We start from the raw sequence: 57,671 nt of genomic DNA on the forward strand, positions 1-57,671 counted from the left end.
CTCGCACACCTGTTCGCGATGTCTCCGGTCCAAACACCCTTGTGGGAGAAGGTGGATCGGCGCGCAGCGCCGAGACGGTTGAGGGGTGCGCGAAGGATCGGCGTCTTTGCCAAGCTGGAACACCCCTCATCCGTCGCCTTCGGCGACACCTTCTCCCACAAGGGGAGAAGGGGGAGACTGCATGACAGCGCTCGGCGCCACCATCACTCCCGAAGGCATTCGTTTTGCCGCATGGTCTTCGTCGGCCCGCCGCCTCTGGGTCTCGATCTTCGACGAGCAGGGCAACCGCGAACGCGATCGCCTTGAGCTGAAGCCGGAAGGCGACGGCGTGCACGCGCTCTTCGTCTCCGGCCTGGTCGAGGGCACGCGCTACGGCCTGCGTGCCGACGGCGACTATGCACCCGAGCGTGGGCTGTGGTTCGACCCCGACAAGCTGCTCGTCGATCCCTATGCAGTCGAAATCGACCGGCCTTACGCCTATCACTGGCGGCTCGCCGCGCGGCGCAATGAGGGCGCCGACACCGCGTTGCTGATGCCCAAGACCGTGGCCAAGGCCTTGCCCACGGTTCCGACGACCCTGCCGCCACTGTTTCGTCCGGGCGGCCTGATCTACGAACTGAACGTGCGCGCCTTCACCAGGCTGCATCCGGATGTGCCGCAAGAAATGCGCGGTACGATCGCCGCGCTTGCCCATCCGGCCATCATCGAGCACCTGCAAAAGCTCGGTGTTTCCGCCGTCGAACTGATGCCGGTGACGGCTTCGATCGACGAGCGGCATCTGCCGCCGCTCGGCCTGAGCAACGCCTGGGGCTACAATCCCGTTACCTTTATGGCGCTCGACCCGCGCCTCGCACCCGGCGGCCTGGCTGAATTGCGCGACACCGTTGCGGCGTTACGTCAGGCTGGTATCGGCACCATTCTCGACCTCGTCTTCAACCATACGGGCGAAAGCGACCGGCTGGGACCAACGCTTTCGCTGCGTGGCCTCGACAACCAGGCCTACTATAGGCACCGGCAAGATGGCGGGCTGGTCAATGACACCGGCACCGGCAACACGATCGCCTGCGACCATCCGGTGGTGCGCGAAATGGCGCTCGACACGCTCCGCCATTTCGTGCGCCAGGCCGGCGTCGACGGTTTCCGCTTCGACCTGGCGCCGGTGCTGGGCCGCGTCGATGGCGCCTTCGATCCGCAAGCACCTCTGCTCCAGGCCATCACCCATGATCCGGTGCTTGCCGACCGCGTGCTGATCGCCGAGCCTTGGGACATCGGGGCAAACGGCTATCAACTGGGCAATTTCCGGGCGCCATACCTGGAATGGAACGACCGCTACCGCGACGATGTCAGACGTTTCTGGCGCGGCGATGCCGGCATGGTGGGTGCTCTCGCCACGCGCCTTGCCGGTTCGTCCGACGTGTTCGACAGGGCAGGGGAGCCGGCAAGCCGTAGTGTGAACTTCATCGCCGCCCATGACGGCATGACGCTGGCCGACATCGTCGCCTATGAGCGCAAGCACAACGCGGCCAATGGCGAGCAGAACCGTGACGGCCATAACGAAAACCTGTCCTGGAACAATGGCGTCGAGGGTAAGGCGGACGAGGCGGCGATCAGCAAGGCGCGCTTCGACGACCAGTGCGCGCTGCTCGCCACTCTGTTCGCCTCGCGCGGCACCATCATGCTGACGGCAGGCGACGAGTTCGGCAGAACGCAGCAAGGCAACAACAATGCCTATGCGCAGGACAACGCCATCACCTGGCTCGACTGGGCGAGGCGGAGCCTCGAACTGGAGCAATATGTGTCGGCGCTTGCCGCGCTTCGGCGCGCGGTGCCCATGCTGTCGGATACGCGTTTCCTGACCGGGCAACCGTCAAATGCGTCCGACATCCCCGATGTCTCGTGGCTGAGCGAGACGGGCGCTCCGCTCGGCGAGACCGATTGGAACGACCCTGGCCGGCATCGTCTCGTCATGCTGCTTGGCGGCGAGGATGGCAGGCTTGCCGTCATGATTAATGGTGACCGCCGCCAATGCGTCTTCACCTTGCCGGCGCGAGATGGTTTCCAGTGGCGCCCGGCAATCGAGACGCAGGCGATCGACCTTCTGCGTCCGCTGCCGGGCCGTAGCGTCAATTTCATGATCGAGGGCCGGACCGGAAACGGTGGCGCCGGGAAGGGTTCGTAATGGCTGACGACAACGCCAGGCAGGGGGCCGAGTGGTGGCGAGGCTGCGTCATCTATCAGGTCTATCCACGCTCTTTCCAGGACACGACCGGCGACGGCAGCGGCGATCTCGGCGGCATCACGTCAAGGCTCGCCCATATCGCCTCGCTCGGCGTCGACGCTGTCTGGCTGTCGCCCTTCTTCAAGTCGCCGATGGCCGACATGGGCTACGACGTGTCGAATTATCGCGACGTCGACCCGATGTTCGGCACATTGGCGGATTTCGATGTGCTGATCGCCGAGGCGCACCGGCTCGGCCTGAAAATCATCATCGACCAGGTGCTGTCGCATTCATCCGACAAGCATGAATGGTTCATCGAAAGCCGCGCCAGCCGCGACAACGCCAAGGCCGACTGGTACGTCTGGGCCGACGCCAGGCCTGACGGTGGCGCGCCCAACAATTGGCTATCGGTCTTCGGGGGGCCATCCTGGGAGTGGGACGCGACCCGCCGGCAATATTACATGCACAATTTCCTCGCCGCTCAACCGGACCTGAACTTCCACAATCTGGAGGTCCAGGACGCGTTGCTGGACACGGTGCGGTTCTGGCTCGATCGCGGTGTCGACGGTTTTCGGCTGGATACGGTCAACTACTATGTCCACGACCGCTGGCTGCGCGGCAATCCGCCCTTGGCCTCGAGCGTCGCCGGCACCAACACGGAAACCAACACCTACCTCTATCAAGAGCATCTGTTCGACAAGACGCAGCCCGAGAACCTGGCCTTCCTGCGGCGCTTTCGTGCGTTGCTCGACGAATATGACGACCGCGCCGCCGTCGGCGAGATCGGCGATGAAGGCCGCTCGCTGCAGACGCTCGCCGCCTACACCTCCGGCGGCGACAAGCTTCAGATGAGCTACACGTTCGACCTGCTCGGCTCGCAATTTTCGGCCGCGCATGTGCGCGGCTGCGTCGAGGCCTTCGAAAGCGCGGTTGTCGATGGCTGGGTCTGCTGGGCGTTTTCCAACCATGACGTGGTGCGCCATGTCAGCCGCTGGACGCGGCCGGATGGCGATCCCGACGCCGTGGCCAGATTCTCGATCCTGTTGCTGTCTTGCCTGCGGGGTTCGATCTGCCTCTACCAGGGCGAGGAGCTCGGCCTTGAGGAGGCGGAGCTTGCCTATGAGGATCTGCGCGATCCTGTCGGCATCCGTTTCTGGCCGGGCGTGAAGGGCAGGGATGGTTGCCGCACGCCGATGGTCTGGGAGGCCGGCGCCGACAATGCGGGCTTTTCCACCGCAAAACCATGGCTGCCTGTGCCGGCAAGCCATCGCGCCCGGGCAGTCGATGTGCAGAACGGCGAGGAGCAATCCGTGCTGTCCGCCTATCGCTCGGCGCTCGCCTTGCGCAGGCGGCATCCGGCGCTGATCAGCGGTTCGATCCGCTTTCTCGACGCTGAAGGCGACGTGCTCGCCTTCATCCGCGAAAATGGCGGGGAGAGGCTGCTGTGTGTCTTCAATTTCGCGGGGGAACCGGTGACTTGGCGAGTACCCGCGGATGTCGGAAGTGTCGCCGCAACCATAGCCGGCGCCGCTGTCGGGGACAGCGAGGTCTCACTGCCAACGCTGGGCTGTTTCCTCGGTCAGGTCGGCTGACCGGTCTCTCAGGTTCTACTGGACGAGCACCGCCCGCCCGCAGGTCGCCCCGGTGACGCGCACGTCGGCCTGGCCGACACCGACGCCAAGTGCCGACAACACATTGTAGAGCAAGTCGTCAACGGGCGCTGTTACAGTGTTGAGCAGAGCCACCACCGCCGGTTTGACAGCTCCGAGCAGGGCGGTCAGATCGATGCCCAAACCAAGCGCATTGACCGAAAGCGACAGGTTGTTGATCAGCGACGTGGTGAGCGACTGCGAGATGTTTCGCGTCGAAACGGTCTTGATCGTCTTGTTGGCGATGTCGGTCGCGTTGAATGTCAGGGTCTGCGGGCTGTTGTTGGTGATCGCGGTGGCGGCCGAACCCGTCACCTGGATCAGCGGGATGTTGATCAACAACAGCTTCAGGCTCACATCGGCGATGTTCGCATCAGTGAAAGTCTGGGGGTGGCTAAAATCGGCGAAGCCGGAGGGGTTGTTGCTGTTGGCCAGGTTCAACTGGGCAATGCCGGGGTGCGCGGCGATGGAGACGTTGATGCTGGATGGCCCTGTCGGGCAACTTATGTCGGTCAGCTTGGCCTCGGCATAGGCGACTTCCACATTGAGCGGCAGATTGACGGCCAGCAGACTGATGCCGCCGCCGAGGCCGGGCGTGCCGATACCGACGGAGGCCGTAAGTTTGATGCGCGTCTGGGCGGTCCGAACCACGGAGCCGATACCGTCGATCGCCAGCCAGGGCGAGGATTGCATCGGTTCGCCGATGGCGATGTCGAGTTTGGTGGAGAGCAATCCCGGGACGGTGGCGCCGAGATCGACCGCGGCCTGGTTGGTGCCGTTGGCCAGCACGGCCGCCGCGGTCAGCATTCCCATGGCGCTTGCATCGACGCCGAGGCCGGTCGGCTGTTGTCCGAGGCCCAGGCTGCCGACGGATCCGAGGTCGACAAGGCTGCTGAGCGGGATCTTGACGGTGCTGGTAGACTTGGAGGCGATCGTCTGCAGGGCGACCTTTGCCGTGTTGCCGAGGCCGGGAACATTGGCCATGGCGGTGGCGATCTGGCCGACAGTCGCCTTCGAGGCCAGAACGTCCGAATAGGTGCCGGCCGTGATGTTCAGTTGCGTGCCCAGCGCACTGATGAAGGAAAGCACGCTGACATCCGCCGAGACCAGCCCGTTGTAGTCCATGACGCTGAGCGAGATGTTGCCGCCGAGAAGTCCGCTCAAAAGTGCGTTGAGAATGCCGCCATTGACACTGAGCAGTCTCGATCCGACCGAGAATGTCGCCTGCGGCGTATTGCTGGCGATGGCTTGGGTGCCGATGACCGGCGTGGGGATCAGCGAGCTGGCGAAATAGCGGTTGGGGATCTTCGCCAAAGTAACCCGGACGGCATTGTAGGGCGTCACGCCCGCCTGGAAGCGCTGGCTGACATTGGCGGTGGATGCGGCATATCGGCCTTGCGTGACCGTCACCACGGTTTTGCCGACGGCCGGGGCGATGGTCTGACCCGAAGCTTGAACGACGACGCCCGGCATGCCGTTGTCGGTGAGGGTGGTGACTACGGCCGTGTTGACGTTGTTGATGTTCGAAGCGGCGGTGATCGCGGCCAGGTCCACCATCGCCTGGGCCTCCCGGCGCTCGGTGTAGATGGAACCTTCGTCAATGGCCACCGCGGCCAGCGCCAACGCAACCGGCGCGCTCAATGCGGTCATAACGGCGAAGTTCGCCTTCCGGTCTCCGATCATCGCCCATGCAAGCCGGCCGATGCCCTTGCCCGCGCGCTGCTGCATCAGATACCCCCGACCCTGATCGTTGACTGACGCCTGATGGTCGTCCCCGGCATGGCTACGCCCGGGAACAGATTCCAGATGGGCAGGTTGCGGGCGTCGTATGAGACCGACACCACGAACTGGCTTCCGTCGGCCACGCTGTCGTTGGCCTGATAGGTCAGTTTGCTGGCGTCCACGAAGGGATAGCCGCCAGCGTTGTTGGTGAGATAGCTGGCCACGAGCGTCTGCCGCTCGGTCTGGTTCACCCCGGCAATAGCCGTCCGGGCGGCGTCGGCTGCAATTTGCTGGATCGAGTTGGCGGCGCCAAAATAGATGCCATATGCAACCATACCGAGCAAAAGAAGCATGAAGATCGGCGATAGCAAGGCGAATTCGATCGCTGAAGTTCCCGAATTGTCTGTTCGGAACTGCCGCCTTTGAGCCTTGGAAGTGAGGTTGTGAACCATGGCCCCAACATGCCCAAGTTCGCATGCAGAAAGCGAAAACCCTAGGCACAACCAAAAGGTGTGGTCGATTGAAAATGAGTCCCTAATTTAGCGGTTGCTATCTCGGCAAGAGGGATTGACTTAGGGTCAATCAGTACTCGGTTGAAAAGAGCTTACCTCCTGTCTAGTCTCCTGCCACCAGCCGCCGGAGGGAACCGACGGCACGCCCAAAGGAGCCAGACATCGGTTCCGGGGCGTCAACACGCAAAGGCGCGCCGATGGCAGCGCCGACAGGGAGAACTTCATGCTGAAAAACATGTTGAGGGCGACGGTATTCGCCACGACCATGACCTTGGCTGCCGGCACATTCTTGACGCCGGCCTTTGCCGAGACGGTCTATAACAGGGGCACCGCCGCTGAATCGGAATCGGTCGACCCGCACAAAACCTCGACGGTCTATGAAGCCAACGTGCTGCGTGACCTGTTCCAGGGACTGGTCATGCAGGACGAGAAGGCCAACCTCATCCCGGGCGCAGCTGAAAGCTGGACGGTATCGGATGACGGTACGGTCTATACCTTCAAGCTGCGCAAGGACGGCATGTGGTCGGATGGCAGCCCGGTGACGGCGGACGACTTCGTCTACGCCTTCCACCGGCTGGAGGATCCGGCGACCGGCGCCGAATATGCCTCGATGCTGTATCCGGTGAAGGGTGCGGAGGACGTCAACACCAAGAAGGGCAAGCCCGAGGACATGGGAGTCAAGGCGATCGACGCCAACACCCTGGAAGTGACCCTGAAGGCGCCGACGCCTTACTTCCTGGAGATGCTGACCCACCAGGCGACCTATCCGGTCAGCAAAGCCTCGATCGAGAAGCTCGGCGCCGACTGGATCAAGCCCGGCAATCTTGTCTCGAACGGCGCCTATACGCTGGCCGAATGGGTTCCCAACGACCACATGAAACTGGTCAAGAATCCGAAGTTCTGGGACGCCGCGACCGTAAAGTTCGACGTCGTCAACTACATTCCGACCGAGGACCGCTCGTCGGCGATGAAGCGCTTCGAGGCCGGCGAACTCGACAGCTATGACGATCTGCCGACCGAACAGCTGGCCGACCTCAAGACCAAGTTCGGCGATCAGATCCATGTCGGTCCCTATCTCGGCACCTACTATTATGCGATCAAGACGGACAAGGCGCCGTGGAACAATCCCGAGCTGCGCAACGCCATCTCGATGGCGATCGACCGCGACTTCATCGCCGAGAAGGTCTGGCAGAATTCGATGCTGCCCGGCTATTCGATGGTGCCTCCCGGCATCGAGGGCTACACGCCCGCAATGGCCAAATACGCCGACATGCCGCAAATCGACCGTGAGGACGCGGCCAAGAAGATCCTCGAGAAGCTCGGCTACACGCCCGAGCACCCGCTGAAGATGGAAATCCGCTACAACACCTCGGAAAACCACAAGAACACCGCCGTGGCCATCCAGGAACAGTTGAAGCCGCTCGGCGTCGACGTCACGCTGCTCAACACCGACACCAAGACGCACTACTCCTTCCTCGAGCAGAAGGGCGACTATGACGTGGCGCGTGCCGCCTGGATCGCCGACTACAAGGATCCGGAAACCTTCCTCGGCATCACGCGCAAGGCCAGCGGCAACAATTATTCGAACTACAACAGCCCAGCCTACGAAGCGGCAATGGACAAGGCTGCTGCCGCCGGCGGCAAGCCTGAAGAGCGCATGAAGGACCTCTCCGAGGCCGAGCGTATCCTCATCGACGACGTCGGCCAGATTCCGCTTCTCTACTACAGCTATCACGACATCGTTTCCTCGAAGCTGCATGGCTTCGTCGACAATGTGATGGACGTGCATCCGTCGCGCTTCGTCAGCAAGGACTGATCCCGGCCAAGCCGCCGCGCCCCTCAGGGCGCGGCGGCGCTGGTTTGCCATCGCATCGGCCCGGGAAGCGGAATCGAATTTTCGGAACATCCGGTGCGAAGATTTGAAGGCTGGAGCGCAATCGTCCGACTGGACCGGCGTGCTCTGGATCAAGCGGGGCACCGATGCTGCGATATGTATTCCGGCGGCTTTTGACCGCCATCCCGACGCTGTTCGTCATCGTGACGATGGCGTTCTTCCTGATGCGCGTGGCGCCCGGCGGCCCGTTCAACCAGGAGCGGGGCCTTAGCCCCGAGATCAAGGCCAACCTCGAAGCCCAGTTCGGCCTCAACGATCCGCTCTGGCTGCAATATGTCCATTATCTCGGCAATCTGCTGCGCGGCAATTTCGGCCCCAGCTACAACATGCCGGATTTCACCGTCACCGAACTGTTTGCCAAGGGCCTGCCGATTTCCGTCCAGCTCGGTGCCTCGGCGCTGATCCTGGCCCTGCTGCTCGGCAGCGTGCTCGGCACCATCGCCGCGCTCAACCAGAACAAGCTTGGCGACTATACGGTGATTGCCCTGGCGACCGCCGGCAGCACCATCCCCACTTTCGTCATCGCGCCGGTGATCCAGCTCCTGTTCGGGCTGACCTGGAGGCTGTTGCCGATCGGCGGCTGGGGCGACGGCGCCTTTATCAACAAGGTCGGCCCGGTGCTGACGCTTGCCTTGCCGCAGATCGCCATCGTCGCCCGCCTCATGCGCGGCTCCATGATCGAATCGCTGCGGTCCCATCATATCCGCACCGCGCGCGCGCTTGGCCTCTCCGACTGGTCGGTTGTGGTCAAGCATGCGCTGCGCGGCGCCATCCTGCCCATCGTCTCCTTCACCGGTCCGGCGGCGGCGGCGCTGCTGACGGGTTCCGTCATCGTCGAGACGATTTTCTCCATTCCGGGCGTCGGCCGTTATTTCGTCGATGCCGCGCTCAACCGCGACTACACGCTGGTCATGGGAACGGTGGTGGTGATCGCCATCTTCACCATCGTCTTCAACCTGATGGTCGACGTCATGTACGCGGTCGTCGACCCGAGGGTGCGCTATGACTGACATCGCTGCCACGGCTCCCGTCGTCATCGGCCGATCGCTCTGGGGCGATGCGTGGGCGCGCCTCAAGGCCAACCGCGCCGCCATGTTCAGCCTCTACTACCTCGTTCTGATCGGTGTCGTCAGCGTCTTTGGCCCCTGGTTCGTTCCGCATCAATACACGACCATCTATGCCGACTATGTGCGCATGCCGCCAAGCCTGTCGGCCTATCCGAAGCCCGACATGATCGAGACGGCGCTCACCGAGGCGATCAAACGCATGCGGGTCGACATCAAGGAGTGGCACCAGGAGGGGAGCCAGGTGTTCGTCACGGTCAAGTCGACCAAGCCGATCGACGACCGCAACATCCGCTACCTCGACCGTTCCGATGCCTTCGACGACACCAAGATCGAGAACAAGTCGCCCGACGGCCTCGAGGTGACGATGAGCGCGTCGGTCAAACAGCAGTATTTCCTGTTCGGCACCGACAACACCGGCCGTGATCTCTTGTCGCGCACGCTGATGGCCGGGCGCATCTCGCTGGCCATCGGCTTGCTTGCCGGAGTTGTTGCGGTGGTGATTGGCGTGATCTATGGCGCCGCCGCAGGCTTTTCCGGCGGCAAGGTCGACGAGGTGATGATGCGCATCGTCGACGTACTCTATTCCTTGCCGTTCATCTTCTTCGTCATAATGCTGGTGGTGTTCTTCGGCCGTAATTTCGTGCTGATGTTCCTGGCGGTCGGCGCCGTGCTATGGCTCGACATGGCCCGCATCGTGCGCGGCCAGGCGCTGTCGATCCGCCGCCAAGAATATGTCCAGGCGGCGGAAGCCATGGGCATCGGCCAACGCGGCATCCTGATCCGCCATGTCATCCCCAACCTGCTTGGGCCGGTGGTGATCTACATGACGTTGCTGGTACCGCAGGTCATCATCCTGGAGAGCTTCCTGTCGTTCCTCGGCCTCGGCATCCAGGAGCCGATGACCAGCTGGGGCGTGCTGATCTCCGTCGGCGCCAAGAACATCGGCACCGCCAACTGGCTGCTCCTGTTCCCCGCCTTCTTCCTGGTCTCGACGCTGTTTGCCCTGAACTTCGTCGGCGACGGCCTGCGCGACGCGCTTGACCCAAGGGATCGGTGAAAATGGGGATCGCTGACATGGCCACTCCCGAAACGATCCTCAGCGTCAAGGATCTGCGCGTCCGCTTCCGCACGCTCGACGGCGCGGTCGAAGCGGTCAAGGGCATCAACATCCATGTGAACGCGGGCGAAACCGTTGCCGTGGTCGGCGAATCCGGCTCGGGCAAGAGCCAGACGATGATGGCGGCGATGAGCTTGCTGGCCTCCAACGGCGAAGCGTCGGGCCATGTCGACTATCGCGGCCGCAACCTGCTCACCTTGAGCAAATCCGAGCTGAACAAGGTCCGCGGCCGCAAGATCAGCATGATCTTCCAGGAACCGATGACCTCGCTCGATCCGCTCTATTCGATCGGCAACCAGTTGATCGAGCCGATCCGCCGGCATCGCGGCCTGAGTGCGGCCAAAGCGCATGAGGAGGCACTCAAGCTGCTGCGGCTCGTCCATATTCCCGACCCAGAACGGCGGATGAAATCCTATCCGCACGAAATGTCGGGCGGCCAGCGCCAGCGCGTGATGATCGCCATGGCGCTCGCCAACGACCCCGACATCCTGATCGCCGACGAACCGACGACGGCGCTCGACGTGACCATCCAGGCGCAGATCCTGACGCTTTTGGCCGAATTGCAGCGCAAGCTCGGCATGGCGATCGTCTTCATCACCCACGACCTCGGCATCGTCCGCCGCTTCGCCGACCGGGTTTATGTCATGCGCCAGGGCGAGGTCGTCGAGGAAGGCGAGGCGGAAGCCATTTTCGCCAATCCGCAGCATGCCTACACCAAGATGCTGCTGGCGGCCGAGCCGACCGGAACCAAGGCGCCGCCGCCGGCCAATGCGCCCGTGGTTCTCGAAGGCAGGAATGTCGAAGTCACGTTCAGGATCGGCGGCGGGTTTCTGGCCGGCGAACCGATGATGCTGCGAGCCGTCGACCACATCTCGATCCGGCTGCAGCGCAACCAGACCATCGGCATCGTCGGCGAATCCGGCTCGGGCAAATCGACGCTCGGCCGCGCCTTGCTGCGGCTATTGCCGAGCGATGGGCTCATTCGCTTCGGCGATCGCGATATCTCCACCGCCGACCGGCGGGAGATGCGGCCGCTGCGGCGCCAGATGCAGCTCGTCTTTCAGGATCCGTTCGGCTCGCTGTCACCACGCATGACGGTTGGCCAGGTCATCACCGAAGGGCTGCTGGTGCATGAGCCCAACCTTTCTGGCAAGCAGCGCGACCAGCGCGCGGTCGAAGCCTTGCGTGAAGTCGGCCTCGACCCCAACGCCCGCAACCGCTACCCGCACGAATTCTCCGGCGGACAACGGCAACGCATCGCCATTGCCCGCGCCATGATCCTGAAGCCGAAGATGGTCGTGTTGGACGAGCCGACCTCGGCGCTCGACCGGTCGGTGCAGAAACAGATCGTGGAACTGCTGCGCAAGCTCCAGGCCGATCACGAACTGTCTTACCTGTTCATCAGCCACGACCTCGCCGTGGTGCGCGCCATGGCCGACTACATCATCGTCATGAAACAAGGTAAGATCGTCGAGGAGGGGCCGACTGACGCGATCTTCAGCAACCCGCAAGCGCCTTACACCCAGACGCTGATGAATGCCGCGATCGACGTCACGCGGTTCCGGTTGAGCGCATGATAAGCCACTGCAGCTGAGGCCTGTTCGCTCAGCCCGCCGAACTCGCGCACTTGCGTGCGCGGGCCGCGAAAAGGGCATCCTGTTGTTGCTTCAACCGGTCGATCCTGGCCGTTTCGCGGTAGGCGACAGCGGCCTTGACGCGCGATCCGCCAAGCAGCCAGCGCGGCACGCTGGTGTTGGCGACCTTGCCGCGGGTGACCGCGGTTTGCGAGATGTCGCGGGCGCTGCTTCCCACGGCACTGTTGAGTTCGGTACAACTCATGCTCTGGTATTTGGCCGGATCGGCCGTTCCGCCGATCGTTGCGCATCCGCCAACCAGAAACATCACAGCCAGAAGAACCGGTGCCGAGCCTGCCGTTGAGATCAAATTCATGTCCGCGTCCGGTTCGCCGTCTTGCCGGCTCATCGATCAACCTAGCGCCGATGCCCGTTTCGTCAAAGTCTGTCCGGCCGGCCAGTGCTCGCGTGCCGCACTGGTTGTCGGCCCGGAATGTCATCGGCCCGGAGTGTAATCGGCCCGGAGTGTAATCGGAAAGTCTTACGCTGCTTCGGCGGCCAATTCGGTCATGAGGGCGCCACCGCCGAGCACCATCTGGGCAACGTCGGTCGCGTTGTCATCGACATCGGCCGTCACCAGGACAACCCCTTCGTCGAGGCTCCGGTCGTCGGGCCTTCCGGTGGTCGCGACCCAGGCTCCGAGCGACCCACCCAGCACGCAGCCGCAGAACCCCATGGCCAGGGCCATTGCCGATAGGCCGATTGGGAAAGAATGGATGTCGTAAATCGCATAAGCGCCCAGGCACGCCAACAGCCCGGCGGCGGCACCAAGGATGACACAAGGAGACTTCAGGACACCGATCTCGTCCCGGTAGGGCCCGATGACAGCGATCTGTACGCGGGGAACCCCGGCCGCGAAGAGGTCGCCGGCGACCCGCGCCGCTTCGGCATGGGATTCAAAAAGCCTGCTGATCTTCGGCATATCACTCAGGGCGTGGTTTGTCAGTCAGCGTGTCGATAACGAAGGATGCGGCGATCAGATCGTCGCCATCAATTCGGCCTTGACCGTCTTCCATGACGGCCGCGACCTTTTGGAAGATCTTGATGTCGCCCTCGGTGATCCGCGCCTCCCGCATCTTGCTCCTGAGGTCGGCCACACGCAGCCGCAAGGCATGGGAAATTGCATCGTCACGGTTGGAGATTGTGATCATCATCATCTTCGCTTTGTTCGGATATCCCACGCCAACCAGCCAAACCTGCAGCGCCGACGATCGTTCCAGGGCTGGGCTTCGGTCCGATGGGCCTAGGACCTAGGTCTGACGCTCAAACGCAATGGTCTTGCCAGGAACGGAGCCCGGAACACGTGCTGTCCGCCGTCGTTGGTCCTCTGCGATTTGTGGGAGGAAGCCGATGGAGAAGAGTGTTGGTCAGGCGCGCTGGTTGCTCGCACCGATCTTCGCGATGGCCATCACTTTCATGGTGGCCGGAATAGTCCTCGGCTGATTTCCTTGCCCATCGGCGCAGCCCAGTCCATTCCTGCGCCGATAGGGTTCGCCCGCTGCTCCAGGTGGCGGGCGAACCCTGATTTTTTGGCGCGGCCCCAGGCTAGCGTCGGTCAACACGAACGCATGACGCCGAGAAGCGCTCGCGCCGACTTTTTCCATGATGGGAGGGTGTTTTAGCTGCGGCCAATAACGCCAAAGCATTCGCGTGGAAGGTGCATGCTAGGGGAAAAGCTATCTGGTGGCCAGGCATGATGCCGGGCCACCAGATGACAATCAGTAACCGCCGTTTTCAATCACGACCGGGTGGTGGTGACGATGGGTGGAGACGGAACCAGTCACGACCACGGCATCCCGATTATGCCGATAATGATGATGCCGATAATGATGCCGGCGGCCATGGTCGTAGAACGCGACCGTCCCGTGGTGACGGTGATGCAGGCGCTGGCCTTCCTCATTGATGACCCTGACGTTGTGGTGGTGCCGATGATGGGTCCTGATGACGACGTCAGCCTCGGCTGCCGAAGCCAACGCGGGCAATCCCATCGAAAGCGCCAAAGCGCACATGACCATTGTTTTCATTGCAAGTTCTCCACATGCTTTCATTAGCCCTTCGTCGGATACAACTGCTGCTGATCTCTTTGGTTCCGGGGGCGGAGGCAGCCGGGACGCAGGCAATCGAAAGGCTGGCTGTCGTGCCGCAAGGATTGGGAAGAGGGGGTCTCCCGCCTCGCCGTCTGCATGGACGCGGAACATTAGGCCAGCCTAACAGTTCTTCCCGCGGCAGACATCACGGTTTGGTGTCCGCTGAAGATCAGCAGGCAAAGGCTGGTCGGCCCGCGTCCTCCGCCAGAGGCGCGGGCTTCACCGGGCAACAAGGAGTAAAGATTATGAACAACATCATTTGGCTCGTGGGAGCGGTGGTCGTCGTCATAGCGGTATTGAGCTTTTTCGGCTTGCGCTAGGCGCCTGCAAAGCGGCCGCGGCGAACCACCGCACTTGACCGGCACAATGTGGCTTCGCGGCGGCCTCTGCTCAAGAGCAATGCCCACACATTGTTTTTATGGTCGGAGCGGCAGGATTTGAACCCGCGACCCCCTCATCCCGAACGGATGGTGGTCCTGCTATTCTTGGCCTCCGTTTTTGGCTAGCGCCCGAACTTGTGGTCGGAGGCGGTTGACAAGCTCCGCAAGTGCAAGCAATTTTCCGCCAGGGTAAAGCGAAGAGCATACTGTGAAGAAGATCTATGAGAAGCCAGCGCTGATCAAGCGCGAACGACTTTCGTTTGTGACGGCCGGACCCGGTGCATCGCTACCGCCGCCGCCACCCCCGCCAGTTCCCTGACCGGCGAATGGTGACCGGCGAAATGGTTTAAAGCCCGCTTGGCTCATGCAGCCGGTTTTTTTGCTTCCGTCGGGAACCCATTCCATCGGCCCAAGTTCATTCTCCAGCGCCCCGGATAGAGGCGCGGGAGAGTTGTTCGAACAGCTTTCAAAGAAAGCCCGCCACCGTCCCCTCAGTGGCGGGCTTTTCGTTGGCTTGACAATGGTCGGGCCTACACGGCAGTTTCTGCCCTTGAGGGGCAACCGGGGGATTCCCATGAAGAAGACATATGTGAAGCCAGAACTGCTGAAGCGCGAATGTTTAGGCAGCATCGCAGCCCAGCTGGCCCCTATATCGAATTCAATCAAAGAGTGAGCTGAGCGATGAAGAAGATCTATCAGAAGCCGGAACTCACCAAGCGCGAGAAGCTGTCAAGCGTTGTGGCCCTAACACTTTCTCCGCCTTCAGGCCCCACCGGCTAAGGGTTCAGCATAATACCATCAAAGCCCGCTGGCGCGTGCCCGCGGGCTTTTTGTTGCCGCCACTTGTTCCGCACGCGACAGCTCAGTTTCGTATACCTGTCGCGACGGCCCATGCCGTCTCCGAGTTCGGTTTTCGAACCTCCGTCTCGCTGAACCCCACACCTTCCAGAGCAGCTATGATCTCGTCCGGTTCACGTGGGGTGAAGATATCTGCTGGCATGTTCATCCGGTCCATGTGCGCCTTGGGAAGGAAGCCCAAAACGATCCGCCCGCCAGGCCTGAGAACGCGTGCCAACTCAGCGGATCCGGCTTTCAGGCTTTGCCAGAAGTAAACTGTGTGGACGCTGAGGGCTTTGTCGAATGTCGCATCCGGCAAGGGCAGATTTTCAACCGTCCCGACGTGAAACTCGGCGCGTCGGGCGCGCACCGCAACGGCAAACCGCCGAGTGGCGGCGCTCACCACGTCGGGGGAGCGATCAACACCGCAGACGAATGCGGCGCCACCGACAAGGCGCGGCACTGCCGGACCGCCGCCGAAACCGACTTCCAGCACTCGATCCTCAGGAACCAGCTGCAATTGATCGAGAGCGTAGCTGTTCAGCCGGGCGTTGCCCCGGTTCATGCCAGCGCGGATGAGCCAGCCGGCGATACCGGCCGGCCAAGAAAGCTGTTTTGCTATGAACCTTGGCGCCATCTCATTTCCCAACCCTTGCCAATCATACGGCGGTTCGCAGGCTGTGAGCAACCGTGAGCCGCTGGCTGGCCAGCGGGCTTTTCACATCGTCCGATCCGGAACAATTGGGACTAACATTTGTTATAGGCCTATGGAAAAGGTCGCTCCTCCCGAACCGATACCGGACAGCATTCTCCTCGCCGCCGCACGATTGCAGGCGGCTCTCCAAACACGATCCGGCCACGATCAAAAGCGGAGTGAAGGAGGCCGACGCAGTGCCTGAGAGCTACCGCGCCGGCCAGGCGACCCACAGGCCCGCCACAAGGTAGATGAGGGCGGCCGTCACGCGATGGCTCGGTAGATTCGCTCTCTCGCCGCGCAGGGCGTACATTGCTTGGTCGCCCGTGAGATTTACCGGCAATCGGACGTTTGGCAAAAAGGGCGCCCGACGGAACAAGACGAGCGCGTGCTCGAGAGCTTAATCGAACATCTGAGATCCGCGCAGGCCGCCCTCCGGCGGCTGGAGAATCGATAGCCACCGCCTTGTGGCATCACTCTCGCGGCAAGACCTCAGTCCGACTCGCCTGGCCTGAATTAATCGTATTATCCTTGGCGTCGGCTTATTCGTCAGGGAGGGTTCCCATGGGCAGTATGAAGCGCGTCCTTCCGCCTGGCCTCACTACGCAAGAGCTGATTTGCGCTGTTCTTCCTGACTGGCGCGACGGCGACATTATTTCCATTGGTCAGACTATTGAGGAGCTTCGCGCACGCGCGCCCAGTTGCCCCGATACCGACGAGGCTCTTACGGCGGCTATCGTGAAATTGGCCACTGGCAGAGCTATGGCAGTCAGCTTCGATCGGCGAGAGCATCTAGCCCCGCATTACGCTGAGACAAGAAGGGATCTTGGAGACCAGGATCAAGCTCGCCTCATTAGGTACTGTGGGGAAATCCGAGGGGTATCGGGAGAAGCAAATACCTGAGTATTTGACTTGGCTGGTCGGAGTGGCAGGATTTGAACCTGCGACCCCCTCGTCCCGAACGAGGTGCGCTACCAGGCTGCGCTACACTCCGTGACCAGACGGCGGGCTTATAGCCGCCACACCTCATTCCTGCAAGCGGCAATGGCAGCACTTCTGTCGCATTTCGCCCGCTTTCGTCGGGCATTGCCGCAAAGCTTGGTTTTCCAACCTGGGATAAACGCGGCCTAAAGCCTTGTGTGCTAAGCCGCTGCCTCGATAGATCGTATTTGCGCCGCCTGGAGCTCTCAAATCTTGCCCCCAAAAATCGTTGGCGAAGCCTTGCCCAACAGCTTCGAGTTCGAAACCGCGGCGCTGATCAAGGCATCCGGTTTTCGCGAATATGATGCGCGCTGGTGGTTCGGCCATCCCGGGTCGGCGGTGCCGCCGGAACTCAACCTGATCGGCGTCCAGGCGCTTGGCATGGGCCTTGGCACGCTGATTCGGCGTCTCGGCGTCGGATCCGACATCGTTACCGGGCATGATTTCCGGTCCTATTCGCTTGCCATCAAGCTGGCGCTGGTGTCCGGACTGATGGCGGCCGGCGCACGGGTGAAGGACATCGGCCTGGCGCTGTCGCCGATGGCCTATTTCGCCCAGTTCGCGCTGGAGACGCAGTCGGTCGCCATGGTCACCGCCTCGCACAACGAGAATGGCTGGACCGGGGTCAAGATGGGCGCGGCGCGGCCGCTGACCTTCGGCCCCGAGGAGATGAGCGCGCTGAAGGCGATCGTGCTCGCCGGCGATTTCGACCTTGCTGGCGGCGGTTCCTATGAATTCGTCCGCGATTTTCGCGCCACCTATCTCGATGACCTGACCGAGGGCAAACGCGTCATGCGAAAGCTCAAAGTGGTCGTCGCCTGCGGCAATGGCACTGCTGGTGCTTTTGCCCCGGAAGCCTTGCGGCGCATCGGCTGCGACGTGGTCCCGCTCGATGTCGAACTCGACCACACCTTCCCGCGCTACAATCCCAACCCGGAAGACATGCGGATGCTGCACGCCATCAGGGACAAGGTTCTGGAGACAGGGGCCAATGTCGGCCTGGGCTTCGATGGCGACGGCGACCGCTGCGGCGTCGTCGACAATGAAGGCAACGAGATCTTTGCCGACAAGGTCGGCGTCATGCTCGCGCGGGATATTTCTCGGCTGCATCCGGGGTCGACCTTCGTCGTCGACGTCAAGTCGACTGGACTGTTCAACACCGATGCGGTGCTGCGCGCCAATGGCGCCGTTACCGACTATTGGAAAACAGGCCATTCCTACATCAAGCGCCGCGTTGCCGAACTCGGCGCGGTCGCCGGCTTCGAAAAATCCGGGCACTTCTTCTTCAATCCGCCGATCGGGCGCGGTTATGACGACGGGTTGGTCACGGCAATCGCCATCTGCCAGATGCTGGACCGCAGTCCAGGCCGTTCGATGGCCGATCTCTACCGCGCCCTGCCGCTCACCTTCGGCACTCCCACCATGTCGCCGCATTGCCCCGACGATTTGAAATACGGCGTCGTCGAAAGGGTGGTCGCCGATTTTCAGGCGATGCAGCGCGAAAGCGTGGAGTTCGCCGGCCAAAAAATCGCCGCGCTCGTCACCGTGAACGGCGTCCGCGTCGTTGCCGAGGACGGCACCTGGGGTTTGGTTCGCGCCTCGTCCAACAAGCCGGAACTTGTCGTGGTGGTGGAGAGCCCGGTATCGTCCAACCGGCGTCGGCAGATGTTCGAGGCCGTCGACGCCGTGTTGCGCCGCAGCCCGGAGGTCGGCGCCTACAACCAGACTTTTTGACGGGATATCCATGAGCCAGCGGATCGTCAGTTTTGTCATGAGCGGCGGCGTCGGCTCGCGGCTGTGGCCGCTATCGCGCGAGGACAATCCCAAGCAGTTCCACGATCTGTCGGGTGACGGCTCGATGCTGGCCAAGACCTTGCGCCGCCTGGCGGCCAGACCTGCTGGCGAGACGCCGATCTTCCTGATCGCTTCGGAGCGTCACGCCGAGCGTGTCCATGCCGACCTGGCCGGTCTCGATCTTGCCGGCGGCGGCCCGCTGTTCGAGCCCGCGGGACGCAACACCGCCGCAGCCGTCGCACTGGCGACGCTGCGCACCCTGTCGGAATTCGGCGACAGCCTAGTGCTGGTGGTGCCTTCCGACCATGAAATAGCGACGGCGGGGCAATTCTGGCAAAGTATCGAAGCGGGATCGCAGGCGGCGCGCGCCGGCCGCCTGGTGGTGTTCGGCATCAAGCCGACCCAGCCCGAAACCGGTTACGGCTATATCGAGGTCTCGGCCGAGAAGGACGGGGTATCAGACGTTTCGCGCTTCGTCGAGAAGCCCGACCTCGAGACGGCAAATGATTATCTCAAGGCGGGAAATTTCTATTGGAACACCGGCATCTTCCTGTTTCGGGCCGGCGCCATGCGCGACGCGTTCGCTGCGTTCCAGCCCGATATCTGGCGCACGACCGAAGCGGCCTACAAGGCGGCGACATCGGATCTCTCCGGCCTCTATATGCCGCTGGATCTCTACACGGCCATCCCGTCGAACTCGATCGACTACGCCATCATGGAACGGGCAAAAGACATAGCCATGGTGCCGGCCGGTTTCCGCTGGAATGATCTCGGCTCCTGGCAATCGCTCCTCGATGTCGGTCCCGCCGACGACCAGGGCAATGTCGTCGTCGGCGATGTCGTCGCCATCGATTGCGAGAATTCCTATATCCGCAGCGACGGCCGCCTGCTGTCGGCGATCGGCATGAAGGACGTTGCCATCGTCTCGACGGCGGATGCCACTTTCGTTGCCCCGGTCAGCCACAGCCAGCACGTCAAGAAAATCGTCGAACAGCTCGAAAAATCCGGACGGCTGGAAACCCGATTCACGCCGGCGCATGACCGCGTCATCGAAAGCGGCGCCTGGCGGCGGCGTGTGCATCACTGGCTATTCCAGGAGACCTTGCCGCTGTGGTCGACATCAGGCGTGGATGAGCGCAATGGCGGCTTCCATGAGGTGCTGGGTTTCGACACCAAGCCGCTCGTGAAACCCAAGCGCATGCGCACCCAGGCCAGGCAGGTCTATGCTTTCGCGGTGGCCAAGGCGCGCGGCTGGACCGGCCCGGCCGACCGACTGATCGCGCATGGCATCGACTTCATGGCGGGGCAGGGCCGCACCGAACGGGGCGGTTGGGTGCGCACGCTGAATGTCGACGGTTCCGTCGCCGACCCGGTCGAGGACGCCTACGATCATTCCTGCATTCTGCTGGCGCTGGCGCATGCGCACATGTCGGGCAATCCCGACGCCTCGCGGCTCGGCGAAGAGACTTTCGCCTTCCTCGATGCGCATCTGGAGGACAGCCGCTTGACTGGCTTCCTCGAAACGTCGGACGGGGCGGGCGAGCGGCGCTCCAACCCGCACATGCATCTGCTAGAAGCTTTTTTGGCCTGGCACCAGGCGACTGGCGAGCGGGCGCATCTGCGTCGCGCGGCACGCATCATCGATCTCTTCCGCAGCCATTTCTTCGACCCTGACAGCTGGACGCTCGGCGAGTATTTCGATGCCGAATGGAAACCGGTCCTGGGTGAGAAGGGGAGCTGGACCGAACCCGGCCACCATTTCGAATGGGCTTCGCTGCTGGTCGATTTCGCCGGTCGCAGCGGCCAGGCTGAGCTCAGCGTCTTTGCCCGAAAACTCTATGCCTCGGCCATCGCCAATGGCCTCAACCGCGCCACCGGCCTTGCCTACGGGGCCGTGTCACGGCAGGGCCTGCCGCTCGACCTTATATCACGCAGCTGGCCTCAGGCCGAAGCGCTCAAGGCGGCGATCGCGCTCGACGGCTCCGGCGGCCCTGATCTCAAGCCGGAGATCGAGGCCCGCGTCGGCCGGCTGTTCCGCTGGCACATCGACCCGGCGCCGCTGGGTCTGTGGATCGACCGCATCGACGAACGCGGCCGCTCGCTGGCATCGGACGTGCCGGCGAGCATCTTCTACCACCTCGTCTGCGCGCTGACCCAGTATCTGGACGGGACGGCGGACAAGTAGGCAGGATCAGTACGGACTGGCGACGTCCCCGGTCTCGACGTAGACCGACTTCAGCTGCGAATAGAGCGCCAGCGCGGCCAGCGAGTTCTCGCGGCCGATGCCGGACTGCTTGACCCCGCCGAAGGGGATCTCCACAGGGGTCAGATTGTAGGCGTTGATCCAGCAGGTTCCGGCCTGCAACTCGGCGATGACGCGGTGGGCGCGAGGCAGGTCGCGCGTGAACACGCCCGCGGCAAGACCGAACTCGGTGTCGTTGGCGCGATCTATCACCTCGTCCTCGCCGTCGAATTTCAGCACGCTCATGACCGGACCGAAAATCTCCTCGCGAGCGATGCGCATCGTATCGGTGACGCCGGTGAACACCGTCGGCTCGACGAAAAAGCCGCCCTGGAAGCCTTGCAGCGACGGCACATTGCCGCCACAGGCGAGCGTGGCTCCATCCTGCTTGCCGGCCTCGATATAGCCGACGACCTTGTCTTGCTGCGCCTTGTTGACCAGTGGGCCCATCTGCGTTTCCGGGTCGAGCGGATCGCCGATGCGGATTTTCTTGGTTCGCTCGATCAGCCGCTCGACAAAGCGGTCGTGAATGCCGCTCTGGACGAAGACGCGCGTGCCGTTGGAACAGATCTGGCCGCTTGAATAGAAATTGCCGAGCATGGCGCCGCCAATGGCATTTTCGAGATCGGCATCGTCGAAGACGATCAGCGGCGACTTGCCGCCGAGTTCCATCGTTGCGTGCTTCATCCTGGAGCCGGCGAGCGACAGCACCTTGCGCCCGGTCGGCACAGAGCCGGTCACCGAGACCTTGGCGACGACATCATGCCCGACAAGCCCCGCGCCGACATCGCCATAGCCCTGCACAACGTTGAACAGCCCGTCGGGCAGGCCGGCCTCCGAGTAGATCTCGGCCAGCGCCAGCGCCGAAAGCGGCGTGTTTTCCGATGGCTTGAACACCATGGCGTTGCCCATGGCGAGCGCCGGCGCCGATTTCCAGCCGGCGATCTGGATCGGATAATTCCAGGCGCCGATGCCGACGCAGACGCCAAGCGCCTCGCGGCGCGTGTAGGCGAAGGGTCCGCCGAGGTCGACCGCTTCGCCATTGAAGACGGCGACCGCGCCGGCGAAATATTCGAGGCAATCGGCGGCGGAAGGCGCGTCAGCCACCAGCGTCTCCTGGATCGCCTTGCCGGTGTCCAGCGTCTCGATGCGGGCAAGGTCGGCGTTGCGGGCGCGCAAGATGTCGGCGGCTCGGCGCAGGATGCGGCCGCGCTCGACCGGCTTCAGCCGCGCCCAGGCCGGCTGTGCGGCGCGTGCGGCCTCGATCGCCAGTTCCAGCACGTTCGGCGTCGCCGAACGCAGCATGGCGATGGTCTCGCCGGTGGCGGGATAGATCACCGGCAGCGGCGCGCCGCCTTCGTCCTCGATATAGCGTCCGTTGACATAGTGCGAAGCCGTGGGCTGGGCGCGCATCGGGAAGTCTCCAAATCATTTCGCCCCCGCGCGTCAGCTATTGGTGCGCGGCTGTCGGGCGGCTCGCTTATCGGCGGATCATGGCCTATCTGTCAGACGCCTGCCAGCGCGGATTGATCCACGGTTCCTGGTTGGACGGCGCGAGCGGCGTGCGGCCAAGGATGTGATCGGAGGCTTTCTCGCCGGTCATGATCGATGGTGCATTGAGGTTGCCGTTGGTCACGCGCGGGAAGATCGAGGAGTCGGCGACCCGCAATCCGTCGACGCCGATGACCCGGCACTCCGGATCGACCACGCTTGATTGATCATCGACATGGCCCATCCGGCAGGTGCCGCACGGATGGTAGGCGCTCTCTGCATGGTCGCGGATGAAGACGTCGAGATCGTCATCCGACTGGACATGGCGGCCCGGCGAGAGCTCCTCTCCACGATAGGCATCGAAGGCCGACTGGCCGAAGATTTCGCGGGTCAGCCGGATGCAGTGGCGGAACTCCGCCCAGTCGTCAGGATGCGACATGTAGTTGAAGCGGATGACCGGCTTCGCTTTCGGGTCCGGCGAGCGCAGCGTCACCGAGCCGCGCGACTTCGAGCGCATCGGCCCGACATGCGCCTGGAAACCATGCGACTTGGCCGCCGCCTTGCCGTCATAACGCACCGCCGCCGGGATGAAGTGGTACTGGATATCGGGATAGTCGACGCCTGCCTGCGAGCGCACGAAGGCGGCCGCCTCGAAATGATTGGTGGCGCCCAGGCCCGATTTGAAGAACAGCCATTGCGCCCCGATCAGCGCCTTGGAGAACGGGTTCAGCACTGAATTCAGGGTGATCGGCTTGGTCGATTCCTGCTGGATGTAGAGCTCCAGATGGTCCTGCAGGTTGCCACCGACGCCCGGCCGGTCGGCCACGACGGCAATGCCGTTTTCGCGCAAATGCCCGGCCGGGCCGATGCCCGACAGCATCAGGATCTTGGGCGAATTGATCGACGATGCCGCGACGATCACTTCACGTCGCGCTTTAACGACCTGAATCTGTTGGTGAGCTTCGATCTCGACGCCGATGGCGCGTTGATTCTCGATGATCACCCGGCGTGCGAAGCCTTTGACCAGACTCACGTTTTTGCGCCTGAGCGCCGGCTTCAGATAGGCTGATGCCGCCGACCAGCGGCGGCCGCCCAGAATGGTCTGCTCCATCGGGCCGAAGCCTTCCTGCTTGGCGCCATTGTAGTCGTCGGTCAGTTCAAACCCTGCCTGCCGGCCCGCTTCGACGAAGGCGCCATAGAGCGGATTGCGGCGCGAGCCGCGCTGCACATGCAGCGGGCCGCCATGCCCGCGCCAGCCGTCCTCGCCGCCGTCCGAATCCTCCATCCGCTTGAAGTAGGGCAGCACGTCGGCGAAGCCCCAGCCGGCCGCGCCCTGTTCGGCCCAATGATCGAAGTCGCGGGCATGGCCACGCACATAGACCATGCCATTGATCGACGACGAGCCGCCGATCACCTTGCCGCGCGGCGTCGCCAGCACGCGGCCGCCCAGACGCGGCTCCGGCTCGCTGGCGAATCCCCAGTCGTAGAGGCTCATGTTGAGCGGGATCGACAGCGCCGACGGCATCTGGATCAGCGGCCCCATGTCTGTGCCGCCGAACTCGATGACGATGACCGAATGCTTGCCGTCCTCGGACAGCCGATAGGCCATGGCCGAACCGGCGGAGCCCGAGCCGATGATGACGAAATCCGCTTCAAGCATCGTTCATATGCGCCATAAAATCGGCGAGCGAGACATTGCCGCCGGTTGCCACCACAAGGACGGTCTTGTCCCTGACATCCACCTTGCCGCCGAGCAGTGCAGCCAGCGACGCCGCGCCCGAAGGCTCCAGCACCAGCTTCATCCGCTCGAAGGCGATCTTCATTGCCCGCCGCACCGATTGATCGTCTACGGTGATGCCGCGCACGCCGGCGGTCTTGACGGCGGCGAAGGGCGCATCACCGGGACGGCGCGACATCAGCCCGTCGCAGATCGATTTAGGGCCGATCGGCATGGTCTCGATCGAGCCATGCGCCAGCGACGAACCCATGCCGTTGAACCCTTCGGGCTCGACGCCGATGATCTCGGTGGCGGGCGACAGATAATGGAAGGCCAGCGAAACGCCGCCGATCAACCCACCACCGCCGACCGAGCAGAACAAGAGATCGGCGCTGGCGTCCTTGGCGGACAACTGGTCGAGCGCTTCGAGGCCGGCGCCCGCCTGGCCGGCGACGATCTCGGGATCGTCGAAGGGATGCAGCAAGGCCAGACCTTCCGTTTCCGCGATCTCGCGCGCCTTGGCGGCTGCTACCTCTTCACGCGCGCGGTCGCCATGATCGGTCAGCACGACGCGGGCGCCGTAGCCTGATGTCGCATCACGTTTGGCGGCCGGTGCGTCGATCGGCATGACGATAGTGACTGGAATGCCGAGCGCCTGGCCGGCGGCCGCCAGCCCTTGCGCGAAATTGCCGGAGGAATAGGCCACGACGCCCTTGCGTGCCTCGTCGGCCGAAAGCCGCTTCAGCCGCCAATAGGCGCCGCGAACCTTGAAGGATCCGGCCCATTGCAGCGATTCCGGCTTGATGAAGACCCGGGCCGCGCCGGTTTCCCTGGCCAGCGCCGCCGATTCCAGCAGCGGCGTGATCTGGGTCGCCATGGAGGTGACGGCATAGGCCTGTTTGAGATGGTCGAGTGTGGGAACGAGAAGGTCTGTCATCATTCGCCTCGCGGATACCTTTTGCTCTCTTCGAGATTGTCGAGGTTCATGTGATTGCGCATGTACCGCTCGGACGCCTTCTGCAGTGGCTGGAAATCCCAGGGGTAATAGGCGCCATTGCGCAGCGCCGGGTAGACGACCCAGCGGCGTGCCTGGCTCTCGCGCACGGCGGCGTCGAAACCGGCCATGTCCCAACGCGCCCTGACCTTACCCATGAACGCGGCCACCAGCGCCGCGCTGGCGGGGTCGTCGGCCAGATTTTTCCGCTCCAGCGGATCGGCTTCGAGGTCGAACAATTGCGGCGGATCGAGTTCGCAATGGACGAATTTGTAGCGGCCCTCGCGGATTGCCGCCAAGGGCGCATAGGACCCTTCGGCGGCATACTCGATCAGCACCGGTGCCGTGCGCTGCCCGCCATGGGTCAGCGGCAGCAGCGACTGCCCGTCGGTCCAAGGCGCGATCGCCCCGATGTCGATGCCGGCGAGGTCGCAAAGCGTTGGCGCCACGTCGAGATTGGAGACCGGCGCCTCGATCAGCCCGGCATGAATACCCTTGCCGGCAATCATCAACGGCACCCGCGCCGACCCTTCGAAGAAGCTCATCTTGAACCACAGGCCCCGCTCGCCCAGCATGTCGCCGTGATCCGAGCAGAACAGGATGATCGTGTCGTCGAGCATGCGCGTTCGCGTCAGAACATCCAGCATCTCGCCGAGCTTGTCGTCGACATAGGAGATGTTGGCGAAATAGCCGCGCCGCGAACGGCGCACCTGCTCGGGCGTGATCTGGAAGGAGGGATAGTCGCTGGCATGGTACAGCCGCTGCGAATGCGGATCCTGATCGTCATGCGCGATGAACCCGGTTTCCGTGTCCAGCGCCTGGCAATGCTCGTAGAGATCCCAGTATTGCTTGCGCGCGACGTAGGGATCGTGCGGGTGCGACAGCGAGACGGTGAGGCACCATGGCCGATGGCTGGCATCGTCCTGTTCGCGCGAAAGCTGATAGAGTTTTTGAGACGCGAGGAACACGACCTCGTCGTCATACTCCATCTGGTTGGTGGTCTCGGCGACACCGGCTCCGGTCACCGAACCCAGATTGTGATACCACCACTCGATGCGCTCTCCGGGTTTGCGGTAGTCCGGCGTCCAGCCGAAATCCGCCGGATAGATGTCGGTGGTCAGCCGCTCCTCGAAACCGTGCAACTGGTCCGGTCCGACGAAATGCATCTTGCCCGATAGGCAGGTGTAGTAGCCGGCGGCACGCAAATGATGGGCGAAGGTCGGGATCGACGAGGCAAATTCGGCCGCATTGTCGTAGACACCGGTGCGCGACGGCAACTGGCCGCTCATGAACGAGGCGCGGCCCGGTGCGCAGAGCGGCGAGGCAGTATAGTTGTTGGCAAAGCGCGCCGACCTCGCGGCCAGCGCTTTCAGATGCGGCGTGTGCAGAAATTCCGCCGGCCCGTCCGGGAAAAAGGTCCCGTTGAGCTGGTCGACCATGACGATCAGGAAATTGGGTCGCTTCGCTGTCACTGTTTGTGCCGTCCGCTCATGCATATCGCCCAAAAGTGCGCCGCGGTTTTGGGACAACGACATGCATAAAAAGAGAGACTTAAAGCGCGTCTCATCGACGTGCATTAAGTTTGGTTTCGAGATAGTCCTCGACCAGCGCGATCGCGGTCTCGGCGTCGGGCACGCCATCCTTCAGCGCGCGCCTGATATAGAGGCCGTCGATCATTGCCGCCGTCGCTTCCGCGGCGCGGTCGGCTTCGGTCCTGGGCAGGATACCGATCAAGCCGCTCATCAGGTTCGAATGCAGCCGCCTTGCGTAGATTCTGAGCAGCCGGCGCAGCGAGGACGATTGCTGCGCCTCGACATAGAAAGCGAGCCATGCGGCGATGGTTTCCGCCTGGAACTGCATGTCGGAAAAATTGACGGCGACCACGGCCGAGACGCGTTCGCGCGGGGACGTGGCGGATTGCAGCGCACGGCGCATGTCGACAGTCAGTTCGGCCAGGATGTGCCGCATCGTCGCGAACAGCAGCTCGTCCTTGGCGCCGAAATAGTGATGGGCAAGCGCCGATGACACACCGGCGCGTCCGGCGATCTCGGACATGGTCACGTCGAGCGAGCCGCGCTCGCCGATCGCCGAGATCGTCGCGTCGATGAGCGCCTTGCGGCGCAACGGCTCCATTCCGACTTTAGGCATGTTGTTCCCGATTTTTGCGGGAGATTATTTTTTATTGACGCGTCAATCAATAAAAAATCGACGCCGACGCGACCTGCACCAAGCGATTGTTGCGTTGCGGCCCTTCACGGTCCAGGCAAGAATGTTTATATTTGAACAATAAAGGCGAAGTGCGCTGCGAGCCACGGGCTAAGGCTGGCGCCAAGGATGGAGACCGCCATGACAGCATGCATCGTTGGCTGGGCGCATTCGCGCTTCGGCAAGCTCGAAGGCGAGACGCTCGAAAATCTGATCGTCAAGGTGGCGACGGACGCGCTCGATCATGCCGGCATCGGCCCGGACGAAGTCGACGAGATCGTGCTTGGCCATTTCAACGCCGGTTTTTCGGCGCAGGATTTCACCGCGAGCCTGGTGCTCCAGGCGGACGACCGGCTCCGCTTCAAGCCGGCGACGCGCGTCGAGAACGCCTGCGCCACCGGTTCGGCGGCCGTCCGGCAGGGCATTCGCGCCATCGATGCAAACGCTGCCCGCATCGTGCTGGTGGTCGGTGCCGAGCAGATGACGACGACGCCAGGACCCGAAATCGGCAAGAACCTGCTCAAGGCGTCCTATCTGCCCGAGGACGGCGAGACGCCGGCCGGCTTTGCAGGCGTCTTCGGCAAGATCGCGCAGGCCTATTTCCAGCGCTATGGCGACCAGTCGGATGCACTCGCCATGATCGCCGCCAAGAACCACAAGAACGGCGTCGACAATCCCTATGCGCAGATGCGCAAGGATTTCGGCTATGAATTCTGCCGGCAGGAGAGCGAGAAAAACCCTTTCGTCGCCGGCCCCCTGAAGCGCACCGACTGCTCGCTGGTTTCAGACGGCGCGGCAGCCCTTATCCTTGCCGACACGGCCACAGCCCTGAAGATGCGCCGCGCCGTAGCCTTCCGCGCCAACGAACATGTGCAGGATTTCCTGCCGATGTCGAAGCGCGACATCCTGGCCTTCGAAGGCTGCGAGCAGGCCTGGACCCGCGCTTTGAAGAATGCCGGCGTGACGCTCGACGATCTCTCCTTCGTCGAGACGCATGATTGCTTCACCATCGCCGAACTGATCGAATATGAGGCGATGGGGCTGGCCAAGCCCGGTGAGGGCGCCAAGCTGGCGCTGGATGGCACAACGGCAAAAGACGGCCGCCTGCCAGTCAATCCCTCCGGTGGGCTGAAGGCCAAGGGCCATCCGATCGGCGCCACCGGCGTTTCCATGCATGTCCTGACCGCCATGCAGCTTGTCGGTGAAGCCGGCGGCATCCAGGTGCCGGGCGCGAAACTGGGCGGCATCTTCAACATGGGCGGCGCGGCCGTCGCCAACTACGTTTCCATTCTTGATCGGATCAGGTAAACCGCCCCGGCATTCACGGGAGGTGAGATGGCCAATCCGGTTCTGATCGAAGTCTTGCGCGGCGCGATTGTCGAGAGCGCCCATCGCGGCGCCGTCGCCATCTTCGATGCCGACGGCAAGCCGGTCCTGGAGATCGGCGACACCTCCAGGCCGGTGTTTCCGCGCTCGGCGGTCAAGGCCATCCAGGCCCTGCCGCTGGTCGAAACGGGTGCCGCCGATGCCTATGGCTTCGGCAACCGCGAACTGGCGCTGGCCTGTGCCTCTCACTCCGGCGAGCCGGCGCATGTCGACCTGGCGCGGTCCATGCTGGCCAGGGCCGGGCTGGACGGGTCGGCGCTCGAATGCGGCACCCACTGGCCCTCGGACCATGATGCCGAGATCGCGCTAGCGCGTGCCGGCGGCTTGCCGAACGCGTTGCACAACAATTGTTCCGGCAAGCATTCCGGCTTCCTCTGCACCTGCGTCCATTCCGGCATCGGGCATCGCGGCTACGTCAAGGCGGGGCACGCCTTGCAGGAAATGGTGCGCGACGCCATGCAGGCGGTCACCGGCGCTGTCCACGGCGCCGACGAACGCGCGACCGATGGCTGCTCGATCCCGACCTATGCGGTGCCGCTCAGGAGCTTTGCCCTCGGCTTTGCCCGCATGGCGACGACAAACGGCTTTGGCCCGGAGCGGGCGAAGGCCGCGAAGCGGCTGCTTTCGGCCTGCATGGCGGAGCCGTTCTTCGTCGCGGGCACCGGCCGTGCGGACCTCTTGCTGATGGAAGCCGCTCCCGGACGGATTTTTGCCAAAGGCGGAGCCGAGGGTGTCCATTGTGCCGCAATTCCCGAACTCGGCCTTGGTATAGCGGTCAAATGCGATGATGGTGCCGGACGCGCCGGCGATGCAATCGCCGCCGCCGTCCTCGCCAGGCTGTTGCGGGCGGACGAAACCCTGGCCGCGAAACTGCTCGAACTGGCGAATGCGCCCATCGAAAGCCGGATCGGCGCCAAGGTCGGGGCGCTGAGGCCGACGCCAGCCTTGAATTGAAGGTGGCAATCAGCTGACGCGGTTGCGCTCGACGGTCAGGTGCGCGTAACCGCTGCTGCTGGTCTGGGTGAGATCCGCTGTGACCGGCTCGGCCCAGCGCTGGCCGACGACCGCCCCGTTCAACGCGCCGTCGATGACATTGTCGGAGATGACGGCGGTGCCGGCACCCTCGACCACGCTGACGACGATGCCGGTGCCTGCCTTGCGAATGATATTTCCCGTGGCCACGACATTGCGCAGATATGGCCCCCAGCCGATCGACATGCCGTAGAGTGGCGCGTTCTCGATGACATTGTTGGACGCGACGGTATCGGCTTCGACGGCGATGCCGACGCCGAAACCGGGCGGGTCCGCGGTGTAGGGGCCTGATGTCGACAGATTTCGCACGATATTGCCCGAGCAGACACCCATGCGGCCGCCTTCGTTGAAGTTGACGATCGAGATGCCGTTGGCGGCGCCGTCCACGATGTTGTTGGCGATGACGGCGCCTTCGAAGGAGAATTCGGAATAGACCGCCGTTTCGCCCGAGCGTGAGCAGGTATTGCCCGATATCTGCAGATTGCTGGAACTGTTGGCGCGGATCGCCGAGAAGGCGCAATCCGAAACCACGTTGCCCGAGATGACGACATTTCCGGCGCGGAAGGCGTTGATGCCGTTGCCGTTCTGGCCGGTCCCGCCGCTGCGCGCGCCAATGCGTTCGACGCGGTTGCCGCTGACCATGGTGCCGTCTTCCGCTGCTTGCCAGCGGTGCACGAGGATGCCGCCATTGGCGCAATCGGAGACAGTATTGCCTGATATCGCCAGCCCTCCGGCTTCGACGGAATAGATGCCGGCGTCCGCCGCCCCGGATATGTCCGAACGCTCGATTCGGCCCGCCGCATGTTCCAGCGCCAGCCCGTTCTTGCCGCTGCCGGTTATCTGGCAATTGTCGACGACAAGATGCGCGACCCGGCGCAGATCGAGCAGCCCTTGCGCGTAGTCGCCCATCGAGCGGTTCGCGCCGTCGAAGACCAGCCCGCTGAGCTCGATATGGTCGGCCTGTTCGGCCATGAACAGATGGCCGTCGCCGCCATAGACGATCCGTGTGGCGCCCGGCACGCCGGAAAGACGCACGCGGCCGGGCAGCGAGAGATTGGACACCACATAGGTGCCGGGCGGCAGGAAGACCGGCATGCCGCGGCCGTTCGCGTCGCGCAGCAGCTTGGCGAAGGCCTTGCTCTGGTCGTCAAACGTACCGGGCTGCACGCCGAGTTCCGCGGCATTGATCGAGCCGCGCATCGAGGCTTTCTCGATGCCGGTCAGGCTGGCGGACGCCGCCTTGCCGAGCGCGAGGCCCATGACGGCAAAGCCGGCGGTCTGCGTCAGCAGCGTTCGTCTGTTCAGCATCGGCACACAATCCCAGTGTTCAGCCCCGGCATCGCAGGAATCATGCCAGACCTCGGGCAGCTCTTCTCGGAGGCGATGGCTTGCCGAGCAGGCACTCGGCGCCTAAGTTCAAGGAATGAGCAGAGCTTTCACCCGCGAGGAAGACAGCGAAAACGCCATCGCCGGCGTTGGCGAGCGGCCGATCAGCACGCACCGCAATCTGGTGACCGAGCACGGTCTGGCGCAGATCGAGGACCATCTGGCCGATTTGCGCGATATCCTGGCGAAGGCGGAGCGGAAGGCCGACCGCGAGCGCATCGCGGTCGTGTCGCGAGATTTGCGCTACTGGACCGCACGGCGCGAGAACGCCGAACTTTCCGTGCCGGAACCCGGCAGCGATGTCGTCCGCTTCGGCATGGGTGTCACGCTGGAAAGTGACGACGGCAAGAAGGTGCACTGGAAGATCGTCGGCGAGGACGAAGCCGATCCGGCCAAGGGCAGCATCTCGCATGTCTCGCCGATGGCGGTCGCGCTGTTCGGCAAGAAGGTTGGCGACGTGGCCAGCGTCAACGGCAAGGAATGGGAAATCGTCAAGCTCTCTGATGGCTGACGCAAGCTACGTCCCGTCTACTTAGCCATCCTTTGCAAAGCGGCCTCATACTGGTCCATGACATCACGAGCAGCGCGCATCTGCCGTTCGACGTCGTCACTTCTCACCGGTCTTAGAATGACGCCGTCATCGGTTTCGATGATCTGGAATTGATCGCCTACTCGCATGTTCAGGTTGTCCAGCATTTCCTGAGGCAAGATCACTACACCTGATCCTTCGTCGAGCTTGCGGACAATAGTCTTCACCGCCGTTACCCTTGGTTGCGTTCGTCACTGTGACACAACCTTGCTGGCGCTACAATGTTTCGCTCAACGCGCCAGCAGCCGATCCAGCAGCCGCTCCGCCGCTTCCGGGATGACCGTCCCCGGCGGGAAAATCTCCGCCGCTCCTGCCTTCAGCACCGCATCATAGTCCTGCGGCGGGATGACGCCGCCGGCCACGATCAGCATGTCGCCGCGGCCGAGCTTCTTCAGCGCGTCGCGCAATTCGGGGATCAGCGTCAGGTGGCCCGCTGCCAGCGATGAGGCGCCGATGATGTGGACGTCGTGCTGGATCGCCAACCTGGCGATCTCTTCCGGTGTCTGGAACATGGCGCCGACGGTGACGTCGAAGCCGAGATCGGCGAAGGCCGTCGCGATCACCTTCTGCCCGCGGTCGTGGCCGTCCTGTCCCATCTTGGCCACGAGAATACGCGGCTTGCCGCCGTTTCTCTTTTCGAAGGCATCGAGCTTGTCCCGCAGCCGGTCGACCACCGGATTGTCGCCGAGCGCCTTGCGGTAGACACCGGAAATGGTCTGCACCGTGGCCACATGGCGGCCATAGGCTTTTTCCAAGGCGAACGAGATTTCGCCGACAGTGGCCTTGGCGCGCGCGGCGCGGATGGCGAACTCCAGCAGATTGTCCTCGCCCTGCGCGGCTTGGGTCAGCGCGTCGAGGGCGCTTTCGACGGCGGCGACGTCGCGCGTGCCTTTCAGCCGTTGCAGCTTCGACAGTTGCCGGGCCCTGACCTCTGCATTGTCGATCTTCAGCACGTCGACCTCGATGTCCTTCTCGGGGCGATGCGCATTGACGCCGACCAGCATCTGCTCGCCGGAATCGATGCGCGCCTGCGTGCGGGCCGCTGCTTCCTCGATACGCAGTTTGGGTATGCCCTTTTCGATCGCCGCCGCCATGCCGCCGAGCGCCTCGACCTCTTCGATATGGGCGAGCGCACGCGCCGCCAGATCATGTGTCAGCCGCTCGAGATAGGCCGAACCGCCCCACGGGTCGATGATGCGCGTGGTGCCGGACTCTTTTTGCAGGATGAGCTGCGTGTTGCGGGCGATGCGCGCCGAATGGTCGGTCGGCAGCGCCATGGCTTCGTCGAAGGAGTTGGTGTGCAGCGACTGCGTATGGCCTTGGGTCGCCGCCATCGCCTCGATCATGGTGCGGATGATGTTGTTGTAGGGGTCCTGCGCCGTCAGCGACCAGCCGGACGTCTGGCAATGGGTGCGCAGCGACAGCGAGCGCTCGTCCTTCGGCGCGAAATTCTTCTTCATCAGGGTCGACCACAACAGGCGCGCGGCCCTGAGCTTGGCCACCTCCATGAAGAAGTTCATGCCGATCGCCCAGAAGAAGGACAGGCGCGGTGCGAAACGGTCGATGTCGAGCCCCGCCGCGACGCCGGCGCGGGCATATTCGATACCATCGGCGATCGTATAGGCGAGCTCCAGATCGGCGGTCGCGCCGGCTTCCTGCATGTGATAGCCGGAGATCGAGATCGAATTGAACTTCGGCATGTTCTTCGAGGTGTAGGAGAAGATGTCCGAAACGATCCGCATCGAGGGCTTCGGCGGATAGATGTAGGTGTTGCGGACCATGAACTCCTTCAGAATGTCGTTCTGGATGGTCCCCGCCAGATCCTTCTGCGCGACGCCTTGCTCTTCGGCCGCCACGATGTAGAGCGCCATGATCGGCAACACCGCGCCGTTCATCGTCATCGACACCGTCATCTCGCCGAGCGGAATGCCGTCGAACAACTGCCGCATGTCGAGAATGGAATCGATGGCCACGCCCGCCATGCCGACATCGCCGGCGACGCGTGGATGGTCCGAGTCATAGCCGCGATGGGTGGCGAGATCGAAGGCGACCGACAGGCCCTTCTGGCCGGCGGCAAGGTTGCGCCGGTAGAACGCATTGGACTCTTCGGCGGTCGAAAAGCCGGCATATTGCCGGATCGTCCAGGGCTGCTGGACATACATGGTCGGGTAGGGGCCGCGCACGAAGGGCGGCAGGCCCGGATAGGTGTCGAGATGCGGCAATCCGTTGAGGTCGCCTTGATTGTAGAGATGCTTGACGACGAGGCCTTCCGGCGTCGTCCGCTGTCCCTTGACTTCGACCGGTGCGCGGCGCGGTGGCACCCAGCCGATCTGACTGAAATCCGGAATCAAGAAGCGGCCCCGATGGATTGATCGATGCGGACCGGCGACAGCGGCTCGCACAGGACGACGCCCTCGGTGAAGGCAGGCCGCTTCTCCGCGTCCAGCGTCTCGACCGGACGCTCGCTTTCCAAGGAGTAAAGCGTGGCGCCGACAATGGCCCGCTCGCCTGACTTGAAGGCAATGCCGCGCTGGGCGGCGGCGGTGCGGACGCGCTGCTGGATATGTCCGCCCCGGAGGCTGGAAAGCACGCCGCCTTCCGCCTCGATCGCCTGCAATTCCGCCCACGCGGCTTCGCAGAGGTCCGAGGTCAGCGCTTCGACGGAGCCGGAGCCATAGGCGGGATCGGCGACATGATCGACATGGCTTTCATTGGCCATGATCAGTTGCGCGTTGCGCGCGACGCGGCGGGCAAAAGCCGCCGGCAGGCCGTGCGCGATCGTATGCGGCAGGATTGAGATTGAATCGGCGCCTCCCGCCGCCGCGGCGAAGCAGCCGATCGTCGTGCGCAGGATGTTGGTTTCGGGGTCCGCGGCCGTCATCATGCGAAATGATGTCTCGGCATGGATGTTGGCCGTGGAATTGGGAATCGAGCAGGTCTCCTGCACACGCGCCCAGAGCCTGCGGAGGGCCCGCACCTTGGCCATCGACAGGAATTGGTCCTGGTCGACGCTGAGCGCGAAGCCGATATGCGGCGCGGCATAGACCAGCGGTTGCCGCGCCTTCTCGAACATTCTCAGATACGAGACCGCCGAAGCCAGCATGATGCCGAGTTCCTGCGCTTCGGTGGCGCCGGCATTGTGAAAGACGCGACCGTCCGCCTCCAGAAGCACGCCGGGCACGCCCATCGAGAAGAAATGTGCCAGCGATTGCGGCATCGATTCCTGCAGCGCCTCGATCGACATGCGCAGCCGGCCAGTGCCGGCGAGAATGGCCGCCGGATCGATGCCGAAGGAGAGGTTGAGCTTCGCCGGATCGGACCGGCGCTTGCTCAAGAACGCCACCAGCCAGTCCGCCATGGGTCGGCTCCAGGGGTGGGTATCGATGCGGATCTGGACCCGGTTGAGCGGCACACCATCCAGCACCGTCTCCAATGCTTGCGCTGTCCTCGGCAGGCCGTAGCCGAAGGCGTTCGGAGCACCTTCGAAGACAAGCGACAGCCCTGTCGCGCCTTGCGCGATGTCTTCCAGGACCTGGCTCTTGGCGCGGTCGACATCGGGGTCGTCAACGCGCTGGCTGACGATCCATGGCGACTGGGCATTGGCGCGCACGATCGGTTCGGCTCCCGTCGCGCGGTCATAGAGCGGCTCGACGCGGATGTTGTCGTCGGTGTGCGAGACCAGCTTTTCCTCGAAGGATGCGCCGGCCAACGCCTTCTCCGCCAGGGCCAGCCATCGCTGGCGCTCGGCATTGGTTGGCTCAACATCCCTGGTCAAGGCTCCGGCGCCCATTCATCTTCCTCGTTTATGCAACCGCACCAGCCCGGGGCAGTTCAGTCTACGGTCCCGGTTCGGTTATCGCAATGCACGTCCCGGGTCTGAATTCGATCCACCTGATATTCGACCCTCCTGATATAGGTCGGCTTGCGTGGACGACCATGAACGATTGCCAAACACCATCGAAATTCGCAAGTTCCAAAAATCCGATTTCGGCGATCGGCGCCGATTGGATGATTGGCCCCGCTTTGGACAATTGTCATTGTCGCTGTGCGACAGCCTCACTATACCTTCGGACAAAGGCTGGCTTTGGACACATCAGTTTGCGGAGACCCGACATATGGCTGACGACACCAGTATTTTCATCGGCGCCAGCCGCAAGCCCGACGACAGCTATCAGCGGGCCGAAAACCTGCTGCTGCAATACGGCAATCGCCACGGTCTGGTGACCGGCGCCACCGGTACCGGCAAGACCGTCAGCTTGCAGATCCTGGCGGAGGGATTTTCCAACGCCGGCGTGCCGGTCTTCTGCGGCGACATCAAGGGCGACCTTTCCGGCATCGCCATGATGGGCACCGCGCAGGATTTCCTGGTCAAGCGGGCAGAACAGGTGAAGCTCGACCCTTACGACTTCCAGGAGTTCCCGGTCATCTTCTGGGATCTGTTCGGCGAGCAGGGCCACCCCATCCGCGCGACCATTTCGGAAATGGGGCCGCTGCTCTTGTCGCGGCTGATGAACCTGACCGACGCGCAGGAAGGCATCATGAACATTGCCTTCCGCATCGCCGACGAGGAAGGGCTGCTGCTGCTCGACATGAAAGACCTGCAGGCGCTGCTCGCCAACATCGCCGAGCGTGCGGAAGAGATCAGCGCCCGTTACGGCAACGTCACCAAGCCATCGGTGGGGGCCATCCAGCGCACCTTGCTGGTGCTGGAACAGCAGGGGGCGACAAACTTCTTCGGCGAGCCGGCATTGCGCATTGCCGACATCATGCGCACGACCCGCGACGGCCGCGGCGCCATCAGCGTATTGGCCGCAGACAAGCTGATGATGAATCCGCGCCTCTACGCGACGTTCCTGCTCTGGCTGATGTCGGAGCTGTTCGAGGAACTGCCGGAGGTCGGCGATCCCGACAAACCGAAGCTGGTCTTCTTCTTCGACGAGGCCCACCTCTTGTTCGACGAGGCGCCGAAGGTGCTGATCGACAGGGTCGAGCAGGTGGTCCGCCTGATCCGCTCCAAGGGCGTCGGCGTCTATTTCGTCACGCAGAACCCCTTGGATATTCCCGAGAAGGTCCTGGCCCAACTCGGCAACCGCGTGCAGCACGCGCTGCGCGCCTACACGCCGCGCGAGCAGCAGGCGGTGAGGACGGCGGCCGAAACCTTCCGGCCCAATCCGGATTTCGACTGCGCCACCGCCATCACCCAGCTCGCCACCGGCGAAGCGCTGGTCTCGACGCTGGAGGCCAAGGGCATTCCGTCCATGGTCCAGCGCACGCTGATCCGCCCGCCGTCCTCGCGGCTCGGGCCCATAACCCCCGCCGAACGGCAGAAGCTGATCGGGGAAAGCCCTGTTATCGGCCAGTACGATCAGGTCATCGATCGCGAATCGGCTTTCGAGATGTTGCAGAAGAAGGCCAAGGAGGCGCAGGACGCCGAAGCGCAGGCACAGCAGGCCGGCAGCGGCGGCTCGCGCTGGACCATTCCCGGCTTCGGCAATGACGATCCAGCACCGCAGTCCGGTGGCCGCCGGGCTCCGGCGCCACGCCCCTCCAATCGCCAGACGGTGGCGGAAGCCGCGATCAAATCGGTGGTGCGCTCGGTCGGCTCGTCGGTCGGGCGAGCGATCGTGCGCGGTATCCTGGGGAGCCTCTCGCGCGGACGTTGAGCAGCGGCCGGACCGCGGGGACTGCTCCGAAGCATAATCGCGTCTTCGACGGCCGGATCGGTGAAGCACAGCCCTGTCAATCTCAAACTCGCAAAACCAAAGTCGAATGGCTGTGCCTACATCGAGGTCTGATATGCCCGACACTTTTACCCTTGCGGCCTGCGCCGAGATGCTGTGGCGCGACAGGCCGATGGAGTTCCGCGTCAAGCGCCTGACCGAAATGGGTTTTCAGGTCGGCCTCTGGAACTGGCCAGATCACGATCTTGCGATGCTGGAAAGATCCGGCGCCACCTTCTCGATCATGAATGGCTATCTCCGCGGCCGGCTCGCCGATGACGAGGGTGCCGCCGAACTCTTGAGGACGGCGAAGGAGACGGCGGCCGTCGGCAAGCGCCTCGGCGTCGCCCGGCTTAATCTGCACGGAACGGGCCTGGGCGAGGGCGGTCTGCCGGTCACGCCGTGCGAGACCGTTACCGGCGCGATGTGGCTCAAGGCACGCGACACGCTGAACCGCGTCGCCGACCTCGCCGAGGCGGAGGGCGTGACTTTCACGCTGGAGAATTTGAATCTGCCGGTCGATCATCCCGGCGTGCCGTTCGGGCGCGCCGAGGATACGCTGGCACTGGTATCGAGCGTGAACCGGCCGGGCCTGCGCCTCAATCTCGACCTGTACCATGCGCAGATCGGCGAGGGGAACCTGATCGAGCTCTGCCGCGCCTGCCTGCCCTGGATCGGCGAGGTGCAGGTGGCGGACGTGCCCGGACGCCTGGAGCCCGGCACCGGCGAGATCAACTATAGCGGCATTGCCCGTGCGTTGAAGGATATGGGCTACCGGGGACCGGTCGCCATGGAGGCGTTCGCCTCCGGCGATCCCGAAGCAGCGCTTCAGGCCTTCCGCGATGCTTTCACCACCTGAGGAAACAGCAACAGTCCCCAGGAACGCCATCCGGCTATCGTTGCCGACAGCCACGCGATGAAAGCGTGCGGAAAAAAATTAGTGGCGGCCGATGCGGCCGGCGTCGACACGCTGCCGATCGAAGGCCGCTTCTTCTCACCATGGATGCGCGGAGCGTCAAATGCATGTCGCTCAAAAGTGACCTCGGTCTTGGGAAGACGACATGCATAAAATCAAAGGCTTAATGTTCACCGCGCCAGATCCGGTCAATGACGTCGAAGGCCAGGGCGACATTGGGATCGGATCGCCGCGCGAACAAGCAGGCAAAACCCAGGCTGGTTTCCAGCTTGACCCTGTCCGCGATAACCAGGCCGTTCGCCTGTCGTTCGTTGAGCGCGATCGATTCGCGGCAGAGGCTCAGCCCAAGCCCGGTCCGAACCATCGCCAGCATCGAGGTTTCCTGATCGACGAGGGCGACGATATTCTGCTTGATGCCGCCCAATTGCCTCGCAAGCAGCCTGTTGTGGACCGATGCCGGCGGAGTGCCGATCCATGGAAGCTCGGCAAGCTCCTTCCAGTCCCGTCCCGCCACCATGCCGGCAAAGCCGGGCGGCGCCACGACGCGATACGTCATGCTGGACAAGCGCTTGATGAAGAACTGGGCCTCGGGTTCCGTATCCGCGGCATCGGTGCTTGTGCCGAAGTCGTCGAGATCGCCGAGAATGAAGCCGACATCCAGTTCGTTTCGCTTCAGCCGGATGGCGACCTCGCCACTCATGCCTTGCCGAAGTTCCGTGTCGATGCCCGGGCCGCTTTCGGCGAGAGCCTGCAAAAACGCGCCCAGGCGGGTGAATTCGGGGTCGATGATCGTGCCGATCCTGAGTCTGCCGCGTAGCTTCGTGCCGAGATGCCTGGCGGTCTGCCTGAACTCGGCTGCCTGGGCCAGCACCTGCTGGCCTTTCGCCGCGAGCAACGCACCATCGCGCGTCAATTCAAGTCCGCTCGCGGTCCGATGGAACAATGCCACGCCGACTTGCTGGGAAAGCCGTTTAAGTTGAAGGCTGACGGCAGGCTGGGTGAGATGCAGCAATTCGGCCGCCTTGGTAACGTTGCCTTCCTGAGCCACGGTGACAAACGCTTTGACCAACCTGATATCCAGATGATCCATATAAATTCTCGTTATGATGGTCTCTGCCATTTATCATTGGATTCGATGAATTTATAGACGCATTTTGACAACAGGTAGAGTTTCAAGCCGGCGACGATGACGAGAATTATAAGAATTTGTCCGCTTCTGGCATTGCATCTCGCGGAGGATTGACTGGAATGAAGGCGCGGGGCGCTCGCTCGGATACTGAAGATTTCGACTACGTAGTGGTCGGAGCCGGATCGGCGGGCTGCCTGCTTGCCAGCCGTCTCAGCAGCGATCCCGCCAGGCGGGTTCTGTTGATCGAGGCTGGCCGCAAAGACAACTACCCCTGGATTCACATACCCGTGGGTTACCTCTACTGCATTGGCAATTCGCGTACCGACTGGCTTTACAACACCGAGCCCGAGGCGGGTCTCAACGGCCGCTCCCTGCGTTATCCCCGTGGCAAGGTGCTGGGCGGCTGCTCGTCAATCAATGGCATGATCTATATGCGCGGCCAGTCCCGCGACTACGATCAATGGGCGGCAATCACCGGCGATGGCGAATGGTCATGGCAAAACTCCCTGCCGGACTTCATGGCGCATGAGGACCATTATCGCCTCGACAACGACGCCGATCCCGCGACCGGCGGCAACAGCCGGTTCTCGGACATGCATGGCCATGGCGGCGAGTGGCGCATCGAAAAGCAGCGTCTCAAATGGGATATTCTCGAATCCTTCACCGATGCCGCTGTCCAGGCCGGCATCCCCCGATCGTCCGATTTCAACGGCGGCGATAACGAAGGTGTCGGCTACTTCGAGGTCAACCAGAAATCCGGCTGGCGGTGGAACACGTCGAAAGCCTTTTTGCGACCGGTCCGCCATCGCCGCAACCTGGTGATCTGGACGCAAGCCGAAGTTGACAGGCTGTGCATCGAAACCGGGCCGGATGGTCACAAGCGCTGCACCGGCTTGTTCCTCCGCCGCCGCGACCAGCAGATATCGGTCCAAGCGAAATGTGAGGTCATTCTGTCGGCGGGGGCGATTGGCTCTCCACGGATATTGCAACTCTCGGGCATCGGCCCGGCGGCAGTTCTCGGAGGTGCCGGTATCGATGTCGAGCTTGATCTCCCAGGCGTTGGAGAAAATCTGCAGGATCACCTGCAGATCCGCGCCGTCTTCAAGGTCACCAATGCCAGAACGCTCAACACGCTTGCCAACAGTCTTGCCGGCAAGGCGATGATCGGGCTGGAATACGCTTTGAAGCGCACCGGGCCGATGAGCATGTCGCCATCGCAACTCGGCGCGTTCACGCGCTCCGATCCCGGCCAGGCGCATGCCAATCTCGAATATCATGTTCAGCCGCTCAGTCTCGACGCGTTCGGCGAACCTCTGCACACCATACCGGCCTTCACCGCCAGCGTCTGCAACCTCAACCCAACCAGTCGCGGCAGCGTGCGGGTCCGCTCCGCGCAACGCGGGCAAGCGCCGGCCATCGCGCCCAATTATTTGAGCACCGAGAAAGATCGCAAGATTGCCGCCGACAGCATCAGGCAGATCCGGTCGATCGTCGGCCAGCCGGCGCTTGCAAGATACAATCCCGTCGAATGGAAGCCCGGCGTCGAATTCCAGAGCGATGAAGATCTCGCCAAGCTCGCGGGCGACATCGCGAACACCATCTTCCATCCCGTGGGGACCGCCAGGATGGGCCGCGACGATGACGCGATGGCCGTGCTCGACAGCCGGTTGCGCGTCCGCGGCATCGAGGGCTTGCGCGTCGTCGACGCCAGCGTGATGCCGACGATCACCAGCGGCAACACCAGCGCCCCGACGATGATGATCGCCGAAAAGGCGGCGCGCTGGATCATCAACGACGCGCGATGACACAGACACCAACCAAGAGATCACCGCCATGACCTCGACTTCGCGTTGCGCACTGCCGCTGTCCGGCATCAAGATCATCGACTTCGGGCAGTATATCGCCGGCCCCGCGGTGGCGATGATCCTCGGCGATCTCGGCGCGGGTGTCGTTCATGTCGATCCCCCCTCGGGTCCGCTCTGGGACAATCCGGCCAATGCAATTCTCAACCGCAACAAGTTGAGCGTCACGATCGACTTGAAAACCGCCGCGGGCCTGAACGAGGCGAACGCGCTGGTTGCCGAAGCCGACATCGTCATCGAGAATTTCAGGCCTAAGGTCCTGGCCCGGCTCGGCATCGACTTCGAAGCGCTGCGAAAAGTCCGTCCCGAGTTGATCACGGTATCGATCCCCGGCTTCGCCTCGAACGATCAACTGCGCAGCGACTGGCGCGCCTTCGAGACCGTTATCGCCGCCTCATCCGGCGTCTTCACGGACATGGGCCTCAACCGGGTGCTGATGGGGATCAATCCGTCCTTTTCGCCGCTGCCCCTGGCTTCCGCCTATGGCACCATGCTCGCGGCTTCCGCAACCGTTCTGGCCCTTCAAAGCCGCCAGCGGACCGGACATGGCGACCATATCGAAGTGCCCCTTGCCAGCGCGGTGATGGAGGGCCTGTCCTACAATTCCATCAGGATCGAAGACTATCCGCTTCGCTACCAGACGCAGCGCGAACGGGAGATCGAACGCCGCCGCGAGGAAGGCCTGCCGATGGACATGTCCTACGGCGACTTGCAGGAATTTCTTGATCCCTTCTATCGAAGCTACATGTGCGGCGACGGGCGGATGTTCTACGTCGTCTGCCCAAGCCACAAGAACCACGCCAAACGCTGCCTGCAGACGCTCGGCCTTTACGATGAACTCGTGAGTGAAGGGCTCCGCGAGGAAGACGACACCTATCTTCCCGTCTCGGAATGGTCATCCGACGTGTCGCTCGGCGTCTATCCCTTGCCGAAATTCTGGGCCCACAAGATTGCCGCAAGGATGAAGGCGGTTTTCCTGACCCGCACCGCGGCGCAATGGGAGCATATTTTCGGCGAAGGGTTATTCCCGGGAGCACCGCAGCGCTGGCTTCAGGAATGGATTACCGACGATCATGCCAGGGCGGCTGGCCTGATGATCGAGGTCGACGATCCCATACTGGGCCGCATGATCCAGCCTGGGCCGATGGTGTGGCTGCAGGAAAGTGCGCACGCCATGTTGAGCCCGGTGCCGCGCAGCTGGGTAACCGTGGCCGAGGCCCAGGCAAGGCTGGCTGAAGTGAAAAGTCCGCCTCCGCCTGTTCCTGCCGCCAATGCCTCCGTCGGCTGGCTCGACGGGATCAAGATCCTCGACCTCTGCAACGTCATCGCGGGTCCGCACTCGGTCGCTTATCTCGCCCGCTTCGGCGCGGAGGTGATCAAGATCGACCCGGCAAAACCGTTCTACGACTGCTGGAACACGGTAATTTTTGGCATGTCCCACATGCGCGGCAAAAAATCCGCGCTGCTGGATATCGCAACCGTTGACGGGCGCGACGCATTCGAGAGGTTGGTCAAGTCCGTGGATGTCGTCGTCTGGAACGCCACCGACCGTCAGGTCGAAGTCATGGGACTCGACCTAAAAGGGATGACAGAGCTCAACCCCGACGCAATTTTCTGTCAGCTCGATTGCTTCGGCGGCGTCCGCGTCGGACCGCGCACCAACTATCTTGGCTATGACGACCTGGTCCAGGCGGCGACAGGCATCATGCTTCGGTTTGGAGGATCGATGCGGACGCCGGAAGAACATGCCCATGTCGGCACCATCGATGTCATGTGCGGCTTTGGCGCCGCTCTCGGCGTGGCTGCCGCGCTTTTCCAGAAATCCGCAACTGGCGTCGTCGGCCGGCCACGCACGTCGCTGTCGGCGCTGACAGGGCTGGCGCAAATCCCCTTCTGCTACGACTATGAGGGCCGTCGACCATTCGATGAACCGGCGGGCCGCGAAACAAAAGGTTTTGACGCGTTGTCCCGGCTTTACGAAACTGCGTCCGGTGGTTCGATCCTGCTATGTGCGTCGGACGCCGACTTGCCGCGCTTCGAGACGGTAGAGGGATTGGCGGGGCTGGCTTCGATACCGAAGCCCGACCGGGTGACCCATCTGGCCAAGATATTCATGACCGAACCGGCCGAGATTTGGCAACAGCGCCTTGTCGACGCTGATATCGGTGCATCGCCTTGCGAGAACATCGAGACGATCCGGAGCCGGAACGCAAGGATGGCGGACGGTTGGCCTGGCACCCAATATGGCAGTTACTCGTTCTCCGTCTTCCCAGATCACCCGAGCGGTCACATGGTGACCCAACTTGATCCTTTCGCCGTCCGGCCCAGTGAGGGAAAGGTCCATGCTCTTGCGTCGGCCGAGAAATACGGCGCCTCGACACGCGCCGTTCTCGCCGCCGTCGGCTATGACGATGCTGACATCGACAGAATGCTGAAGTCGGGTGCCGCCAGTGTCTCCTGGAGCAGAGCCTATTTGCCAGGCTGAGAACAGACGCCAATGGCTCAAATCCCAAGGCGGCGTGGTTCGCCGCCCTGGATCTCGATCCATTCAGAAAATCGCGTTCGTGATCGCCTTGACCGGACCGAGCAGGACCGATCCGTCCGGCACGCCCGAGTCGATCGGAATGGCCTTGTGGTTCGCCGTCGCGGCCGCCACCATCGGCTGGCTGGCATCGCTGGTCACGATGACCGGGCTTTTCGACGGCACGCGGTCGTAGAGATCGATGATGTCCTGGTTCATCAGCCGCACGCAGCCCGACGACACCGACTTGCCGATCGAACGCCATTCCGGCGAGCCGTGCAGGCGGTAGAGCGTGTCGACATTGCCCTGGAACAGGTAGAGCGCACGCGCGCCGAGCGGGTTCTTCAAGCCGCCGGGCATGCCCCCATTGTCGGCGCTGTACTGCTTCAGTTCGGGCTGGCGGGCGATCATCTCATCCGGCGGCGTCCATTTCGGCCATTTCTGCTTCCACTGGACGACGGCATCGCCCGACCATTCGAAGCCGGCGCGGCCGAGGCCGACACCATAGCGGATGGCCTGGCCGCCCGGGCGAACCAGATAGAGGAAGTGGCCGGTCGTATCGACGACGATGGTTCCGGGCTTCTGCCCGGTCGGGTCAGGCACGATCTGGCGCAGGAACTGCGGATCGATCCTGTCGACCGGGATGGCCGGCAGATCGAAGCCGCCATCGTTGACCGCCGCGTACATCGACGCATAGTCGGAGAGTGGCGGCTCCACGTAGGTTGGTGGCGGCGGCTCGGCTGGCCCAGGTCCGGTGGTGGTGCATGCGGAAACCGCGATCGAGGCGGCGCCCAGGGCTGCGGCATTGAGGAAGCCGCGACGGCTCAGGCGATGGGATTCGATTTCGGTTATGGACATGGCTGCCTTCTTTAGGACTCAAATCGCAACAAAGCGTGAATACACCGACCGCTGTCGCGGGTGTCGAACAACACCTGGGGCGATAGGCGGTTCCGATTCTGGCCCGAACGTGGACAAACAAAGGCGAAGCTGTGACTGCGCCGCCACTGTGGCCCTTGGGCCACAGGTCCGCTAGCCACCGGATACCAAGGCGTCCAGCGACGGCAGGATCAGGGCAGGTGGCAGGTCCCGGTATTCTTCCGGCTGGTTGGAGCGGTTGATCCAAACCGTGCGGAAGCCGAATTTCGTGGCGCCGGCTATGTCCCAGCGATTGGAGGACTGGAAGGAAACCGCGCCGGGATAGAGCCGCCAGCCGGTGGCGACCATGTCGTACACAACAGGGTCGGTCTTGAAGCGCCGCACCGCATCGACCGAATAAACGTCGTCCAGAACATGGTCGAGCGCCGCGGACTTGACGGCCGCCTCCAGCATTTCGGGCGATCCGTTGGAGAGGATCGCCAGTCTCGCGCCCGAAGCCTTCAGCGCCTTCAGCACGGCCGGCACTTCGGGGTAACAATCCAGCCTCCAATAGGCTTCCAGCAGCTTTGCCTTCAGGCTCGGGTCGGCCGAAGGGACCTTGCGCAAGGCGAAGTCCAGCGCCTGTTCCGTCAACTGCCAGAAATCGGCATAGGCGCCCATGAGCGTGCGCACCCAGGAATATTCGAGCTGCTTGGCGCGCCAGATTTCGGACAGGAGCTGGCCGTCCGGGCCGATCGCGTCCGCGTGGCGGCGCACGGCCGCGTGCACGTCGAACAGCGTGCCATAGGCGTCGAAAACATAGGCGGCGTATTGCATGGCAACAGTTTTGAGGCGAGCCGGGACAAGGTGCAAGTCTTGATTGCATCGCACCGGCGCTGGCCTCAACAAAACTCCCCGATGCTGGTTGACGGCAGCGGCCAAAGCGTCATCCAATGTTGTCACACTAGATTTGAACGGAACAGGAAAACGCGATGACACTGGCGGCAGCGGCGCAATCCGCGACATGGACTTTCGTCGATGGCGATTGGTACGAAGGCAATGTCGCCATTCTGGGGCCGCGCAGCCACGCCATGTGGCTCGGCACCAGCGTGTTCGACGGGGCGCGCTGGTTCGAGGGCGTGGCGCCGGATCTCGAACTTCATGCCGCACGCGTCAATGCCTCGGCGATCGCGCTCGGTCTCGCGCCGAACATGACGCCCGAGCAGATCGTCGGGCTGACCTGGGACGGATTGAAGAAATTCGACGGCAAGACGGCGGTCTATATCAGGCCGATGTACTGGGCCGAGCATGGCGGCTACATGGGCGTGCCGGCAGATCCGGCCTCGACGCGATTTTGCCTGTGCCTCTATGAATCGCCAATGATCTCGCCGACCGGCTTTTCGGTGACAGTGTCGCCGTTCCGGCGCCCTACCATCGAGACCATGCCGACCAACGCCAAGGCCGGCTGCCTCTATCCCAACAATGGCCGCGCCATTGTCGAAGCCAAAATGCGCGGCTTCGACAATGCGCTTGTGCTGGACATGCTGGGCAATGTCGCGGAGACCGGAACCTCCAACATCTTCCTGGTCAAGGACGGCCATGTGCTGACGCCGGCCCCCAATGGAACCTTCCTGTCCGGCATCACCCGCTCGCGCACCATGACGCTGCTTGGCGAATATGGGTTCAGGACGACCGAAAAGACGCTGTCGGTGCGGGATTTCCTCGAAGCCGACGAGATCTTCTCGACCGGCAACCACTCCAAGGTCGTGCCGGTCACCCGCATCGAGGACCGCGACCTGCAACCCGGTCCGGTGGCCAAGAAGGCACGCGAACTCTATTGGGATTGGGCCCATTCGACCTCGGCCGGCTGACATGCCGGTCCGGCCTTTCGGCCACCGGGCAGTTGGTCGCAGGAAAAGCGTGTGACAGTTCTCGGGAACCCGCTTAGAAAGGGGCCGGCGCTTCACTTCCGGAGTTGTTCCAGCTCAATCCCGACCTATCTTACTCCGGTATCCACACCGGACTTTCCACGAGGGAGTACTACCCATGGCTTTCGAATTGCCCGCTCTGCCCTACGACTATGAGGCCCTGCAGCCCTATATGTCGAAAGAGACGCTGGAGTATCATCACGACAAGCATCACAAGGCCTATGTCGACAATGGCAACAAGCTCGCCGCCGAAGCCGGCCTTGGCGATCTTTCGGTCGAAGAGGTGGTCAAGCAGTCGTTCGGCAAGAATGCCGGCCTCTTCAACAATGCCGCCCAGCACTACAACCATATCCATTTCTGGAAGTGGATGAAAAAGGGCGGCGGCGGCAACAAGCTCCCCGGCGCGCTGCAGAAGGCATTCGACAGCGATCTCGGCGGCTACGACAAGTTCAAGGCTGATTTCATCGCCGCCGGCACGACGCAGTTCGGTTCGGGCTGGGCCTGGGTTTCGGTCAAGGATGGCAAGCTGGCCATCTCCAAGACCCCGAACGGCGAAAACCCGCTCGTTCATGGCGCCTCGCCGATCCTCGGCGTCGACGTCTGGGAACACTCCTACTACATCGACTACCGCAACGCCCGGCCGAAATATCTCGAGGCCTTCGTCGACAGCCTGATCAACTGGGATCACGTGCTCGAACTCTACGAAAAAGCCTGATTGCCTCTAGAAAAGCCCCGCATGCGGGGCTTTTCTTTTTCAGCACCGAACCAACCCAAGGTCATACGAAATTCACGCGGGGAGAAGGGAATATTCCTTCCGTCGCATCCGTTAACGTACTGTCCTGAAATGCCTTCATCACGGAGCCAAATGAATGAGAAAGCTTGTCATCGCCATCTCCATGCTCGCACTCGCGGCGTCGGCGGCCTTTGCCGATCCGATCCTCGACCGGCAGGCTCTGATGAAGGAACGGGGAAAGATCGTCGGCGGCCTGTCGAAAGTGGCCAAGGGCGAGGAGCCCTTTGATGCCGCCGCGGTGCTGACGCAACTGCAGGCGCTGCAGGCGAATGCCGAGAAATTCGACGTCGAGGCCTTGTTCCCGAAGGGCAGCGATACGGGCGACACCACGGCGGCGCCAAAGATCTGGGAAGACATGGCCGGCTTCAAGGCGGCCGAGGACAAGTACCTCGCCGACGTCAAGGCCGCGGTCGCCGCCGCTCCCGCCGATGCAGACGCGCTGAAGACGCAGATCGGCACTATCGGCTCGGATTGCGGCACCTGCCACCAGGGCTACAGGGTCAAGAAGGGCTGATCGCCAGAAATGGCCTGGCTGAGGAAGCTCGTCGGCGCCGCCCTCGTTGTGGGCGTCGCCGGCGCGGCCGCCGGTTGGCTGCTGTCGGCGCCGGTCAGGCTCGATGCGGCGACCCTGGCGCAACTCGGCCCCGGCGACGCCAGCCGGGGCAAGCGCATTTTCTACGCAGGCGGCTGCACCTCCTGCCACGCGAAGCCCGGGTCGCAGGGCGACGCACGGCTTGAACTGGTGGGTGGCCTCGAACTCAAGACGCCGTTCGGCACCTTCGTTCCGCCCAACATCTCGCAAGATCCCAAGGATGGCATCGGGGCGTGGTCGGTCGAGGATCTCGCCAACGCGATGCTGAAGGGCGTATCGCCGTCGGGCCGTCATTTCTATCCGGCGTTTCCCTACGCGTCCTACGCGCGCATGAAACCGTCCGACATTGCCGACCTATATGCCTTCCTCAAGACATTGCCCGCCGTCGCTGGCAAACCGCCGGGCAATTCGCTGGCGTTCCCGTTCAACATCCGGCGCGGCATTGGGCTGTGGAAGCGGCTCTATCTCCGCGACCAGCCGGTCATTCCCCTGCCTGACGGCACGCCCGAGCCCGTAATGGCAGGCCGCTACCTGGTCGAAGGACCGGGCCATTGCGGCGAATGCCACACGCCGCGCGATTTCGCGGGCGGCACCAGGAAAGGCGAATGGCTTGCCGGCGCCGTGGCCGCCGAGGGCTCGGGCGTCGTGCCGAACATCACTTCGGGCGAGGGGGGGATCGGCACTTGGTCGGCATCCGATATCGCCAACTACCTCGAAACCGGCTTCACGCCGGATTTCGATTCCGTCGGCGGCGCCATGGTCGACGTTCAGCGCAACATGGCCGAACTGACGGCGGACGACCGCACGGCGATCGCCGCCTACCTCAAGGCGATACCGCCGCATCCCAACGGCTATCCGGCGCGCCAGAAAAGCACGAAATAGGGCAATTCAAGGAAAAGTGTGAAACGTTTTTCCGTCCGGAATTGCGCCAAAACAAAGAGTCAATCTTCGCACTACAGGTGGCGATCGCCGAGGAAATCGAAGCCTGTTTCGAAGAAATGATTGTAATTGCAGGTCAACTCTTCGCCTGGGGCGATGTCGCGCAAGGCATAGGTTTCCTCGGGCGATGAAACATCGCAATTCGGCTCGTCGTCATGGTTCATGTAGCGAGCGTCATCGGCTTCGAAGACGATATAGGCCGGATCGCGCCGGTCGGGGTAGGAATAGCGGTCGAGATAGTTCTTCACCGGCCCGGTCTCGCCCTCATAGGTCTCGACGTCGATGATGCGGTCGAACCGGGGGTCGAGCTTCCAGACCAGCGTCCCCTTGGGGATGTGGTTCTTGGCAAACACACCAATGCCCTGGATCGGGGATTTGTCGAGATAGACGTCGACGAGCAGCATAATGGACCCTTGTGCAAGTGCGGGCTCGCGCCCAGGAAAATCGTGCCTTGGGTAGCGCGCGAGCGGCGCGATTGCGAGCGGAAATGAACCGCGCGGAAGTCAAAAAGTCATGATCATCACGCCTGTCGGCGGATGTTTGCTGTCTGGCGTCAGCGCTGTTGCAAGGCGAGGCGGACACCCAGGGCGCAGTAGATACCGCCGACAACCTTGCCTTGCCATTTCAGCACTGTCGGATTTCGGCGCAGGAAACCGCCGAGCCGCCCTGCGCTGACGGCAAACACGACCGTGCTGAAAAGCCCCAGCATGACGAAGATGATCCCCAATACGGCCAGCTGAACCATCGCCGATCCGTTTTCGGGACGCACGAACTGAGGCAGGAAAGCCAGGAAGAAAAGCGCGGTCTTGGGGTTGAGCACCTCGGTCAGGACAACCTGTCGAAACGCCGTGCCGGCCGATATCGCAAGCGCGCCAGCGGTCGGATCGGTCGGTGCTTTCTCGATGATGGCGCGAATGCCGAGGTAAACGAGGTAGGCCGCGCCGATATATTTCACGATGCCGAACAGCGTCGCCGACGTGGCGATGATCGCCGAGATGCCGACCATCGCCATCACGGTGTGGAACACATCGCCGGCCGCGATCCCGGCGCCGGTGGCGATCCCGACCCTCGTTCCCGAACTCGTCGCGCGGGCGATCGTCAACAGCGTGGCCGGACCCGGAATGAAGACAAAACCCAACACAACCGCGATGTAGGCTATCGCTGTGGATAGATCGATCATCGCGGCGTTCCTCCGTAAGCTATGCCTTGTCCGTCACTTTCAGAGTGAAGGCATAAGTATAGGCGATCTCCTCAAGGCGTGAAAACCGGCCGGAGGCACCGGCATGGCCGGAATCCATGTTGATCTTGAACAGCACCGGATTGTCGCCGCTCTTGCGGTCGCGCAGCCGCGCCACCCATTTGGCCGGCTCCCAATAGGTCACGCGCGGATCGGTGAGGCCGGCGAGCGCCAGGATCGGCGGATAGTCGAGCGCGGCGACATTGTCGTAGGGCGAATAAGCGGCGATCGTCCGGTAGTCGTCCGCCGACGCGATCGGATTGCCCCATTCCGGCCATTCCGGCGGGGTCAGCGGCAGGCTCGCATCCAGCATGGTGGTGAGCACATCGACGAACGGAACCTCGGCCACGATGCCGCCGAAGCACTCCGGCGCCATGTTGGCTATGGCGCCCATCAGCATGCCGCCGGCCGAGCCGCCTTGCGCGACCATACGGTCATGCGCGGTATAACGCTCGGCGACGAGGTGACGCGCGCAAGCGATGAAATCGGTGAAGGTGTTCATCTTCTGCGCACGCTTGCCGTCATCGTACCAGCCATAACCCTTGTCCTTGCCGCCGCGGACATGGGCGATGGCAAAGACCAGGCCGCGGTCGACCAGCGAGAACCAGTTGGTATTGAAGGCGGCCGGCACGGTGATGCCGTAGGAGCCGTAACCGTAGAGCAGGCAAGGCGCGGAACCGTCCAGCGGCGTGTCGCGGTGATGCAGAAGCGAGATCGGCACCAGTTCGCCATCGGCCGCGGGCGCCATCAGCCGCCTCGTGACATACTGGTGTGGGTCATGACCGGACGGCACTTCCTGGGTCTTGAGCAGCACACGCTCACGGGTCCGCATGTTGTAGTCGAACATCTGCGACGGCGTCGTCATCGACGAGTAGGAAAAGCGCATCATCTCGGTGTCGTATTCCAGGGACCCTGAAAGGCCGAGCGAGAAGGCCTCCTCGTCGAAGGAAATCAAATGCTCTTCGCCGCTGGCGCGGTCACGCACGACGATGCGTGGCAGGCCTTCCTTGCGCTCGAGCCGGACCATGTGGTCCTTGAAGCCGATCACCGACAGGATCAGCCGGCCCGGCTCATGCGGCACCAGTTCCTGCCAGTTGGCGCGGACAGGATCGCTCGCCGGCGCCGTCATGATCTTGAAGTCCTTGGCGCCATCCGCATTGGTCAGGACGAAGAAGATGTCGCCGCCTTCCTCCAACTCATACTGAAGGCCGGTCTCGCGGGCCGAAACCAGCTTCGGTTCGGCAAATGGATCGCTAGCGCTCAGCAGGCGGTATTCCGAGGTCTCATGGTCGTTGATGCCGATCATGATCCATTGATTGTTGCGGGTCCCATCGACGTTCATGAAGAAGCCGGGGTCGGTTTCCTCGTAGATCAGCCGGTCGTTTTCAGGGTTTTGGCCCAGGGCGTGGAACAGCACTTTCGACGGCCGGTGGTTTGGATCGAGACGCGTGTAGAAGAACCCGTCATTGCCCGCGTCCCAGACGCCCGAACCGCCTGTCGCGGGAATCTGGTCCGCCAGTTCCATGCCATCGGCCAGGTCGCGCACGCGCAGCGTGTAGAATTCGGAGCCCTTGTCGTCGAAGGCCCATAGAAGCTTGCGATGGTCGGTCGAATGATCGACCCCGCCAAGCCGGAAATAGGCCTTCCCCGCGGCCTCGGCATCGCCGTCGAGCAGGATCTGCTCGGGTCCGCCATCGCGCGGCGTGCGGAAATAGCGCGGCTGCTCGCCGCCCAGCTTGAAGGAGGACCCATAGGCATAAGACCCGTCCTTCATCGGAACCGAAGAATCGTCTTCCTTGATGCGGCCCTTCATTTCCTTGAAAAGCTGCTTTTGCAGATCCGATGTGTCGGCCATCAGTTTCGACTGATAGGCATTCTCGGCTTCGAGTTCGGCGCGGATCCCGGGATCGAGCAAGGAAGGATCCCGGAACATCTCCTGCCAGTTATCCGCCCGCAGCCAGGCATATTCGTCGGTTCGCGTGATGCCGTGATGCGTGTCCGAGACGGGCCTTTTCTCTGGGGCAGGAGCGCTGACGATTGGAAATCGGGAAGTCCTGGTCATTGCGTCTCGCTCTGGAAATATCTTGAATGATGAATGAACACGCCGATCAGGGCGGGTTCAAGAGCCGTTGCATAGAGGTGGTGTGGGCCCATTGAGGTGGCCGGGAGGAGAGAAGATGACTATTCGGTCTCGTATTGCCACGGCCTTCGCCGTTGCTTCGCTAACTCTGGTCTTTTCCGGCCAGTCTCATGCGACCGTATTCGCGGCTTGGCAAGTGGCCAATGTGCCGTTCGGCGACACGCTCAATGTGCGCAAATATCCGTCGGGGACATCCCAGAAGCAGGCCGCCTACCCGAACGGGACCGTCCTGCAGATGACAGGACGATGCACCGGCGGCGTGAACCTGCTCGACATTGCCGGCCAACCGGCATGGAAACAGCAACAGACAGTCCGCTATCGCTGGTGCGAGGTCTGGCATGACCCCGCCAAGAACGGCGTCTTCGTCACCGGCTGGGCCTATGGCAAATACATTACGCCGTTTTGACCAACGAAGGGTCGGCAACCTGTGGTTTTGTGGACAGGTGTGAACAACCAAGCTTGTCGGTGTGGCCGCCAAGCAAACCCGAACATTGAAACCTATTTTGTGAGTTATCGCGAATGTAATGATTAGCTGACCTAACGTCAGCCTTTATCCGTTTGGCGAACGAAATATCGAAAAATTACATGGTGCACGAAAGATTGAAGCTGATCCCGGAATAGTTGATCAAAATCCCTAAATATAATGCAGGCGGCGAATTGACTTACTTGACGTGCGGTCGCATTGATGTCCCTGTGACGCGAATCGCAGAAGCTCTATCTGCATAAATTCGTGCGATGCCCTGCCTGTAAAAAGGGGCACAGACCGACGTAACTCTTGTTGGGGCCTGAAGACCATGGATATTGTCGAAACACCTTCCAGAAACAATGATGCGCTGATCGAGCTCACCGCCGATGTGGTGGCTGCCTATGTCAGCAACAATCCCGTGCCGGTCGGCGAACTGCCGAACCTGATATCTGATGTCCACGCCGCCCTCGGTCGCGTGGGCGGAACCATTGAACAGCCGCCTGCCGACAAGCAGAAGCCGGCTGTCAACCCGAAGCGCTCGGTTCATGACGACTACATCGTCTGTCTTGAAGACGGCAAGAAGTTCAAGTCGCTCAAGCGTCACTTGATGACTCACTACGATCTGACGCCCGATCAGTACCGCGAAAAGTGGAACCTGGACCCGAGCTATCCGATGGTGGCGCCGAACTATGCGGCGGCTCGCTCGCAGCTTGCCAAAAAGATGGGCCTTGGCCGTAAGCGCAAGGCGCGGTAGTCGCTTTTTCAGAAGCGAACTGAAATCGAACGGCGCCTTCGGGCGCCGTTTTGCTTTGCTGGGTAGGAAAATGGAAGTTGGAAACCTGTCGCGCGGGCAGCAATCTGTCACGCAGTATGGGCGAGCGCCATCTCCGCATCGCGTTTGATGCGCTTGACCATCGAACGAAGCCCGTTGGCGCGCTGGGGTGACAGGTGCTCGTCGAGGCCGAGAGCCTTCAGCGTCGCTTCGGCGTCGGTTCTCTGGATTTCGCTGGCCGTCTTTCCGGAAAACAGCGCCAGCATGATCGCGACCAGTCCGCGCACGATATGGGCATCCGAATCGCCTGTGAAGGTGATGACGGGGTCGGTGCCCGGTCCCCGTTCGGTGGTCAGCCAGACCTGGCTCACGCAACCTGGCACCTTGTTGGCGGGGTTGCGCTGCTCATCTGGGAACGGCGGCAGGGCTTCGCCGAGCTCGATGACGTAGCGATAGCGGTCTTCCCATTCATCGAGGAAGGAAAAATCGTCGCGGATCGTCTGGATCGTCGTCGTCATGAGCCGGATATAGTCACGCGGCGGCGCCGCGTCACGAGAAAAACAAGAACACCGCGGGCGTCGAGAGGGCAGACAGCCCGCGGTGCGCCGTCGAGACGGCTTAATTCTTGATGGGCAGGTCGACCGTTTCGGGCAGGACGACTTCCGGCACGCTGCCGGTCATTGTCGTGGTGTCGGGGCCGGCGGACTTGTCATCCAACATGGCGGCCGCGATCTTGGCGGTCTCCTTGGCGCGCGCGGTAATGGTGTGCATCGCCGACTTGCCGGTTGCGCAGACATCGGGCTTGCGTTCGCAGATTCCGGCGATGTCGCCGACGGCGTCGCGCGCCGCGAACAGGGCCTGGATCGGCCCGACGCTTTCCTGGCCCGTTTCATCGGACCCGACACCCAGCGGCAGCGCCAGCAGTACCAGGGAAAACCAGAAAGCCATTCTTATCAGGAAGAACATGCCTTGCCTCTCGTCGTGACCGGATCATGCATCAAAGGGCATGACCTCTTTTATGGGCAGCATGTTGGCACACAGGCACGAAGGACGGCTTGCAGGCAAAGCGAAAATTCTCTTCAAATTTTAGGCAAATTCGAAACCAGGCGTTCTTGCCGCCGATTTGTCTCGGATCGGGACAATTTTCCTTACGGTGTGATAACCATCCATCCCATTGGTTTTATTGTACTTCCGACGAAACCAAGCGATTTCGGCGGCTTGACCCGGCTCGCTGGCGACGGGCGTTCGCGAATAACCGTCCGTTTACTATGGCTGCATTTGCCCGGGTTTTCGGCCGCCGCTATCCCGATATTTGCCGCGAGCAGGGCCTTGGTCGGCCCTGCCTTATCCATTCCTTAAACGCTGGATGCGAGTTTCAAAGCCAACCAAGACAATCTGCAAAAGCAGAGCTGTTCACGACGAGTGCGAGTGCGTTGAGTTGATGCCGATCAAGGCCAGATACGCTGAATTGCCTGGCGCAATGGCGGCCGGTTGTGAGCGCATGGTTCACCCCAGCGTTCACGAACGGAGCGACCGCGAGCGCCAACGCCGTTTCATTGGCGTCATGCTGGCCGCGCCGTTCTTTGCCGCGGGCGCGGCGGTCACGCTGGTGACGTCGGGGATGGGCGCCGCCGTGACCATGGCCGCCATTTTCGCGGCCTTCGGCCTGTGCTGGTTCGTCGCCCTGCTGGTGGCCGCTACCGGCAAGATGGCCGCCGCGGGGCCGATTGCGCTGGCGATGGCGGCGCTTGCCCTTGGCGGTCTGATCGGTGCCGCCGGCGGATTGAGTTCTCCTGTCGCCATGCTTGCCCTGGCGCTGCCATTCGAAGCCTGGTGGATCTGCGCTTCGCGGCGTGCGGCATTGTGGGGCGCCGCTTCGGCCGTCATCGCCATCGCCCTTCAGTCCTTGTCCGCCGCCTTCCTTCCATTCGTGGGCGCGCACGTCGCCGCCTGGCATTGGCTGGTGCCATTGGCCTGGGCGCTGACCCTCGTCCCGCGCGTATCGGCCTTTCGCGGCACCGCGGGCGCCGCCGACACGGTCGATGCTGGCGATCGGTTGGAAGACATTATCGACGCGGTGGTCTTGCGGGTCGCGCGCCACGGAGAAGTCGTGGATGCGTCCGCCAAGGCGCGCACGCTGCTGAAATTGCCGCCCGAGCTTTTGTCCGGGACGGGCCTCTTCGACCGCGTCCATCTGTCGGACCGCGTCTCCTATCTCAGCGCCCTGGCCGACATGCGCGATGGCGCCCTGTCGCGCCGCCTCGAATTGCGCATCAGGCTGCCGCAGAATGGCGGTGGCGCCCACAACGGCAATGGTTTGGTGGCCGACAATTACCAGCCATTCGCGCTCGAACTGGTGCGCGGCGAGCAACAGAGCGACGTCTTCACGCTCGTCCTGCGCCAGAACGACGAGGCCGCGCGGCTGCGCGACGAACTGGCGCAGGCCAATGAGACCGCTGCCGCCGCCGAAGTGGCCAAGGGCCGCTTCCTGGCGGTGGTGAGCCATGAACTGCGCACGCCGTTGAACGCCATTATCGGCTTCTCCGACATGCTGCTGCATGAGATGTTCGGCGCCTTCAAGGATCCGCGCCAGAAGGAATATGTCGGCCTCGTGCGGGATTCGGGCCAGCATTTGCTGGCGGTCGTGACATCCATACTCGACGTGTCGAGGATCGAATCGGGCGTCTACGCCACCGAGCCGGAGCCGTTCCGGTTCATGGAAGCCGTGGACATGTGCCAGTCGATGATGCGGTTGCAGGCGCAGGCCAAGAACATCGACCTGCGGACGCAGATCGCCCCGGACGCAGGCGACATCAATGCCGATCGCCGCGCCGTGCAACAGATGCTCATCAACCTCGTTTCCAACTCCATCAAGTTCACGCCCGATGGCGGCGATGTCGTCGTCGGGGCCAAGCGGATCGGGTCGCGCCTGCATTTCTGGGTCAGGGACACCGGCATCGGCATTGCCGAAGAGGATTTCGCCAATCTCGGCAAACCCTTCATGCAGATCCAGAACGACTATACACGCCGTTTCGAGGGGACGGGTCTTGGCCTTTCCCTGGTGAAGGGGCTGGTGGCCTTGCACGAAGGGACCATGTCGATCGAAAGCATGCCGGGCGAGGGCACCACGGTGACCATCAGCCTGCCGGTCAGCGGGCCGAAGGGCCGCCCCGCCAACCCGAGCGGAGTGCTGACGATGCCGGTGCCGAGGGCGAAAGGGGACGGAAATGGCTCGCTCCGCAAAACAGCCTAAGGCGGTCAAACGCCGCGGCAATGCCTTTCAGGACGGCGCCATCGCCGTCGGCGGCATGATTTCGCGCAATCCCGTGCTGGTGGGAGGCTCGACCGCATTCCTGGTGACGCTGTTCTACGTCTCGGCGAATGCGCTGTGGTATCAGCCTTTCCCGCATGCCGGGGCGTTTTTCGCCACACGCAATTTCCAGGGCGTTCCGCACGCCGCCGACGAGCCGGAGACGACAATCAACATCGTGCGGTCCAACGCCGCGCCCGCCCCGATCAAGGGCGATCCGGTGGTCGAGCAGGTGCAAGGCATATTGAAGGACCTCGATTTCTATTCCGGCACGGTCGACGGCATCTCCGGGCCCAACACGCGCAAGGCCATACAGGCCTATCAGCAGAAGGTCGGGCTGAACGCCTCGGGCGAGATCGACGCGCTGCTGCTGGACCAACTGGGTGCAACGCCAAAGACCGCCGCCGTGCCCAGGCCGCAGCCTCGTCCCGACGTGGCGCCGGCCGCCGTTCCCGTGTCGTTGCAGACGAATTCCGGGCAGACGAATTCCGGGCAAGCGAATTCCGGGCAGGCGAGTACCGCCTCGACCTCGACCGAAGGACCAGATCCCCGCATCATCAAGATCCAGGCCGGGCTCAAGGCCTTCGGCAATGACGACATGCAACTGGATGGCGTCGTCGGTGCGCGCACAAAGGCCGCGATCAAGGAGTTCCAGTCGCTGTTCGGCTTGCCGCAGACCGGCGAGCCCGACGAGATCGTCTACGTCAAGATGCGCGAGATCGGCCTGACCAACTGACGGCCAAAACGACGGCTCGCCCCGGACGTAAAATTTCGGTAGAGAGCCCGAGTGCCGTCGGGAGTCTGCCATGCGCGTAACCGCTGATCTGTGGGTGTCGGCCCTGTTGCGCCGGGTTTTCGGCGCT

At 62.8% G+C, this 57,671-nt stretch carries 48 protein-coding genes and 1 tRNA gene (1 of these 49 running past the window's edge); 24 read left to right on the plus strand and 25 right to left on the minus strand.

The genetic code is table 11. The features are described 5' to 3' along the window. The first annotated feature begins 181 nt into the window (after positions 1-181). Both glgX and FJ948_RS26620 read left to right on the plus strand, forming a co-directional pair. Positions 182-2,179, plus strand: coding sequence for a glycogen debranching protein GlgX (gene glgX, locus FJ948_RS26615; RefSeq protein WP_140709739.1), 1,998 nt, complete (start codon positions 182-184; stop codon positions 2,177-2,179). Next, positions 2,179-3,810, plus strand: coding sequence for an alpha-glucosidase family protein (locus FJ948_RS26620; protein WP_140709741.1), 1,632 nt, complete (start codon positions 2,179-2,181; stop codon positions 3,808-3,810). Before glgX ends, FJ948_RS26620 begins: the two co-directional genes overlap by 1 nt. Positions 3,811-3,825: 15 nt before the next feature. Here FJ948_RS26620 and FJ948_RS26625 read toward each other — a convergent pair whose 3' ends face one another. Next, positions 3,826-5,595, minus strand: coding sequence for a pilus assembly protein TadG-related protein (locus tag FJ948_RS26625; protein WP_140709743.1), 1,770 nt, complete (start codon positions 5,593-5,595; stop codon positions 3,826-3,828). Next, positions 5,595-6,041 carry a TadE/TadG family type IV pilus assembly protein gene (locus tag FJ948_RS26630; protein ID WP_140709745.1) on the minus strand — a complete coding sequence of 149 codons (447 nt, stop codon included), beginning with the start codon at positions 6,039-6,041 and terminating at the stop codon, positions 5,595-5,597. Before FJ948_RS26630 ends, FJ948_RS26625 begins: the two co-directional genes overlap by 1 nt. 283 nt (positions 6,042-6,324) lie before the next feature. Here FJ948_RS26630 and FJ948_RS26635 point away from each other — a divergent pair, with 283 nt between their 5' ends. From FJ948_RS26635 to FJ948_RS26650, 4 genes are all read left to right on the plus strand, one after another. Then, entirely contained in the window at positions 6,325-7,917 is a 1,593-nt protein-coding gene (locus tag FJ948_RS26635; RefSeq protein ID WP_140709747.1) for a peptide ABC transporter substrate-binding protein, read from the plus strand. 164 nt (positions 7,918-8,081) lie between these two features. Next, positions 8,082-9,005, plus strand: coding sequence for an ABC transporter permease subunit (locus FJ948_RS26640; protein ID WP_140709749.1), 924 nt, complete (start codon positions 8,082-8,084; stop codon positions 9,003-9,005). Next, entirely contained in the window at positions 8,998-10,119 is a 1,122-nt protein-coding gene (locus FJ948_RS26645) for an ABC transporter permease subunit (RefSeq protein WP_140709751.1), read from the plus strand. Before FJ948_RS26640 ends, FJ948_RS26645 begins: the two co-directional genes overlap by 8 nt. A gap of 17 nt (positions 10,120-10,136) precedes the next feature. Further along, on the plus strand, positions 10,137-11,756 hold the full coding sequence (locus tag FJ948_RS26650) for an ABC transporter ATP-binding protein (RefSeq protein ID WP_140709753.1): 1,620 nt from the start codon (positions 10,137-10,139) through the stop codon (positions 11,754-11,756). Between the two features lie 28 nt (positions 11,757-11,784). On the opposite strand, the gene FJ948_RS26655 is transcribed toward FJ948_RS26650, so the two are convergent. The 6 genes from FJ948_RS26655 to FJ948_RS26685 all read right to left on the minus strand — a co-directional run bounded on the left by FJ948_RS26655 (position 11,785) and on the right by FJ948_RS26685 (position 16,805). Beyond that, positions 11,785-12,129 (minus strand): hypothetical protein, encoded by a 345-nt coding sequence (locus tag FJ948_RS26655; RefSeq protein WP_140709755.1) that lies wholly within the window; start codon positions 12,127-12,129, stop codon positions 11,785-11,787. Positions 12,130-12,294: 165 nt separating this feature from the next. Then, positions 12,295-12,735, minus strand: coding sequence for a hypothetical protein (locus tag FJ948_RS26660; protein ID WP_140709757.1), 441 nt, complete (start codon positions 12,733-12,735; stop codon positions 12,295-12,297). A gap of 1 nt (position 12,736) precedes the next feature. Continuing rightward, positions 12,737-12,955, minus strand: a complete 219-nt coding sequence (locus FJ948_RS26665) for a hypothetical protein (RefSeq protein ID WP_140709867.1) — start codon at positions 12,953-12,955, stop codon at positions 12,737-12,739. Positions 12,956-13,531: 576 nt separating this feature from the next. Beyond that, positions 13,532-13,837, minus strand: a complete 306-nt coding sequence (locus tag FJ948_RS26670) for a hypothetical protein (RefSeq protein WP_140709759.1) — start codon at positions 13,835-13,837, stop codon at positions 13,532-13,534. Positions 13,838-15,142: 1,305 nt separating this feature from the next. After that, entirely contained in the window at positions 15,143-15,754 is a 612-nt protein-coding gene (locus FJ948_RS26680) for a class I SAM-dependent methyltransferase (protein ID WP_140709763.1), read from the minus strand. Positions 15,755-16,728: 974 nt separating this feature from the next. Next, positions 16,729-16,805, minus strand: a tRNA-Pro gene (locus FJ948_RS26685). Between the two features lie 200 nt (positions 16,806-17,005). Between FJ948_RS26685 and FJ948_RS26690 the strand changes: the two genes are divergently transcribed. Beyond that, positions 17,006-18,526 (plus strand): phosphomannomutase/phosphoglucomutase, encoded by a 1,521-nt coding sequence (locus FJ948_RS26690; RefSeq protein ID WP_140709765.1) that lies wholly within the window; start codon positions 17,006-17,008, stop codon positions 18,524-18,526. 10 nt (positions 18,527-18,536) lie between these two features. Continuing rightward, a complete protein-coding gene (locus tag FJ948_RS26695; protein WP_140709767.1) occupies positions 18,537-20,771 on the plus strand; it encodes a mannose-1-phosphate guanylyltransferase/mannose-6-phosphate isomerase in 2,235 nt (744 codons plus the stop codon). Between the two features lie 6 nt (positions 20,772-20,777). On the opposite strand, the gene betB is transcribed toward FJ948_RS26695, so the two are convergent. From betB to betI, 5 genes are all read right to left on the minus strand, one after another. Continuing rightward, positions 20,778-22,241 carry a betaine-aldehyde dehydrogenase gene (betB, locus tag FJ948_RS26700; RefSeq protein WP_140709769.1) on the minus strand — a complete coding sequence of 488 codons (1,464 nt, stop codon included), beginning with the start codon at positions 22,239-22,241 and terminating at the stop codon, positions 20,778-20,780. Positions 22,242-22,326: 85 nt separating this feature from the next. Then, positions 22,327-23,979 (minus strand): choline dehydrogenase, encoded by a 1,653-nt coding sequence (betA, locus tag FJ948_RS26705; protein ID WP_140709771.1) that lies wholly within the window; start codon positions 23,977-23,979, stop codon positions 22,327-22,329. Beyond that, complete coding sequence (locus tag FJ948_RS26710) at positions 23,972-24,976, minus strand: threonine/serine dehydratase (RefSeq protein WP_181173852.1); 1,005 nt, start codon at positions 24,974-24,976, stop codon at positions 23,972-23,974. Before FJ948_RS26710 ends, betA begins: the two co-directional genes overlap by 8 nt. After that, positions 24,973-26,502, minus strand: coding sequence for a choline-sulfatase (betC, locus tag FJ948_RS26715; protein WP_181173853.1), 1,530 nt, complete (start codon positions 26,500-26,502; stop codon positions 24,973-24,975). Before betC ends, FJ948_RS26710 begins: the two co-directional genes overlap by 4 nt. Positions 26,503-26,593: 91 nt before the next feature. Further along, a complete protein-coding gene (gene betI / locus FJ948_RS26720) occupies positions 26,594-27,178 on the minus strand; it encodes a transcriptional regulator BetI (RefSeq protein WP_140709775.1) in 585 nt (194 codons plus the stop codon). Between the two features lie 198 nt (positions 27,179-27,376). On the opposite strand from betI, the gene FJ948_RS26725 reads away from it, so the two are divergent. Together FJ948_RS26725 and FJ948_RS26730 are read left to right on the plus strand one after the other, a co-directional pair. Continuing rightward, positions 27,377-28,543, plus strand: a complete 1,167-nt coding sequence (locus FJ948_RS26725; RefSeq protein ID WP_095791453.1) for an acetyl-CoA acetyltransferase — start codon at positions 27,377-27,379, stop codon at positions 28,541-28,543. 27 nt (positions 28,544-28,570) lie between these two features. Further along, positions 28,571-29,575 (plus strand): asparaginase, encoded by a 1,005-nt coding sequence (locus tag FJ948_RS26730; protein WP_140709777.1) that lies wholly within the window; start codon positions 28,571-28,573, stop codon positions 29,573-29,575. Positions 29,576-29,584: 9 nt separating this feature from the next. Here the strand turns inward: FJ948_RS26730 and FJ948_RS26735 are convergent, their stop codons facing one another. Further along, positions 29,585-30,961 carry a TIGR03808 family TAT-translocated repetitive protein gene (locus FJ948_RS26735; RefSeq protein WP_140709779.1) on the minus strand — a complete coding sequence of 459 codons (1,377 nt, stop codon included), beginning with the start codon at positions 30,959-30,961 and terminating at the stop codon, positions 29,585-29,587. Positions 30,962-31,076: 115 nt separating this feature from the next. Here FJ948_RS26735 and greA point away from each other — a divergent pair, with 115 nt between their 5' ends. Then, positions 31,077-31,550, plus strand: a complete 474-nt coding sequence (greA, locus tag FJ948_RS26740; RefSeq protein ID WP_140709781.1) for a transcription elongation factor GreA — start codon at positions 31,077-31,079, stop codon at positions 31,548-31,550. Positions 31,551-31,567: 17 nt separating this feature from the next. Here the strand turns inward: greA and FJ948_RS26745 are convergent, their stop codons facing one another. From FJ948_RS26745 to FJ948_RS26755, 3 genes are all read right to left on the minus strand, one after another. Further along, complete coding sequence (locus FJ948_RS26745) at positions 31,568-31,795, minus strand: AbrB/MazE/SpoVT family DNA-binding domain-containing protein (protein WP_140709783.1); 228 nt, start codon at positions 31,793-31,795, stop codon at positions 31,568-31,570. Between the two features lie 63 nt (positions 31,796-31,858). After that, positions 31,859-33,979: a methylmalonyl-CoA mutase gene (gene scpA, locus FJ948_RS26750; protein WP_140709785.1), complete on the minus strand. Its 2,121-nt coding sequence runs from the start codon at positions 33,977-33,979 to the stop codon at positions 31,859-31,861. Continuing rightward, positions 33,976-35,418 carry a methylmalonyl-CoA mutase gene (locus FJ948_RS26755; protein ID WP_140709787.1) on the minus strand — a complete coding sequence of 481 codons (1,443 nt, stop codon included), beginning with the start codon at positions 35,416-35,418 and terminating at the stop codon, positions 33,976-33,978. Before FJ948_RS26755 ends, scpA begins: the two co-directional genes overlap by 4 nt. 325 nt (positions 35,419-35,743) lie before the next feature. Here FJ948_RS26755 and FJ948_RS26760 point away from each other — a divergent pair, with 325 nt between their 5' ends. Next, the gene (locus FJ948_RS26760) at positions 35,744-37,291 is read left to right on the plus strand and encodes a helicase HerA-like C-terminal domain-containing protein (RefSeq protein WP_140709788.1); all 1,548 of its coding nucleotides are present in this window, start codon (positions 35,744-35,746) and stop codon (positions 37,289-37,291) included. 133 nt (positions 37,292-37,424) lie between these two features. Then, complete coding sequence (locus FJ948_RS26765) at positions 37,425-38,207, plus strand: hydroxypyruvate isomerase family protein (RefSeq protein ID WP_140709789.1); 783 nt, start codon at positions 37,425-37,427, stop codon at positions 38,205-38,207. Between the two features lie 220 nt (positions 38,208-38,427). Here FJ948_RS26765 and FJ948_RS26770 read toward each other — a convergent pair whose 3' ends face one another. After that, positions 38,428-39,354, minus strand: a complete 927-nt coding sequence (locus FJ948_RS26770; RefSeq protein ID WP_140709790.1) for a LysR family transcriptional regulator — start codon at positions 39,352-39,354, stop codon at positions 38,428-38,430. Between the two features lie 158 nt (positions 39,355-39,512). On the opposite strand from FJ948_RS26770, the gene FJ948_RS26775 reads away from it, so the two are divergent. Both FJ948_RS26775 and FJ948_RS26780 read left to right on the plus strand, forming a co-directional pair. Then, on the plus strand, positions 39,513-41,198 hold the full coding sequence (locus FJ948_RS26775) for a GMC family oxidoreductase N-terminal domain-containing protein (RefSeq protein WP_140709792.1): 1,686 nt from the start codon (positions 39,513-39,515) through the stop codon (positions 41,196-41,198). Between the two features lie 28 nt (positions 41,199-41,226). After that, positions 41,227-43,740: a CoA transferase gene (locus tag FJ948_RS26780; protein WP_140709793.1), complete on the plus strand. Its 2,514-nt coding sequence runs from the start codon at positions 41,227-41,229 to the stop codon at positions 43,738-43,740. Between the two features lie 63 nt (positions 43,741-43,803). Here FJ948_RS26780 and FJ948_RS26785 read toward each other — a convergent pair whose 3' ends face one another. Next, positions 43,804-44,634 carry a L,D-transpeptidase gene (locus FJ948_RS26785; protein ID WP_140709794.1) on the minus strand — a complete coding sequence of 277 codons (831 nt, stop codon included), beginning with the start codon at positions 44,632-44,634 and terminating at the stop codon, positions 43,804-43,806. A 171-nt stretch (positions 44,635-44,805) separates the two neighbouring features. Beyond that, complete coding sequence (locus FJ948_RS26790; RefSeq protein WP_140709795.1) at positions 44,806-45,468, minus strand: haloacid dehalogenase type II; 663 nt, start codon at positions 45,466-45,468, stop codon at positions 44,806-44,808. Positions 45,469-45,623: 155 nt separating this feature from the next. Here FJ948_RS26790 and FJ948_RS26795 point away from each other — a divergent pair, with 155 nt between their 5' ends. The 4 genes from FJ948_RS26795 to FJ948_RS26810 all read left to right on the plus strand — a co-directional run bounded on the left by FJ948_RS26795 (position 45,624) and on the right by FJ948_RS26810 (position 48,826). Continuing rightward, on the plus strand, positions 45,624-46,502 hold the full coding sequence (locus FJ948_RS26795) for a branched-chain amino acid aminotransferase (protein ID WP_140709797.1): 879 nt from the start codon (positions 45,624-45,626) through the stop codon (positions 46,500-46,502). A 175-nt stretch (positions 46,503-46,677) separates the two neighbouring features. Continuing rightward, positions 46,678-47,274, plus strand: coding sequence for a superoxide dismutase (locus FJ948_RS26800; protein ID WP_056563640.1), 597 nt, complete (start codon positions 46,678-46,680; stop codon positions 47,272-47,274). 154 nt (positions 47,275-47,428) lie between these two features. Beyond that, a complete protein-coding gene (locus tag FJ948_RS26805) occupies positions 47,429-47,866 on the plus strand; it encodes a cytochrome c (protein WP_140709798.1) in 438 nt (145 codons plus the stop codon). Positions 47,867-47,875: 9 nt separating this feature from the next. After that, positions 47,876-48,826, plus strand: a complete 951-nt coding sequence (locus FJ948_RS26810) for a cytochrome c (RefSeq protein ID WP_140709799.1) — start codon at positions 47,876-47,878, stop codon at positions 48,824-48,826. Positions 48,827-48,897: 71 nt separating this feature from the next. On the opposite strand, the gene FJ948_RS26815 is transcribed toward FJ948_RS26810, so the two are convergent. From FJ948_RS26815 to FJ948_RS26825, 3 genes are all read right to left on the minus strand, one after another. Beyond that, positions 48,898-49,287 (minus strand): SET domain-containing protein-lysine N-methyltransferase, encoded by a 390-nt coding sequence (locus tag FJ948_RS26815; RefSeq protein ID WP_140709801.1) that lies wholly within the window; start codon positions 49,285-49,287, stop codon positions 48,898-48,900. A gap of 149 nt (positions 49,288-49,436) precedes the next feature. Continuing rightward, entirely contained in the window at positions 49,437-50,063 is a 627-nt protein-coding gene (locus FJ948_RS26820) for a LysE family translocator (protein ID WP_140709802.1), read from the minus strand. A gap of 19 nt (positions 50,064-50,082) precedes the next feature. Continuing rightward, positions 50,083-52,182, minus strand: coding sequence for a S9 family peptidase (locus FJ948_RS26825; RefSeq protein WP_140709803.1), 2,100 nt, complete (start codon positions 52,180-52,182; stop codon positions 50,083-50,085). A gap of 115 nt (positions 52,183-52,297) precedes the next feature. Between FJ948_RS26825 and FJ948_RS26830 the strand changes: the two genes are divergently transcribed. Together FJ948_RS26830 and FJ948_RS26835 are read left to right on the plus strand one after the other, a co-directional pair. After that, complete coding sequence (locus FJ948_RS26830; protein WP_140709805.1) at positions 52,298-52,666, plus strand: SH3 domain-containing protein; 369 nt, start codon at positions 52,298-52,300, stop codon at positions 52,664-52,666. A 388-nt stretch (positions 52,667-53,054) separates the two neighbouring features. Further along, positions 53,055-53,480: a MucR family transcriptional regulator gene (locus FJ948_RS26835; RefSeq protein WP_140709807.1), complete on the plus strand. Its 426-nt coding sequence runs from the start codon at positions 53,055-53,057 to the stop codon at positions 53,478-53,480. Positions 53,481-53,587: 107 nt separating this feature from the next. Here FJ948_RS26835 and FJ948_RS26840 read toward each other — a convergent pair whose 3' ends face one another. Beyond that, positions 53,588-54,016, minus strand: coding sequence for a SufE family protein (locus FJ948_RS26840; protein WP_140709809.1), 429 nt, complete (start codon positions 54,014-54,016; stop codon positions 53,588-53,590). Positions 54,017-54,116: 100 nt separating this feature from the next. Further along, positions 54,117-54,464, minus strand: coding sequence for a DUF5330 domain-containing protein (locus FJ948_RS26845; RefSeq protein WP_140709811.1), 348 nt, complete (start codon positions 54,462-54,464; stop codon positions 54,117-54,119). 535 nt (positions 54,465-54,999) lie between these two features. Here FJ948_RS26845 and FJ948_RS26850 point away from each other — a divergent pair. The 3 genes from FJ948_RS26850 to FJ948_RS26860 form a co-directional block, all read left to right on the plus strand. Beyond that, positions 55,000-56,751, plus strand: a complete 1,752-nt coding sequence (locus FJ948_RS26850) for a HAMP domain-containing sensor histidine kinase (RefSeq protein WP_140709812.1) — start codon at positions 55,000-55,002, stop codon at positions 56,749-56,751. Next, on the plus strand, positions 56,726-57,544 hold the full coding sequence (locus FJ948_RS26855; protein WP_140709813.1) for a peptidoglycan-binding protein: 819 nt from the start codon (positions 56,726-56,728) through the stop codon (positions 57,542-57,544). The genes FJ948_RS26850 and FJ948_RS26855 overlap by 26 nt, the downstream gene beginning before the upstream one ends. A gap of 70 nt (positions 57,545-57,614) precedes the next feature. Beyond that, positions 57,615-57,671, plus strand: partial view of a DUF1491 family protein gene (locus FJ948_RS26860; RefSeq protein ID WP_140709814.1) — the 5' end (the start) only. 291 nt of this gene lie beyond the right edge of the window; only the first 57 of its 348 coding nucleotides appear in the window; it begins with the start codon at positions 57,615-57,617; the stop codon falls past the right edge of the window.

Source organism: Mesorhizobium sp. B2-3-12, assembly GCF_006442205.1.
In the GTDB taxonomy this organism is placed as follows: domain Bacteria; phylum Pseudomonadota; class Alphaproteobacteria; order Rhizobiales; family Rhizobiaceae; genus Mesorhizobium.

Excerpts from the sequence above, each read along its gene's own strand:
- FJ948_RS26695 (WP_140709767.1), top strand. The coding sequence starts at position 18,537 with ATGAGCCAGCGGATCGTCAGTTTTGTCATGAGCGGCGGCGTCGGCTCG.
- betB (WP_140709769.1), bottom strand. The coding sequence starts at position 22,241 with ATGCGCGCCCAGCCCACGGCTTCGCACTATGTCAACGGACGCTATATC.
- glgX (WP_140709739.1), top strand. The coding sequence starts at position 182 with ATGACAGCGCTCGGCGCCACCATCACTCCCGAAGGCATTCGTTTTGCC.
- FJ948_RS26780 (WP_140709793.1), top strand. The coding sequence starts at position 41,227 with ATGACCTCGACTTCGCGTTGCGCACTGCCGCTGTCCGGCATCAAGATC.
- FJ948_RS26835 (WP_140709807.1), top strand. The coding sequence starts at position 53,055 with ATGGATATTGTCGAAACACCTTCCAGAAACAATGATGCGCTGATCGAG.
- FJ948_RS26730 (WP_140709777.1), top strand. The coding sequence starts at position 28,571 with ATGGCCAATCCGGTTCTGATCGAAGTCTTGCGCGGCGCGATTGTCGAG.
- FJ948_RS26670 (WP_140709759.1), bottom strand. The coding sequence starts at position 13,837 with ATGAAAACAATGGTCATGTGCGCTTTGGCGCTTTCGATGGGATTGCCC.
- FJ948_RS26645 (WP_140709751.1), top strand. The coding sequence starts at position 8,998 with ATGACTGACATCGCTGCCACGGCTCCCGTCGTCATCGGCCGATCGCTC.
- FJ948_RS26650 (WP_140709753.1), top strand. The coding sequence starts at position 10,137 with ATGGCCACTCCCGAAACGATCCTCAGCGTCAAGGATCTGCGCGTCCGC.
- FJ948_RS26625 (WP_140709743.1), bottom strand. The coding sequence starts at position 5,595 with ATGCAGCAGCGCGCGGGCAAGGGCATCGGCCGGCTTGCATGGGCGATG.
- FJ948_RS26820 (WP_140709802.1), bottom strand. The coding sequence starts at position 50,063 with ATGATCGATCTATCCACAGCGATAGCCTACATCGCGGTTGTGTTGGGT.
- FJ948_RS26795 (WP_140709797.1), top strand. The coding sequence starts at position 45,624 with ATGACACTGGCGGCAGCGGCGCAATCCGCGACATGGACTTTCGTCGAT.
- FJ948_RS26680 (WP_140709763.1), bottom strand. The coding sequence starts at position 15,754 with ATGGCGCCAAGGTTCATAGCAAAACAGCTTTCTTGGCCGGCCGGTATC.
- FJ948_RS26840 (WP_140709809.1), bottom strand. The coding sequence starts at position 54,016 with ATGACGACGACGATCCAGACGATCCGCGACGATTTTTCCTTCCTCGAT.
- FJ948_RS26770 (WP_140709790.1), bottom strand. The coding sequence starts at position 39,354 with ATGGATCATCTGGATATCAGGTTGGTCAAAGCGTTTGTCACCGTGGCT.
- FJ948_RS26725 (WP_095791453.1), top strand. The coding sequence starts at position 27,377 with ATGACAGCATGCATCGTTGGCTGGGCGCATTCGCGCTTCGGCAAGCTC.
- greA (WP_140709781.1), top strand. The coding sequence starts at position 31,077 with ATGAGCAGAGCTTTCACCCGCGAGGAAGACAGCGAAAACGCCATCGCC.
- FJ948_RS26855 (WP_140709813.1), top strand. The coding sequence starts at position 56,726 with ATGGCTCGCTCCGCAAAACAGCCTAAGGCGGTCAAACGCCGCGGCAAT.
- FJ948_RS26655 (WP_140709755.1), bottom strand. The coding sequence starts at position 12,129 with ATGAATTTGATCTCAACGGCAGGCTCGGCACCGGTTCTTCTGGCTGTG.
- FJ948_RS26785 (WP_140709794.1), bottom strand. The coding sequence starts at position 44,634 with ATGTCCATAACCGAAATCGAATCCCATCGCCTGAGCCGTCGCGGCTTC.
- FJ948_RS26640 (WP_140709749.1), top strand. The coding sequence starts at position 8,082 with ATGCTGCGATATGTATTCCGGCGGCTTTTGACCGCCATCCCGACGCTG.
- FJ948_RS26735 (WP_140709779.1), bottom strand. The coding sequence starts at position 30,961 with ATGCTGAACAGACGAACGCTGCTGACGCAGACCGCCGGCTTTGCCGTC.
- betA (WP_140709771.1), bottom strand. The coding sequence starts at position 23,979 with ATGCTTGAAGCGGATTTCGTCATCATCGGCTCGGGCTCCGCCGGTTCG.
- FJ948_RS26805 (WP_140709798.1), top strand. The coding sequence starts at position 47,429 with ATGAGAAAGCTTGTCATCGCCATCTCCATGCTCGCACTCGCGGCGTCG.
- FJ948_RS26710 (WP_181173852.1), bottom strand. The coding sequence starts at position 24,976 with ATGATGACAGACCTTCTCGTTCCCACACTCGACCATCTCAAACAGGCC.
- FJ948_RS26845 (WP_140709811.1), bottom strand. The coding sequence starts at position 54,464 with ATGTTCTTCCTGATAAGAATGGCTTTCTGGTTTTCCCTGGTACTGCTG.
- FJ948_RS26830 (WP_140709805.1), top strand. The coding sequence starts at position 52,298 with ATGACTATTCGGTCTCGTATTGCCACGGCCTTCGCCGTTGCTTCGCTA.
- betI (WP_140709775.1), bottom strand. The coding sequence starts at position 27,178 with ATGCCTAAAGTCGGAATGGAGCCGTTGCGCCGCAAGGCGCTCATCGAC.
- FJ948_RS26765 (WP_140709789.1), top strand. The coding sequence starts at position 37,425 with ATGCCCGACACTTTTACCCTTGCGGCCTGCGCCGAGATGCTGTGGCGC.
- FJ948_RS26800 (WP_056563640.1), top strand. The coding sequence starts at position 46,678 with ATGGCTTTCGAATTGCCCGCTCTGCCCTACGACTATGAGGCCCTGCAG.
- FJ948_RS26815 (WP_140709801.1), bottom strand. The coding sequence starts at position 49,287 with ATGCTGCTCGTCGACGTCTATCTCGACAAATCCCCGATCCAGGGCATT.
- FJ948_RS26630 (WP_140709745.1), bottom strand. The coding sequence starts at position 6,041 with ATGGTTCACAACCTCACTTCCAAGGCTCAAAGGCGGCAGTTCCGAACA.
- FJ948_RS26660 (WP_140709757.1), bottom strand. The coding sequence starts at position 12,735 with ATGCCGAAGATCAGCAGGCTTTTTGAATCCCATGCCGAAGCGGCGCGG.
- FJ948_RS26790 (WP_140709795.1), bottom strand. The coding sequence starts at position 45,468 with ATGCAATACGCCGCCTATGTTTTCGACGCCTATGGCACGCTGTTCGAC.
- FJ948_RS26850 (WP_140709812.1), top strand. The coding sequence starts at position 55,000 with ATGGTTCACCCCAGCGTTCACGAACGGAGCGACCGCGAGCGCCAACGC.
- FJ948_RS26760 (WP_140709788.1), top strand. The coding sequence starts at position 35,744 with ATGGCTGACGACACCAGTATTTTCATCGGCGCCAGCCGCAAGCCCGAC.
- FJ948_RS26620 (WP_140709741.1), top strand. The coding sequence starts at position 2,179 with ATGGCTGACGACAACGCCAGGCAGGGGGCCGAGTGGTGGCGAGGCTGC.
- FJ948_RS26635 (WP_140709747.1), top strand. The coding sequence starts at position 6,325 with ATGCTGAAAAACATGTTGAGGGCGACGGTATTCGCCACGACCATGACC.
- FJ948_RS26825 (WP_140709803.1), bottom strand. The coding sequence starts at position 52,182 with ATGACCAGGACTTCCCGATTTCCAATCGTCAGCGCTCCTGCCCCAGAG.
- FJ948_RS26810 (WP_140709799.1), top strand. The coding sequence starts at position 47,876 with ATGGCCTGGCTGAGGAAGCTCGTCGGCGCCGCCCTCGTTGTGGGCGTC.
- FJ948_RS26755 (WP_140709787.1), bottom strand. The coding sequence starts at position 35,418 with ATGGGCGCCGGAGCCTTGACCAGGGATGTTGAGCCAACCAATGCCGAG.
- FJ948_RS26775 (WP_140709792.1), top strand. The coding sequence starts at position 39,513 with ATGAAGGCGCGGGGCGCTCGCTCGGATACTGAAGATTTCGACTACGTA.